This window comes from Candidatus Nitrospira neomarina, from assembly GCF_032051675.1.
GTDB classification, from domain to species: Bacteria; Nitrospirota; Nitrospiria; order Nitrospirales; family UBA8639; genus Nitrospira_E; species Nitrospira_E neomarina.
Map to the genome: position 1 here is coordinate 921,562 of NZ_CP116968.1, position 57,671 is coordinate 979,232.

At 49.3% G+C, this 57,671-nt stretch carries 53 protein-coding genes and 1 tRNA gene (2 of these 54 only partly in view); 30 read left to right on the plus strand and 24 right to left on the minus strand.

The genetic code is table 11. The annotated features are described in order from the left end of the window. From treS to PQG83_RS04115, 3 genes are all read right to left on the minus strand, one after another. Positions 1-2,481, minus strand: the 5' portion of a protein-coding gene (treS, locus tag PQG83_RS04105) for a maltose alpha-D-glucosyltransferase (protein WP_312747092.1). The gene continues 852 nt to the left of window position 1, outside the view; 2,481 of the gene's 3,333 nt are visible here — the first part of the coding sequence; the start codon lies at positions 2,479-2,481; the stop codon falls past the left edge of the window. A gap of 183 nt (positions 2,482-2,664) precedes the next feature. Continuing rightward, the gene (locus PQG83_RS04110) at positions 2,665-3,528 is read right to left on the minus strand and encodes a mechanosensitive ion channel domain-containing protein (protein WP_312747094.1); all 864 of its coding nucleotides are present in this window, start codon (positions 3,526-3,528) and stop codon (positions 2,665-2,667) included. 272 nt (positions 3,529-3,800) lie between these two features. Then, the gene (locus tag PQG83_RS04115; protein WP_312747096.1) at positions 3,801-4,223 is read right to left on the minus strand and encodes a DUF4398 domain-containing protein; all 423 of its coding nucleotides are present in this window, start codon (positions 4,221-4,223) and stop codon (positions 3,801-3,803) included. Between the two features lie 615 nt (positions 4,224-4,838). Here PQG83_RS04115 and PQG83_RS04120 point away from each other — a divergent pair. The 12 genes from PQG83_RS04120 (at position 4,839) to PQG83_RS04175 (ending at position 14,995) form a co-directional block, all read left to right on the plus strand. Then, complete coding sequence (locus PQG83_RS04120; protein WP_312747098.1) at positions 4,839-5,492, plus strand: Crp/Fnr family transcriptional regulator; 654 nt, start codon at positions 4,839-4,841, stop codon at positions 5,490-5,492. 1,443 nt (positions 5,493-6,935) lie between these two features. Continuing rightward, positions 6,936-7,124 carry a hypothetical protein gene (locus tag PQG83_RS04125; RefSeq protein WP_312747100.1) on the plus strand — a complete coding sequence of 63 codons (189 nt, stop codon included), beginning with the start codon at positions 6,936-6,938 and terminating at the stop codon, positions 7,122-7,124. 275 nt (positions 7,125-7,399) lie between these two features. Further along, the gene (locus tag PQG83_RS04130; protein WP_376753570.1) at positions 7,400-7,939 is read left to right on the plus strand and encodes a ferritin-like domain-containing protein; all 540 of its coding nucleotides are present in this window, start codon (positions 7,400-7,402) and stop codon (positions 7,937-7,939) included. Positions 7,940-9,417: 1,478 nt separating this feature from the next. Continuing rightward, on the plus strand, positions 9,418-9,843 hold the full coding sequence (locus PQG83_RS04135; protein WP_312747104.1) for a hypothetical protein: 426 nt from the start codon (positions 9,418-9,420) through the stop codon (positions 9,841-9,843). A gap of 503 nt (positions 9,844-10,346) precedes the next feature. Then, a complete protein-coding gene (locus PQG83_RS04140) occupies positions 10,347-10,505 on the plus strand; it encodes a DUF3309 family protein (protein ID WP_376753551.1) in 159 nt (52 codons plus the stop codon). A 282-nt stretch (positions 10,506-10,787) separates the two neighbouring features. Further along, positions 10,788-11,225, plus strand: a complete 438-nt coding sequence (locus PQG83_RS04145; protein ID WP_312747108.1) for a DUF1499 domain-containing protein — start codon at positions 10,788-10,790, stop codon at positions 11,223-11,225. A 220-nt stretch (positions 11,226-11,445) separates the two neighbouring features. Continuing rightward, the gene (locus tag PQG83_RS04150) at positions 11,446-11,673 is read left to right on the plus strand and encodes a CsbD family protein (RefSeq protein ID WP_312747109.1); all 228 of its coding nucleotides are present in this window, start codon (positions 11,446-11,448) and stop codon (positions 11,671-11,673) included. A gap of 67 nt (positions 11,674-11,740) precedes the next feature. Then, on the plus strand, positions 11,741-12,088 hold the full coding sequence (locus tag PQG83_RS04155) for a hypothetical protein (protein WP_312747110.1): 348 nt from the start codon (positions 11,741-11,743) through the stop codon (positions 12,086-12,088). A 268-nt stretch (positions 12,089-12,356) separates the two neighbouring features. Continuing rightward, positions 12,357-12,728: a response regulator gene (locus tag PQG83_RS04160; RefSeq protein WP_312747111.1), complete on the plus strand. Its 372-nt coding sequence runs from the start codon at positions 12,357-12,359 to the stop codon at positions 12,726-12,728. A gap of 66 nt (positions 12,729-12,794) precedes the next feature. Continuing rightward, complete coding sequence (locus tag PQG83_RS04165) at positions 12,795-13,460, plus strand: Crp/Fnr family transcriptional regulator (RefSeq protein ID WP_312747112.1); 666 nt, start codon at positions 12,795-12,797, stop codon at positions 13,458-13,460. 389 nt (positions 13,461-13,849) lie between these two features. Continuing rightward, positions 13,850-14,071, plus strand: coding sequence for a hypothetical protein (locus PQG83_RS04170; RefSeq protein WP_312747114.1), 222 nt, complete (start codon positions 13,850-13,852; stop codon positions 14,069-14,071). Between the two features lie 291 nt (positions 14,072-14,362). Further along, the gene (locus tag PQG83_RS04175) at positions 14,363-14,995 is read left to right on the plus strand and encodes a DUF3015 family protein (RefSeq protein ID WP_312747116.1); all 633 of its coding nucleotides are present in this window, start codon (positions 14,363-14,365) and stop codon (positions 14,993-14,995) included. Positions 14,996-15,502: 507 nt separating this feature from the next. Here PQG83_RS04175 and PQG83_RS04180 read toward each other — a convergent pair. From PQG83_RS04180 to PQG83_RS04205, 6 genes are all read right to left on the minus strand, one after another. Further along, positions 15,503-16,021, minus strand: coding sequence for a hypothetical protein (locus PQG83_RS04180; protein ID WP_312747118.1), 519 nt, complete (start codon positions 16,019-16,021; stop codon positions 15,503-15,505). 667 nt (positions 16,022-16,688) lie between these two features. Further along, positions 16,689-18,047: a sigma-54-dependent transcriptional regulator gene (locus PQG83_RS04185; RefSeq protein ID WP_312747121.1), complete on the minus strand. Its 1,359-nt coding sequence runs from the start codon at positions 18,045-18,047 to the stop codon at positions 16,689-16,691. Next, the gene (locus PQG83_RS04190; RefSeq protein WP_312747123.1) at positions 18,040-19,650 is read right to left on the minus strand and encodes a sensor histidine kinase; all 1,611 of its coding nucleotides are present in this window, start codon (positions 19,648-19,650) and stop codon (positions 18,040-18,042) included. Before PQG83_RS04190 ends, PQG83_RS04185 begins: the two co-directional genes overlap by 8 nt. A 372-nt stretch (positions 19,651-20,022) precedes the next feature. Further along, entirely contained in the window at positions 20,023-20,769 is a 747-nt protein-coding gene (locus PQG83_RS04195; protein WP_312747124.1) for a gamma-glutamyl-gamma-aminobutyrate hydrolase family protein, read from the minus strand. Beyond that, positions 20,762-21,880, minus strand: coding sequence for a glutamate-cysteine ligase family protein (locus PQG83_RS04200; RefSeq protein WP_312747127.1), 1,119 nt, complete (start codon positions 21,878-21,880; stop codon positions 20,762-20,764). Before PQG83_RS04200 ends, PQG83_RS04195 begins: the two co-directional genes overlap by 8 nt. A gap of 623 nt (positions 21,881-22,503) precedes the next feature. Next, positions 22,504-22,737 (minus strand): YtxH domain-containing protein, encoded by a 234-nt coding sequence (locus PQG83_RS04205; protein WP_312747129.1) that lies wholly within the window; start codon positions 22,735-22,737, stop codon positions 22,504-22,506. Between the two features lie 357 nt (positions 22,738-23,094). Between PQG83_RS04205 and PQG83_RS04210 the strand changes: the two genes are divergently transcribed. From PQG83_RS04210 to PQG83_RS04230, 5 genes are all read left to right on the plus strand, one after another. Continuing rightward, positions 23,095-23,913, plus strand: coding sequence for an ABC transporter ATP-binding protein (locus tag PQG83_RS04210; RefSeq protein WP_312747132.1), 819 nt, complete (start codon positions 23,095-23,097; stop codon positions 23,911-23,913). 246 nt (positions 23,914-24,159) lie between these two features. Continuing rightward, on the plus strand, positions 24,160-25,248 hold the full coding sequence (locus PQG83_RS04215) for a hypothetical protein (RefSeq protein ID WP_312747134.1): 1,089 nt from the start codon (positions 24,160-24,162) through the stop codon (positions 25,246-25,248). A 32-nt stretch (positions 25,249-25,280) separates the two neighbouring features. Further along, on the plus strand, positions 25,281-26,180 hold the full coding sequence (metF, locus tag PQG83_RS04220) for a methylenetetrahydrofolate reductase [NAD(P)H] (RefSeq protein WP_312747136.1): 900 nt from the start codon (positions 25,281-25,283) through the stop codon (positions 26,178-26,180). Positions 26,181-26,393: 213 nt separating this feature from the next. Further along, positions 26,394-27,050, plus strand: a complete 657-nt coding sequence (locus PQG83_RS04225) for a precorrin-2 dehydrogenase/sirohydrochlorin ferrochelatase family protein (protein WP_312747139.1) — start codon at positions 26,394-26,396, stop codon at positions 27,048-27,050. Then, a complete protein-coding gene (locus tag PQG83_RS04230; protein WP_312747142.1) occupies positions 27,050-27,361 on the plus strand; it encodes an MTH1187 family thiamine-binding protein in 312 nt (103 codons plus the stop codon). Before PQG83_RS04225 ends, PQG83_RS04230 begins: the two co-directional genes overlap by 1 nt. 62 nt (positions 27,362-27,423) lie before the next feature. On the opposite strand, the gene alr is transcribed toward PQG83_RS04230, so the two are convergent. The 5 genes from alr to rpsB form a co-directional block, all read right to left on the minus strand. Further along, the gene (gene alr, locus PQG83_RS04235; protein WP_312747145.1) at positions 27,424-28,647 is read right to left on the minus strand and encodes an alanine racemase; all 1,224 of its coding nucleotides are present in this window, start codon (positions 28,645-28,647) and stop codon (positions 27,424-27,426) included. A 9-nt stretch (positions 28,648-28,656) separates the two neighbouring features. Next, positions 28,657-29,214 (minus strand): ribosome recycling factor, encoded by a 558-nt coding sequence (frr, locus tag PQG83_RS04240; RefSeq protein ID WP_312747148.1) that lies wholly within the window; start codon positions 29,212-29,214, stop codon positions 28,657-28,659. Between the two features lie 14 nt (positions 29,215-29,228). Beyond that, positions 29,229-29,957, minus strand: a complete 729-nt coding sequence (gene pyrH, locus PQG83_RS04245) for a UMP kinase (RefSeq protein ID WP_312747151.1) — start codon at positions 29,955-29,957, stop codon at positions 29,229-29,231. After that, complete coding sequence (tsf, locus tag PQG83_RS04250; protein WP_312747154.1) at positions 29,957-30,553, minus strand: translation elongation factor Ts; 597 nt, start codon at positions 30,551-30,553, stop codon at positions 29,957-29,959. The genes pyrH and tsf overlap by 1 nt, the downstream gene beginning before the upstream one ends. Positions 30,554-30,614: 61 nt before the next feature. Beyond that, positions 30,615-31,397 (minus strand): 30S ribosomal protein S2, encoded by a 783-nt coding sequence (rpsB, locus tag PQG83_RS04255; RefSeq protein ID WP_312747156.1) that lies wholly within the window; start codon positions 31,395-31,397, stop codon positions 30,615-30,617. A gap of 412 nt (positions 31,398-31,809) precedes the next feature. On the opposite strand from rpsB, the gene PQG83_RS04260 reads away from it, so the two are divergent. The 3 genes from PQG83_RS04260 (at position 31,810) to PQG83_RS04270 (ending at position 36,518) form a co-directional block, all read left to right on the plus strand. Beyond that, positions 31,810-33,165, plus strand: a complete 1,356-nt coding sequence (locus tag PQG83_RS04260) for a glutamate-5-semialdehyde dehydrogenase (RefSeq protein WP_312747158.1) — start codon at positions 31,810-31,812, stop codon at positions 33,163-33,165. Positions 33,166-33,333: 168 nt separating this feature from the next. Continuing rightward, positions 33,334-34,827: a class I SAM-dependent methyltransferase gene (locus PQG83_RS04265; protein ID WP_312747161.1), complete on the plus strand. Its 1,494-nt coding sequence runs from the start codon at positions 33,334-33,336 to the stop codon at positions 34,825-34,827. Positions 34,828-35,552: 725 nt separating this feature from the next. Next, positions 35,553-36,518: a sensor histidine kinase gene (locus PQG83_RS04270; protein ID WP_312747163.1), complete on the plus strand. Its 966-nt coding sequence runs from the start codon at positions 35,553-35,555 to the stop codon at positions 36,516-36,518. A gap of 74 nt (positions 36,519-36,592) precedes the next feature. On the opposite strand, the gene PQG83_RS04275 is transcribed toward PQG83_RS04270, so the two are convergent. Continuing rightward, positions 36,593-36,668, minus strand: a tRNA-Met gene (locus tag PQG83_RS04275). Between the two features lie 203 nt (positions 36,669-36,871). On the opposite strand from PQG83_RS04275, the gene PQG83_RS04280 reads away from it, so the two are divergent. Then, on the plus strand, positions 36,872-38,113 hold the full coding sequence (locus tag PQG83_RS04280) for an EAL and HDOD domain-containing protein (protein WP_312747165.1): 1,242 nt from the start codon (positions 36,872-36,874) through the stop codon (positions 38,111-38,113). A gap of 36 nt (positions 38,114-38,149) precedes the next feature. On the opposite strand, the gene PQG83_RS04285 is transcribed toward PQG83_RS04280, so the two are convergent. From PQG83_RS04285 to PQG83_RS04295, 3 genes are all read right to left on the minus strand, one after another. Continuing rightward, positions 38,150-39,316, minus strand: coding sequence for a hypothetical protein (locus PQG83_RS04285; RefSeq protein ID WP_312747167.1), 1,167 nt, complete (start codon positions 39,314-39,316; stop codon positions 38,150-38,152). Between the two features lie 14 nt (positions 39,317-39,330). Beyond that, positions 39,331-39,546, minus strand: a complete 216-nt coding sequence (locus tag PQG83_RS04290) for a hypothetical protein (protein ID WP_312747169.1) — start codon at positions 39,544-39,546, stop codon at positions 39,331-39,333. A 389-nt stretch (positions 39,547-39,935) separates the two neighbouring features. Further along, positions 39,936-40,643: a chlorite dismutase family protein gene (locus PQG83_RS04295; RefSeq protein ID WP_312747172.1), complete on the minus strand. Its 708-nt coding sequence runs from the start codon at positions 40,641-40,643 to the stop codon at positions 39,936-39,938. 186 nt (positions 40,644-40,829) lie between these two features. On the opposite strand from PQG83_RS04295, the gene PQG83_RS04300 reads away from it, so the two are divergent. The 9 genes from PQG83_RS04300 (at position 40,830) to PQG83_RS04340 (ending at position 52,096) form a co-directional block, all read left to right on the plus strand. After that, a complete protein-coding gene (locus PQG83_RS04300) occupies positions 40,830-41,489 on the plus strand; it encodes a hypothetical protein (protein WP_312747175.1) in 660 nt (219 codons plus the stop codon). 57 nt (positions 41,490-41,546) lie between these two features. Beyond that, a complete protein-coding gene (locus tag PQG83_RS04305) occupies positions 41,547-42,827 on the plus strand; it encodes a CinA family nicotinamide mononucleotide deamidase-related protein (RefSeq protein ID WP_312747178.1) in 1,281 nt (426 codons plus the stop codon). Further along, positions 42,811-43,425: an RNA 2',3'-cyclic phosphodiesterase gene (thpR, locus tag PQG83_RS04310; RefSeq protein ID WP_312747181.1), complete on the plus strand. Its 615-nt coding sequence runs from the start codon at positions 42,811-42,813 to the stop codon at positions 43,423-43,425. Before PQG83_RS04305 ends, thpR begins: the two co-directional genes overlap by 17 nt. A gap of 83 nt (positions 43,426-43,508) precedes the next feature. Continuing rightward, positions 43,509-44,609 carry a recombinase RecA gene (gene recA, locus PQG83_RS04315; protein ID WP_312747184.1) on the plus strand — a complete coding sequence of 367 codons (1,101 nt, stop codon included), beginning with the start codon at positions 43,509-43,511 and terminating at the stop codon, positions 44,607-44,609. A 42-nt stretch (positions 44,610-44,651) separates the two neighbouring features. Beyond that, entirely contained in the window at positions 44,652-47,312 is a 2,661-nt protein-coding gene (gene alaS / locus PQG83_RS04320; RefSeq protein ID WP_312747187.1) for an alanine--tRNA ligase, read from the plus strand. Between the two features lie 80 nt (positions 47,313-47,392). After that, the gene (gene mltG, locus PQG83_RS04325) at positions 47,393-48,400 is read left to right on the plus strand and encodes an endolytic transglycosylase MltG (RefSeq protein ID WP_312747190.1); all 1,008 of its coding nucleotides are present in this window, start codon (positions 47,393-47,395) and stop codon (positions 48,398-48,400) included. Then, a complete protein-coding gene (locus tag PQG83_RS04330; RefSeq protein WP_312747193.1) occupies positions 48,401-48,889 on the plus strand; it encodes a RidA family protein in 489 nt (162 codons plus the stop codon). Positions 48,890-49,412: 523 nt separating this feature from the next. Continuing rightward, a complete protein-coding gene (locus PQG83_RS04335; RefSeq protein ID WP_312747196.1) occupies positions 49,413-51,059 on the plus strand; it encodes an IPT/TIG domain-containing protein in 1,647 nt (548 codons plus the stop codon). Continuing rightward, positions 51,059-52,096 carry a WD40/YVTN/BNR-like repeat-containing protein gene (locus tag PQG83_RS04340; protein WP_312747201.1) on the plus strand — a complete coding sequence of 346 codons (1,038 nt, stop codon included), beginning with the start codon at positions 51,059-51,061 and terminating at the stop codon, positions 52,094-52,096. Before PQG83_RS04335 ends, PQG83_RS04340 begins: the two co-directional genes overlap by 1 nt. A 24-nt stretch (positions 52,097-52,120) precedes the next feature. Here PQG83_RS04340 and PQG83_RS04345 read toward each other — a convergent pair whose 3' ends face one another. The 6 genes from PQG83_RS04345 to PQG83_RS04370 form a co-directional block, all read right to left on the minus strand. Continuing rightward, positions 52,121-52,855, minus strand: coding sequence for a 16S rRNA (uracil(1498)-N(3))-methyltransferase (locus tag PQG83_RS04345; protein ID WP_312747204.1), 735 nt, complete (start codon positions 52,853-52,855; stop codon positions 52,121-52,123). A 39-nt stretch (positions 52,856-52,894) separates the two neighbouring features. Continuing rightward, complete coding sequence (dnaJ, locus tag PQG83_RS04350; protein WP_312747206.1) at positions 52,895-54,019, minus strand: molecular chaperone DnaJ; 1,125 nt, start codon at positions 54,017-54,019, stop codon at positions 52,895-52,897. Between the two features lie 59 nt (positions 54,020-54,078). Then, complete coding sequence (dnaK, locus tag PQG83_RS04355; RefSeq protein ID WP_312747209.1) at positions 54,079-56,010, minus strand: molecular chaperone DnaK; 1,932 nt, start codon at positions 56,008-56,010, stop codon at positions 54,079-54,081. Further along, positions 56,007-56,669, minus strand: coding sequence for a nucleotide exchange factor GrpE (gene grpE, locus PQG83_RS04360; RefSeq protein ID WP_312747212.1), 663 nt, complete (start codon positions 56,667-56,669; stop codon positions 56,007-56,009). The genes dnaK and grpE overlap by 4 nt, the downstream gene beginning before the upstream one ends. A gap of 111 nt (positions 56,670-56,780) precedes the next feature. Then, a complete protein-coding gene (locus tag PQG83_RS04365; protein WP_312747215.1) occupies positions 56,781-57,557 on the minus strand; it encodes a type III pantothenate kinase in 777 nt (258 codons plus the stop codon). 46 nt (positions 57,558-57,603) lie between these two features. After that, positions 57,604-57,671, minus strand: the final stretch of a protein-coding gene (locus tag PQG83_RS04370) for a biotin--[acetyl-CoA-carboxylase] ligase (protein WP_312747218.1). 751 nt of this gene lie beyond the right edge of the window; only the last 68 of its 819 coding nucleotides appear in the window; the start codon falls outside the window, past its right edge; the stop codon is at positions 57,604-57,606.

Genomic DNA, 57,671 nt, shown 5'->3' on the forward strand with positions numbered 1-57,671 from the left:
CAGCGCTTCTTCCAGATATCGACTGAGTTCATCCAACGTGTATTTCCAGGCGTCTCCTTCGTTTTGTATAAATTTTTGTAGGATACCAAAAGTCAGGAGGTCGCCATTGTCCCGTTGATATTCAATGGATCCTGCCAGGGGGGCGATGTGCGGAAACCCTTTATTGGTTAAAAACCGTCCAATTTCAAAGTCAGGATTCACGCCGACTTCGGCCCTGCGGTAGATTTTTAAAATAAAGTCATGTCCAAACAAGACCGAGGAGTTGCTTTGTTCACCCTTTAACAATGTTGGTTCAAGGGTAGGAACCTCTTTCTGTAGCTGGCGTCTGAAGATTTTCGTGGCTTGAGTGGCCAGATCCCCCGCCGGACCATTAAACCGGCGGTTTCGGGAAATACTCTCCATCAGCATTTTTTGAAACTCCCGATCCCAAATCGCATCGATAAGCAGGCCTTCCTGCTCACCGTCTTTCATTTTAACTCGCACGCGTGCAATGGCTGCCGGAGAGTCTACGAGTGAGGCCATGCGATCGGCCGGGAGATACTGCAAGGGTAAGAGGTACATCTCCGGTTCTCCCTCGGTGTATTCCACGCGGATGAGCGCGAGGACGGCCAATGGATTTTCCTGCGGGAGAGGAATCGTTTCCGTGATTTCCACGAATTGCATGATGCGGGCTTTGCCGCCAAACCACCGTCGGCCTTGTAGGTACTGGGGTAACACATTTTCAAGTTTGACCTTTTCCCGTTTATGGATGAGGTTATCCCAATCTTTGGAGATCGTGATGGTGGGTAGGCCGTGTTCCGTCTTTCCCTGAGCCTCAAGTTGTTTGGATTCAACCGGGTCCAAGGCAAACCAGTAAAAGGCGTGTCCGCTCAGCGTGAGCAGATAAGGCAAATCGCCAATGGCTGGAAATTTACTCCGTCCGAACAAGGTCATTGGACGTCGTCCTTTGAATTCAGCGAGATCAAGTTCCACCCATTGGGCATGGCGGGATAAGTTCACGGCCACCAGAATCGTTTCGTCCTGATACCGCCGGAGGAAGACCAGGACTTTCCGATTGGACGGATGAAGAAATTCAATGGATCCTCGTCCAAAGACCTTATAGCGTTTACGCAAGGAGACAATGCGTTTCATCCACCAGAGGGGAGACTGTGCGTTATTTTGTTGGAGTTCGACGTTAACGGCTTCGTAATGATATTCCGGGTCAATGATAATGGGCAGATAGAGTTTTTGCGGATTACCATAGGAAAATCCGGCATTGCGGTCGGCACTCCATTGCATGGGAGTCCGAACTCCGTTCCGGTCCCCTAAATAAAAATTATCCCCCATCCCGATTTCTTCCCCGTAATAGATGACCGGTGTACCCGGCATCGAGAATAACAGGCTGTACATCAGTTCAATCTTTTTCCGGTCATTGCCCAGAAGCGGTGTCAAGCGCCGCCGGATTCCCAGATTGATCCTGGCCTGCTTATCATGGGCAAAGACGCGGTACATATAATCCCGTTCTTCATCCGTGACCATTTCAAGTGTGAGTTCATCGTGATTGCGTAAAAAAAGTCCCCATTGGCAGGCTTCCGGAATGGCGGGAGTCTGGTCCAAAATGTCGATAATTGGAAACCGATCTTCCATTTGCATCGACATGAATAGGCGGGGCATCAAGGGAAAATGAAAGTTCATATGACATTCATCGCCCTTTCCGAAATAGGCCGCGGCGTCTTCCGGCCATTGATTGGCTTCCGCCAGAAAGAAACGGTTTTTGAATTTTTTATCGACGTGCGTTCTCAGTGTTTTGAGAAAGGCATGCGTTTCCGGGAGGTTTTCACAATTGGTCCCTTCCCGCTCGAAGAGATAGGGCACGGCATCCAGTCGCAAGCCGTCCACACCCAGTTCCAGCCAGAAATCCAGGACCTCAAAGATCGCCTTTTGCACCTCAGGGTTGTCGTAATTGAGGTCCGGTTGATGAGAAAAAAAACGATGCCAGAAATACGCCTTGGCCACGGGGTCCCAGGCCCAATTCGAATGTTCGGTATCTTTAAAAATGATGCGGGTGTCGGAATAGAGATCCGGGGTCTCACTCCACACGTACCAATTCCGCCATTTGCTGCCGGGCGGGGCTTTCCGCGCGCGCTGAAACCAGGGGTGTTGATCCGAGGTGTGATTCACCACTAATTCAGTAATCACGCGTAACCCGCGACGATGGGCCTCCCGCACAAAGGCCTGAAAATCTCGCCTGGTTCCATAATGTGGATGAATGTTGGTGTAGTCGGAAATGTCATAGCCATCGTCCCGGAGGGGAGAGGAACAAAAGGGTAGCAGCCAGATCGCGGTCACACCCAGATCCTGGAGATAATCGAGTTTTTGGGTAAGTCCTTTGAAATCGCCTATGCCATCGGCGTTACTATCGCAAAACGCCCGAACATGGAGTTCATAAATAATGGCGTCTTTGTACCAGAGGGGATCATTCTCGAGTATGTCGACAATCATGGAGGTGCCTTTCCTGAATCGGTATATTCACTGCTTGTCCTCGGCCCTACCCGGTGAGTAGGCCCTCGATGTGAATCGTGGAATTGGCAATTTCTGGATTGATGGCTGTTCAGCGAGGATACTGAACTATAAAAACGAGTGACATGATTTACCATAAAAAGCGGTGGAAAGGCTAATTCACTGTTAATGTGAAGAATGAGATTCTTGTATAACCAGGCGGGGTGCAAAGGAAAATTCAGCAAGAAATTTTCGAAGGATCGCTTGTTCCAGGCGTGAGGGATATTGAGTCGGACAGGGCACGCGGAGTAATAAATTAATGCGGCCTGGCTCAGGCAACTGAATGGTGACCCGTGGTTCAACGGAGGGGGCATCCAACCACAGCTTGCCTTCGAGTTTTTTGAGATAGGTCCTCGCCTCATTGATAAACGGGGCGGCCTCTTCTTCTCCGGCCTGCAGCAGGAGACGTTCGGCAGTTTTCCAATCATCATCAGTACTTAAGGGGACGGTCACAATATGGAGGCGGTATTTTTTTGTATAGGTTTCATTGGTTAAGGGGTGATCGAAAATAAAGCTGTTGGGAATGACCATGGCCCGGCCGGTATATTGATGAGAGGTCTGGCCTGGTCCGATTTCCAAAACCGTGGTGGTCAGGGCGTTGTGGTCGACCACGTTTCCCCGAATGCCCCCGATTTCGATGCGATCCCCCAACGAATAGGCTTTGGTCAGCACCCGGAGTCCTGATCCGCTCAAGCAGTCAATGATTTCTTTGGTGGCGAGGACAAAGGCGACGGCGACGGCAAACACGGAGACGGCAAAAGTCTGGAGTTGCGGCGCCCAAATGAAAATCATCCCGAGGATGAACAGAAAGAGCAGGCCATTTCTGAGATTGACCGCCCACCGTCTCCGTGTTTCCACGGAAAGTTCGGTTGACCGGAAGAGACTGTGGTGGATCCCCATCCTGACGATCAGAATGATTAAAAAGAGAAAGAAGGTACTCAGGCCGTACCGAATGAGCATGTCGCCGGTCGTACCTACAATAGGTTCCACGTGTAACTCCTCATGACCATGGTGTGAATGGAAGGCGCTGAGATCCCCAGGAGAACCATGAGAGACTCAGTTATCATTCGGAATCTGACCGATTGAGAAAAAGGCGTATGGCCAGGAATTGGCAGATGAACGAAAAAGAGGATCACAATCCCACGGTTCAGGGTGAAAACGAATGAGCAAGGGTCGTCAATAGACAGATCAGTTCAGAAATGACAACCAAACTTCTCAAATCATACTGTATTTGTTCTCCTAATCAAAGGGGTTGGCAGGACTCACGGAGCTTGAGGACCATTTCTCCTTTCGCGGTTCTTGAAGAAAAGGCCCCCATTGGTCAGTCGAAGCTCTTCGAGGTAGCTGTGAACTGAAAGAAGCAGTGGAGAATCTCTGTCTGACATCGAAGATTTCTGTTTTTCTTCCTGGGCCAGTGAGAGGGCTTGCTGGGCATCCGTTTGTGCCAACATGATTAATCGGGTGGCCATAGAATAATCTCGAGCCCAGAACATTTTTCTGGATTGTTCATGAAATTCTTCTTCTCCGATCGTCAGTTCACTTTCCGCTAAACTGTAGAGATCAGGTGCGAAGGTCAAGGCTCCTTCCCTCCTGGCATGTTCCACCGCTTGACGGGCTTTCTGTAATTCGTGAATTGGCGGATCCTGACAGCCGGTCATCAGGACACTCAAGCAGAAGAAGGCCATATATATTCCCGCGGGGGAACGCCTCTGAGTCCTCGCCACGAGTTGCTTTATCGGGGGTTGCTCTTCTTCCAAAATGGGACCTTGATCTAGAAATTTTCCGGGGGAAGGACGGTCGCGCTTCTCCTTGGACTCTCAATGGCTGATGTAGCAAATCCTACGCCAATATCGAATGGGAATGGCTGTTGATAGATACCGGATTTTCAACTATTTTTGCTGAAGGGGCCCCGATGCGGGGGACAGTTTGGCCCGTGGTTGGACCCTTTGTCCCGATCTGGTTAGTGAAGGAGAAGAGGCCACAGGGTGGAGTGGTGATCATTCGCCGGGGAGAGCCGGTTTTCCCTAGGGACCGTGTGCGAGGAGAAGGTTGAGGTGACCCGAGATGTCCGAGCCCCGGCGTCTTGGAATTTCCCGCAGATGGTGAAATTGTCTCACAAGATGGTGGGGTGCGGGCGATGAGCGCCTATCAGATTTGTTCTAACCCAAGACCTTGAGGCATCGATTCAGTAAATGTATTGATCAGATAATGGCAATTGTGGAAAAATGCCTTGCATTAACTGGCTTCTAGTCCAAATCCCCCCCCTCCCTCTGACTCGGGCCTTTCAAAGGAGATAGCCTATGCCACGCAGGTCGGCATCGCCGTTTAACCTCCAGAAGTTCCTGGCTCAGGACGGTAGCGGCAAAAAAATTCTGACGTTCCCTAAAAAGCAGAATCTCTTTTCGCAAGGTGATGTGGCGGATGCCGTGTTCTATATTCAGTCAGGCCAGGTCAAACTTTCGGTGGTCTCCAAGCAGGGGAAGGAAGCTGTCTTCGGGATTGTGGAACAAGGGGGGTTTGTAGGGGAAGGGTGTTTGGCTGGACAGCGGGTGTGCATGGCCACGGCGACAACCCTGGAAGACTCCACTCTGGTCCGAATTGACAAGCAGGCGATGATCCGGGTGCTTCACGAGGAACCCACCTTCTCGACGATGTTCATGGAATATCTCCTGGCTCGTAACGTTCGCATCCAAGAAGATTTGGTGGATCAGCTGTTTAATTCGGCTGAGAAGCGGCTCGCGCGGGTGCTGCTCCTCATGGCTCATTTTGGCAAAGAGGGCAAGCCGGAACCGGTCCTTGCGAAGATTAGTCAGGAAACGCTTGCCGAGATGATCGGGACCACGCGGTCCCGGGTCAGTTTCTTCATGAATAGGTTCAGGAAATTGGGCTTCATCGAGTACAACGGCGGGTTGCACGTGCACAGCTCCCTCCTCAATGTCGTCCTCCACGACTAAATTCCTCCATTCGTTCTTACTACTTAGCGGATAGACACTTTACTAACCATTGGGTCAACCTCGTAACTATTCCCCTCCCTTGTCCACTGAGCAATATTGAACAGACAACTCGCGGTGTTTCGTTTACTGTGAACGCTGAAAATGCGGCTCACCGGCATGACGATGGGCGAGAAGGAGGTGACCCCATGAGCGGTCGAGTGACACGATTTATCCCCAGAATGATCCAAAAGTTGAGAGATTCTTGTTGTAAGTGAGGTCCGGCTGATCGAAATGTAGTTCTAATATCCAGCACCTTGGGTCCGCATTTGTGCCACAGGTGGGCCCCATCCGTACTTAAAGGGAGAGTGACAAAGGGATTGTCCTGTAAGCGAGTAGGCTGAGAAAGGCTACTTGGAGATCATTTTCAGGAACCTCAACGCACAGGTGAGGTTCCAGCTCGGGATCAAGGTTGAGAAGTTCAGACAAACGGTGGAAGGGCATCGGCCACGAGCTCCTCAGAGTTGAGGGATCCACGAGCGACCTAAAGGTGACGGCAGTACTGAAACCTACATCGTTTGTTTATCCCTATGAGAGTGTGAGGTGAGCATCATGGCACAAACGCACACAAGAAAAAGACAGGACTTTATCCGGGTTCCTTCTGTGGTTCATCCTGCTCGTGATTCCTCTTTCACCTGCCCCAGATGTCAGGGACTGTTCGTTCGAGTATTTTGCATGGACATATACGACGGCACTGGAGAAAATGGGTTTTGGGCCCTTCGGTGTCTTCAGTGTGGAGAACTTATTGACCCCCGGATTCTCCAACATCGTATCTTGATACCCCCGTCAGTCCAAAGGTGACGTTCCCATCAGCAACCCCCCATGCCCCTGTCCTAATCAGCAACATTCGAGGCTTTGTTTTACACAATCCGAGGGCCGAACGCATTGTGCATGGATGCGACGGAAGATCATCCTGAATGTCGGCAACGACGAGCCCACCACCACTTAATGTGGTTAAACGACTTCCCGGTCGATGAGGACAAACATGCAACAGATCTTGGCGTTCCGCTGAAAGAGGTCGGCTCAAAATCCGATTCCCGTCGTGGAAGCGGATAGGCTGCGCCAAGCGGTTTCCGGATCAATTTTTCAAGCTGAGCAATTTTGACCAGACCGGTGCCGGTCTTCACGCCATAATAATCAATCCCCGGGAGAAGATAAGATACCAGGATGTAATTTCGGAATGACAACTGAACGATCATTCTTTCACACGGCGGGGAGAAACCCATGCACCCAGGATCCACTGAAAGAGCAATGGATGCCGCGACGGATGATCGGATTCAACGAGTGCAGGCATAACTCACAGGCACCATAAAGGAGATACCATGATCATGGCCCCGGAAACGCTTAAGCCACGCGTCTGGAACGCACGGACCGTGCGGGATATCCGACCGCTCCCTGAACATGCATATGGTCCTGTGGGAGGGGTATGTCAGCGCCACCAATGCCTTGAATGAACATCTTTTCGATCTCATAAATGATGGCAAGCTGGTTCATGAAGAAATGCCGGCCTATTCCGAACTGGCCAGACGGCTGGGCGGAGTGCAACCTGAACTCGGTGAGTCCACGTTTTTCCAAGCGTTGGATGAGTCATCATGAACATGGGGCGGTGGCGGGGTTCATTTCGATCCTCGTCATGGATGGGTGGGGAACGCCTAACTTCTCGATTGCCAGATTTCCGAAAGAGGGTCCATAACCGAGTGTTGGCCTAATATCGATTGACAGTTAATGGAGAAGCGGTTGCAGCATTGTGGGAGGATGAAAAAAGGCCTTGGGGGACATGTACCCGGTAGAAGAGAACCGTCGGCACGCCCCGAAAGGAGGAATCCGTGGAAAAGGATGGAATCGGGAAAGAAACTATCGGGCTGACTGAGATGAAGACGCCCCGGGCTCGGGAACGAAAAGGGCTTAAAAATAGCACCATAACATCTGGATTTAAGGACAAGGCGAACATGGTGGTCAAGTTGCTCAATGAAGCACTCGCCACAGAGATCGTTTGCGTCCTTCGCTATAAGCGCCATTATTTTATGGCAGCCGGGATTAGTTCATTCAGCGCGAAGGCTGAGTTTCTCCAACACGCCCTGGAGGAACAAGCCCATGCCGATCAATTGGCCGAACGCATTGTTCAAATCGGGGGAGAACCGAACCTGGCTCCCGAAGGGTTCCTGAACCGGAGTTACCCGGAATATGTCGAAGGAGAGTCATTGAGGGAGATGATCACGAAAGACCTAATAGCCAAACGGATGGCAATCAACAGCTATCGGGCTTGGGTCGCCTCTATCGGCGCTTATGATCCCACGACCTGCAAAATATTGGAAGGGATCCTTGCCCAAGAAGAAGAACATGCAGAGGACAGGGCGAGTCTCCTGAAGATATTGGGCCCTGAAGTGATGTCTCATCGACCGACCCGCTAAGCCGGCAGGAGAACACGGTTCATGAGGGGAAATGGTTCTCGTACTACGCAGATGGCAGGGAAACCGGAGTACGAAGGCCTCAGAGTTGGGAAGCCTGGCTAGCATGGAAACGAGCTTTAAAGCCAAGACCGGTACCATCAAAACACAAAGGGATTTATTTTCAATTTTTCTTACCTGCCTGAAGGGAGGCCTATTTGCAAACGTGTACCCTTCCAGTCAATGGTGTGATTTCGAATCCGGAGGACTTTAAGGAATGTATTTCGGCCAATTTCTCATTTTTTCTGGGACGTTCATCCAGCCTTATCCGACGAATTTTACAAGAACTAGGCCAATGGACCCACAATACTGGACATGAAAAATTGCTTCTCAGACTGTCTTTTGAGCTGGTTGACGGTTCATTGAGTATTGCCCATCTCAATTGCCATGCCGGCCATCCTTGTTGTTGGATGGCTTTATTTCGGAATTCTTTGGAAGGTCCCAGGAAATAAAACCCTCTGCGGCTTCCAATCCCATCATGTAAGCCCTTAACCATACCACGCCAACCCTGCGTCGGTTCACCTTCCATACACACCTGCGGAATGAGTACCTCGTGCTGGTCCCCCTTCTGCAGTTCTGTGCCCAGGATCTTGCGGAATTTCAGGACCTGGACATGACACAAAAATTGGGCGTTCTCGCCAAGATCCAATCTACCCTCGAGTCGGGCGGTCCCGACTGATACGCGGCTAAGTTCATCGTTGACTCTTCCATGACACAAGGACGTCTCCTTGAGTTGGTAGACAAGCCTTTGCGGGACTCTCCGGATATCTGAAGCTTCGATAGAGAAGCGTAGCGAGGGACGAGGCAAGATATGTAGTAAGCCAAACTACTTGTGTTGTCCAGAATGAAAGCTCGCCGATTTCAAGTTGAGTGAGACTAAGCCGGCTGCGGAAAGAATTTCCCCCATGTGAGCAATTTGGAACAGACGGCGAGCGGTCGCTGGTTTATCATGCAAGTGATTGCCATGGAATCCGTGGCAGAGCGAACGTGGCTGGTTTAACAATGAATAAATCTTTGGAGGCCTACGACAGAACCCTAATGACGATTATGTTCAAGCAATGTTATCGCTGTCGGCTCATCTATGACCACGAGGAAGCCCCAACGCCATCAGGCAATATCAGTCATGGGCTCTGCGGGCGTTGCCTTCCAAAAGAAAGGGAACGCCTTGGTCTCCAGATCAAGTAGGAGTTGGGTTTGCCCTTAGGTCTCTCATAAGAAGCAACCATGGAGCTGATGCACCCAACGCACGCTTCTCGGATCACCGAGCACAGTTGACGGGACATGAAATCTGCGATCTGTGTGCAATATTGACCAGACGACACATCATGTAGGTGTTAACGTTAAGAAGTTCGGGAAGGAGAATTATTTACCAAGCAGAACATGTTCTGCTTGCGCATGAGGTGCTTGAGGCGCCGATGCATGCATTTCAAAGGAGGTTCGTGATGAACGTCTGTAAAGTACTTGGTGGAGTCGCATGTGTGAGTTTGTTGCTGGGAACGGGAGCCTTGGCTGAGATGGTGGGGGGTGAGCCTGGAACATCGATCAATCCCAAAGAGAATGTGCCAAATGAGATTCAACGATCCACTCCGAGTGGAGGAGACTTTGGAAAGAGCGGCTCAGGTCCCGGTGATCGAAGTGACGCCCTATCAGGCATGGAAAGGGAGAAGGCTGTGGATGTCACTGAACAAGGGTTGGAACAAAACGCCGAAAAGACTCATGAGGGTGGAGCCGCGGTGGCCGCCGAAGAACTTCAAGAGAAGGGCGATCAATCAGACAAAGATATTGCTGCTCAAAGCTCTCATAAAGACATGAAGAAAAAGCTCCCAAAGAAAGAGCTGGAACAGGCCGATCCTTCCGTGAAGGAGTAAAGCGGGCTGGAAGTCAAAATGAACGCCTACGCCAGCCTGCCTGTCAATCGGGCAGGTTGGGCTATCTGCCGACAATCAGTTGGCGATCCATAAATCACCTCCAGGATGCGACATCCCGGCCATTTCGGTTGTGTCAACTAGTGCCAGCACTTCCTCTCAGAATGTAGTCCGAACGCCCTCTTTCCGTGACCTCGGGGACCTGCTTCAAAAAGTTGGTTGGCGACCGTCCCTCCTCCACACTTCTAACATGTAAAATGGCGTGGGCGCTCCTATGTCGGTGCCCTTCTTGATCCTTTCTGCCGCGATCCATTCCCCAGTCTCCACTGGTTACCCAAGATTTTGGCTGGAGGCCTGCCATCTCTTTTGTGTTGAACACGGATGGACCCAGGATCCTGATTCTTCACCGTGAGCAATAGTGAACAGACAAAAAGAGCTGGGGTTGATAGGGTTCCGGCCGTTCGTGGCATGTATCATACGCAGTTAACCATCATTGGAAAACGGAGGTGCACATGAACACCATACTCCTCGTTATCCTGATCCTACTCCTTCTTGGCGCGTTGCCGACCTGGCCTCATAGTGCGAACTGGGGTTATGGCCCCAGCGGAGGGTTAGGGTTGGTCCTCTTGATTTTGGTTATTCTGTGGTTGACGGGCCGGCTGTAAGGTCTAGGAAACCATCATCCCAACCCGAATGACGCTCATCCGAGCAGAGGGAGAAGTTTTTTGATTCGGATTTCACGCATGGCGGTGTCGGTTCGGTGGAGCCCAACGAGTCGGTTTTCGGCGGCATCCATATTTAATCCCGCTAGATTGATTAATTTCGATCAGTATTTGTGGGTGTTCGTGCCAGACTGCATTCCTTTAGATTGGATGGGACCAGTGTTTTGTCGGGCCGAAACCTGATTTATCTAGGTGTCTCTCGTCGAATATAAAGGGAATGCTCTCATGACGAAAATGGTTTTGATGTTCTTCTTATTTATGGCCATGATGGCCCATGGAGCAACAGAAGGGGAATTGCAGATACAGGATCATCGTTTTACCCCGTGCCCAGACAGCCCTAATTGCGTCTCTACACTTAGTGACACTGAGGAGCATGGCATAGCACCTTATCGCTATGAGAAGACGCTGGCTGAGGCCAAAGCGGTGTTGAAACAGGTTGTCGGTGAATTGAGTCGCACCGAGTTGGTTCAGGAAGAGGAGGTCTACCTTCATTACGCAGTCCGAAGTTTTCTGTTTCGCTTTGTTGATGATGTCGAATTTCTGTTTGAAGACGCCACAAAGACTATTCATTTCCGGTCGGCATCACGGGTGGGCTACTCCGATTTGGGTGTCAACCGCAAGCGAATGGAGGAAGTTCGAAGTCTGCTGGAGGGCCGGATCTAGCCACGTGTGGGCTCATGGAAACAATCCTCAACTTCTGGAAGGAAGGGGAAAAACAATTTTTTTCGCCAAATCAGCGTCCCGGCTCGTCATAACGCGACGACACTGTGGTCGTTCGCCCAGTGAGCAATATTGACCAGACATCGTCCAACCTTTCGTCCACAGTGACCCATTACAGGGACCGATGGAGACCGTACCCAGCGATAACGGAAGTGAGAAACACATGAACGCAGATCAAATCAAAGGAAAATGGAGGCAGTTCAAAGGTGAACTCAAGCAGCAGTATGGCAAGTTTATCGATGATGCCATGCAGCAGATCGAAGGAATTGACGATATGGTCTTCGGTAAGGTGCAAGAGCGGTACGGTGACGGAAAAGATGAATTCATGAAGCGGGAGCAGCAGTGCCGCAACCAGTCGACGGCTGATGCCACAAAGCAAAAGACACGCTGACGAAAAATTTTCAAGAAGAGAGATTGATCATCTGCGAGAAAAATTCAATCCAGAAATAGAGAAAATCATGAAAATATCCTATCTCATAATAATTTGCACTGTTCTACTTGTCAGCGGGGCCATCAGCATTGGGTCGACGGACATCATTGGCAAGGCCGGTGAGACCACACCGATCACTAACGGGTGGATGTTCGCCGAGCGGCAGATTGATGAAGAGACTCCTCATAGACAGCTACGGCTACTCCACAAGATCAATACCGATGCGGCTTACAAGGCGGCGGAGAACAGTCAACCCTCAATGGAGTCCGACGACAAGGGTGAATCCGTTCAGCCCCGTCGCCTTCATGTCAGCCGTGAACAATTGACCATTTTCTCCTTGTATCTACTTTCGATGAAGCCATTAGGGCACGTGTAAGCGAGCGCATGGCGATGAACGCTAATAAGGCTATTCAGACCAAAGCGGAAGTGGTCTCACTCACGAGCGAGGTCCCGGTTATTCTGATCCGTTGATCCTAGTGGGCCTGGGCAGCTTGTCGATCTCAGGGGATAGTTCTCACGGAAAAGTGTCTCAGGGAAAAGAGAAAGACTCACGCATCGGGAAACACATGACCCGTTGAAATCAAAATGGGCGATGCTTCGCAAGTGCATGCCAAACCATTTCTGACAAAAGGTCTCCTTTTAAAGTGATAAAAAAACACATTCTCGTGGTTGATGATGATCCTTCCTTGAGGGCCCTATTCCAGGCTCTCCTGGAAAGTTATGGGTACACTAGCGAAACGGCAGCGAATGGCCTGGAAGCGCTGACCAGAATCGCGCAGGCCCCCTTTGACATTGTCCTGCTCGATTACATGATGCCAGGGATCACCGGCTTGGCGGTCTTACAGTATATGCAACGGCACCATCCGTCCACTCCGGTAATGATGCTGACCGGCCATTCCGAGGGACCGGTGGGCGCCCAGGCGCTCGCCGCGGGGGCGCGAGTCTGTTTATCCAAACCCTTTAACTGTGCGGAACTGAAAGAGGCCCTGAACTCTATGGTTGAAATGCATGCGTAAGACCAGTCGTATCCGGGCAGGTGGCTTCACCAGAAGTTGCTCACCCTTGTCACCTTAAGAGGATGTATGGAACCTAAACGAACACCCTCGTTCAATCCCAAAACCTTCCTGAGGCAAGTCGGGAACGGTAAGACCATTATGTTGTGTAAAAAAAACCGTGTTCTTTTTTCGCAAGGAGAGACGGCGGATGCCGTCTATTACATTCTGGAGGGAAAAGTCACGCTCACGGTTGTTTCCCAACGCGGCAAAGAGGCCGTTGTGGCGATTCTGGAGCCAGCGACCTTTTTTGGGGAAGCCTGCCTCACGGGGCAGGTGTTGCGCCTGGAGGCCGCGACCACGGTGGGTGTCGCAAAAATCGTTCGCATTGGCAAAGCGGCCATGGTCCGGGTGCTTCACGACGAACCCACCTTTTCCGAACTGTTCCTCACGCATCTCCTGGCTCGAAACCTCCGCATCCAAGAGGATCTGGTCGATCAACTCTTCAATTCCAGCGAGAAGCGGCTGGCCCGCGTGCTGCTTCTCATGGCCCATTTTGGGAAAGAAAGCAAGCCGGAGGCCGTCATTGCGAAATTGAGTCAGGAAACGCTTGCGGAAATGATCGGCACCACGCGCTCTCGCGTCAGTTTCTTCATGAATAAGTTTCGCAAACTGGGCTTCATTGAATACAACGGCGGATCGAACAAAGAGTTGCACGTGCACAGCTCCCTCCTGAACGTCGTGCTCCACGACTAAGATTCCTTTTCCCCTTCCACTATGCCGGTTCCGGGGAATTGATCCAGATCGAGTTTTGCCGTATCTCCCCCATCATCAATTCTGAGCAAAATTGACCAGACAGGTTTTGTCCGGAGGCCTATTATTCAGGTAAGGGCAGTTTACACAAGCAGACCTCTATCTCCCCCGCTCAAGGAAGGTGGATTCATCCGCAAGAGGGCCTGCCATGAATTGTCCACCGGTCGTCTAGCCAAAAATGGATCTGCTGTGGGTTGTATCTTTCGCTGAACCATGTCGGCGGAGGGAGGCGATACCTGGTGTGAGCCGAACATCATTCGGCGATTTTGAGAATAGGCCTGCGGAGGAACAGTTATTTCGTATGGGAGGTCGTGGCTAACCAGGAGGTCATCATGAATGGTATGAATTGTCCACGTTGCGGGGGATTTCAGATGTTGGACCAGTTTTACGGCCTAGAAAATAATGGATCTGTATGGATGTATGATGGCGTGCGGTGCCTCAATTGTGGATCCATCGAAGAGCCCATGAGGGAAAAAAGGGAGGCTATCCCTTCGCTCCGCGCGGAACGGGCCAATCAGCATGCATTGAGCGTGCGGACAGTGGCAGCTCGATAGGTAAAAGCGGTCTCTGGCCATCTCGAAATATGGTAACACTGGGGTCATGTTGGTATGGAGCCGTGAAGGCCCTCAGCGGCCACGTGGCCCTGGGGGGCTGTGGTGAATCCTTCTCGGACCATTTCGCGCGAAGGGAAGATGTGTGAAGAACAAAAATCAATGAGCGAGTCAAGAATACAAAATACCGTCTGCGCAGGGTGAACTTGGGGAGGGAATGGGAGCAGTGTCATTCTATATAATTTTTTATCATTCATATATTCATTCATTTTCCTAACAAAGGGGGAATAGGGCATGAGTACCCATTTTCGTCACATATATCGTTTCCTTATGAGGCCGTGGATAGCACGGGCATTCCGCCACTATCTCTTGCCCGTATCCATTGCAGACGGGGACTTCTGTGAAAGCCGGAGGCAGGGCCATTCCTCCCAGGCTATCCAGCGCCTGTGTGTCGCCATGCTCATGGGCGGGTTATTAACGGGATGTATTACCGATGCCACAACCGATTTGACCAAAGCTCCGTTTGATGCGTCCACCGAGCTGACTGACGCCTCGACAGATTCGATTACCAGACTGACCGATGGGACCAGTCAAGCGACAACCGATCTCACCGAGCCCACCAGAGAATTTCTTTCCAGCACGACACCCGGAGCCTGGTTCAATGCAGATGGCATGCTCAATCCTGACCATAAAAAGATCGCGTTTGTGGTCGTCAACTTTGACAATTTGCAAGAGGACATATCGAGGGGATCTGGAGAATATCTGGTCTCTCTTTCTGTGTTAATGGGTATCCCACCGGAAACGCGAGACAATTTCTTACAATCCGCGCAACGTCAACATGGCTATATTTTTGATGAAAATCAAACCAGGCCGGAATCGTTCAGACGTCTGATCAAGACGTTACGCGTGACGTCACCCTACTCGTAAGGGAAGGCCGGAAAAAAGACGCTATTTTTTATGGGTGGGAAGGTGGCATTATCGAGCCATCATTGTAGTCACCTAGCTCACTCTTTCATTAAAAGGTTCCCTCGATTATCACCGACAGGTGGTCCATCCAGGCTCATGCGCAAATCAACCGGTGAAGCGTTTTTTGGTTCAGGTTCGCATGATTTCATGTGGTCGATCTGAGTTCTCAGCCTGTGCGTGATGAAGTTCGAGGGCCATCGGCACAACACTTACTCCATTTCTGGGTATGGCCACAACAATGGCCGACAAGAATGATTCACTGCAGGGTGGTCGGTCAGTCTACTCCCGAACGGTTGCTTCTAGCGTCGACTAGGTAAAAATCAGATCAAACGCTCGAGAATTCGAACGTGAATGGGCGTCTCAATGACACCGCGATTGAAAGCTATTTCCGCCCCACAGGTCGCAATGGATAGAGGGACGGATGATGGCAGGGTTGTTTTTGTGGATTTCTGAAGAGACTCATCTCACTCAACTTCTAGTTGGTGGATTATCCTCGGCAAAGACGCACAGGAAGCTATGCTCTCGCGGGACGGGCTCGAGACGGATCCGATGTTTAAACTCGTCACAGGTTTCCCATTCCGCGCCAGGCTCGCCCAATAAATACCGCAGGCGTTGAGCCACGAGGTCATAGTAAAATCTATTGCGTGGCATGACGGATCCCCCGACCCAATCGGCCTTGACGGACATGTGCAGATACATAGCGTGTTGGCGTTGGCGAAGGGTGAAGTCCCAATTTTCTGAAATCATAAAAAATCCCGAGTGGACGAGCCGCTCAACCTGGACGGCGTGGTCACTCTTCTGAATCACCACCTTGGTGGGATCGGCTAGCATGAATAATTGATGGATGGATTCTACCAGTTGTGGCTGGTCGACGTGTTCAAATGTGACTATCTGGGATTGTCGGATGTCTGTGCGGGTGGCGATAGGTCCGGCAAGGCATCCTGACAACAGCCCCCCGAAAAAGAGAATTATGATGAGAGGCCACATTGTCTGGTCTCCTGTATTCAACGCTCTACCAATCGTTGTCATGAGGTGCACCGGCATCGCTCTGGACGCTCACCAGTTACGCCGCTCTTCTTTGGCTTCTCAAGTTCATGCGTGCTCGTGCCGCAAAGGTGTTCGTCCTATACTTGATTGTTGCGGGAGGCGTTGTGATGATAGGCTTTTTACAGAGGCTCGGAGTTGACCTGAGGGAAGACCAGAGCTGCGAACGGAGACTCAACGCATTCAGCGGGTTTGCCCTGGAGGATTTGAGAGTGTGAGGGCATGGATGTTTTTGAAAATTTCATGATCTATTTTCCCCTCTCACTGTTGCAATTCCTGTCAGATGTTCACTTAATTGGGTAAGGTCATTTTCAGTACTAGGAATATGTGTTATTGGTGCGTGGAAGTCAATGATATTTTTTAATTTTCGAAGTGTCAATGCATGTTCCATTAAAAATGTTTTGTTTATGAGACCGTACCCCCGTTTGGCCGGTTGGTAGGCGTCGGACCATGAGGAGACGAACCCGTTGGCCGACCTGAAAGGTGAAAGTAGCAGGGGGAAACTCTCGTCATATTTTTTTCTGCCTCCCGCCTGTTCTTTTTCCCTAGAGCAGAAGGAAGAATGGATGCCCAATGATGACTGTCGGATGACGTGGAAGACGGATTGAGGTTAGCGGAGGCCGTATTCTTTGAGTTTGCGTTGGAGGGTTTTCCGGTGGATGCCCAGGAGTTCCGATGTCCGGTTTTCGTCGCCTTGTTGGGCATCGAGGACTTTGAGTATGTGCTCCCGTTCGAGCTGTCCGAGTGTTTTCCAGTCTGGGTGGGATGGGGATTGGTCGGGTAGCGCGGGAGGCGCGACGAGCGCTAACGGGAGGTCGTGAGACATGATAAGCGAATGTGGAGTCATGACCACGGCTCGTTCGATGGTATGTTCGAGTTCACGCACATTTCCCGGCCACGAATAGTTGGTAAGCAGGGTTAACGCCTGCGGGTGCACTCCGGTGATGACCTTGTTGTTGAGCTGGGTATATTTGGTGAGAAAGTAGTCGATGAGTGTGGGGATGTCTTCGACCCGTTCTCTCAGCGATGGCAGATGCAGTGTGACAACGTTGAGCCGATAGTACAGGTCTTCCCGGAACTTGCCGGATTCCACCAGTTTTTTGAGGTGTTTGTTGGTGGCGGCGATGATGCGGACATCGACTTTTATCGATTCCATGCCGCCCACACGGCGGATTTCATGCTCTTGCAGGACCCGGAGAAGTTTGCTCTGCAGGTTCGGGGAGATATCGCCGATTTCATCCAGAAAACAGGTGCCTCGATTGGCCGATTCCAGAAGTCCTTTTTTGAGGGTGATGGCTCCCGTGAAGGCCCCGCGTTCGTGACCGAATAATTCACTTTCCAGAAGATTTTCTGTGAGGGTTCCGCAATCCACGGCGATAAACGGCCCGTCGCTTCGGAGACTGTTGGCATGGATAGCCCTGGCAATGAGTTCTTTTCCTGTTCCTGTTTCACCATGGATGAGGACGGTGGATTCCGTTGGGGCGACACGGGCGATGAGTTTGTACACGGCCACCATCGGCGGACTGTTGCCTTGTATCTGGTTGATGCCATTTCCTTTTGGCAGAAGTGGTTGAATGGTTACGCGTGCCTGCTCCAGGGTGAGTTTATGGTCACAGGCCCGTCGGACGACGGAACGAATTTCTTCCAATGCGAAAGGCTTGGAGAGGTAATCGAAGGCCCCGGCCTTGATCCCTTCCACTGCGGTCGACAACGACCCATAGGCGGTGAGGAGGATGACCTGGGTGAGGGGGCTGCGTTTTCGTGTTTCAGCCAGGAGGGCGAGTCCATCCATGTGTGGCATTTGAATATCCGATAACACTACATCCGGCGTTTGATCGACGAAGGTGTGTAGGGCGGCTTGACTGCTCGTCGCAGTGTAGACCTGATAGCCTTCTTTTTCCATGATTTCCCGAAGCAGGATCAGTGTGTCCGGTTCATCATCGACGATGAGGATGGTCGCTTTATGCATAATCCGAGTTCCTCCAGGACGGCAGCCGAATGAGAAAACGGGTGCCATGGCCCTCTTCGCTGTGCACGGTGATGTGGCCCTTATGCAATTGAATAATTTCGGTGGTGATGGCTAGCCCCAATCCCGTTCCTGACCCCACGCTTTTGGTGGTAAAGAAGGGGTCAAAGATTTTTTCTATGTGTTCCCGCGGAATTCCTGGTCCTGAATCGTGAATATCAATGATGACCTCCGGTCCCGCTTGAGGGGTATCTTCGGCGTTTCGGGCCTGAATGGTCAATTGTCCGCCGTCCGGCATGGCATCGATGGCGTTATCGATGAGGTTATTGATGGCCTCCTGAAGATGAAAGGCATCTCCCTGGACCGGCCACAGATCGGGTGCAAAGTGGGTCAGGCCTTGAATGCCGTGCTCTTGGAGAAGCGGGCGAAATAATAGTAACGACTGGTCGATCAGGGTCGGAACCGAGACCTGTTCGACGGAGATGGTGGGTGTTCGCGTAAAGGTGAGTAAGTCCTGGATGCTGTGGGTGAGCCGGTCGGTTTGTTTGAGCATGGTTCGCACCCGCTCCAGGACTTCCTGGGGTAGATGCGGATCTTCCTGGAGTAGTTGAAGGTGTCCGAAGATGGCCGTTAAGGGAGTGCCGATCTTGTGAGCGATGGTGGCGACCAGTTGACCCAAGACAGACAATCGTTGTTGCCGGAGAATGTCACGTTGTGCAATGGAGAGTCGCTCGTTGACGGCGGCCAACTCTTCATTCCGTTGCCGGAGTTCTGCCGTCGCATCCTCCACTCTGGTCTGTAGGACATCCCGGGCCTGAGCTAGCGCCTGATTCAATGAGGCATTTTCCCTCATGATCTCCTGGATCTGTTGTGCCATGGAATTGAACTGGCGGGCTAATTCGCCTATTTCGTCTGTTTTTTCGATCGGGACCAGGGTGGCCCATTGGCCCTTTTGGACTTCAGCCAGCCCGGCTTTTAGCCGTCCAAGTGGACGGATCACATGCCGGTAGAGAAAGAAGTTTAACGCCGCCACGATGCCGAATCCCATGATCAGGCTGATGATGAGCGACCAATTGAGAAAGAATCGGGTGATGGTGGTGAGTTGTCCCGTCCAATATTCGGCGTAGATGACGCCGGTGATTTTTCCCTGTATGGCAAGAGGCGTGGAAAGTTTGAGCCGATCATCACCGGTTTGATTGTGAAAGCGGCCTTGGGGTTCTTCAAATTGGAAGGTGTGGGTGACCATCAACGGAATTTCCCTTGAAGCCTCCTTGGTGTCTCCAACTTGCGTCAGCAGGATGGGCGGTTCATCGGGTTTGGCACCTTTCCCGTAGACCCGGAGAAAGATGAGATCCGGATTCCGGCTCATCAAATCTTTTAAATATTTCTCCCGCAATATCGCATTGTGAAAGTGCGTTTCTGATTGAAAGCGCGCGCCGATTTGACGCAGAAGGACAAGAGATTTGGAGTGAATGACATCTTTGGCCAATTCCGCCACATAATATTGATGCAAGAGTTCCGTGACCAGAATGGCCCCGCCCACAATGAGGATGATGATGAGAGAAGCTTTGGCTTGGAGCTTCCAGGGATGGTGCCAGGAAATCATTGTTTGAAATTTCCACGGATGGTTATCATCTTGTGATAAGGGTTGCAGGGATACCAAAGGTCGCATGCCGGATGGAGGATGGGGAATGCGTGCGTCACATGCCTCTATCCTGCAAAGGCTTTGTCAGCCTGAGAGAATCGAAGGATCTCGCCCAGGTGTGCCTCTTTAATCTTGGCACAGATTCTTCGCCTCCGGCTCAGAATGACAATATGGCCGGCTTCCCGGTTCATTTTGCCAATGGCTCATGCAGTATGAGTGCCTTTAGGTCGCCACATGACACAGCCTGTCACTCTTTCCCGTCTCATTGTCTGATTCCTTGCGCCTATTGTTTCCGATTTTTTTGGTTGGACACTAAGACGAGTTGAGGGCCGACTACGGGTTTCTGGTTCGCTGGTAGTGTTGGCAGGATCGGACAAAGGCCCGCAAGAGCCGTTGTGTGGTCTGACTGCGGAGTTGTCGTTCCGGGTGCCACTGAATGGTAAATATGTGAGGGTATTTGGGATGTTCCATCGCCTCAATGAGTCCGTCGCTGGCGATGGCGGCAGGAATGAAATCTGGAGCCAGTGTCCGGACACCCTGGTGATGTTCTGTGGCCACTACCTTGCGACCTTTTCCGAGGATTTTTGCTAATCGAGTGCCCTGAATGACTTTGACTGGATGCAGCCCGTTTTTCTTTCCTTCATGATCCACATTGTAGCCCTTCTTGGGCGGGTGAATATGTTGATGAAGGGTTCCGCCTTCCAGGACATTGATTAGCTGCATGCCATAGCAGATTCCTAAAATGGGTAACCGACGGGTTTTCCCGGCGTGGTATAACCAGGCTTCAAATTTGGACCGGTTTTGAAACGCAACTTTTGTGCGTTTTTTGGGGCGTTCTCCATACCAGGTTGGGTCCAAATCGTCCCCTCCGACAATGACCAACCCGTCGATGCCTTCTAAATAGCGGTTGCGAAGGGTTTCTCTGTGGTTAATCGGGAGCAACACGGGATGGCCGCCCGCTTCAGTGACGGCGGCTGCATAGCGGTGATCACATAACAAGTCGTAGTTGGCGAAGTCCTTCCGTTTAGACACGGCTTCACAGGTGATCCCGATCAACGGGGCGGGATAGCGTTTACTCATCGATGGAGGCTCGTTTTCGACCCAGCCACACCCGTTCGGTGCTGGGAAAGGGCACTTCCAGTTCTGCGGCAAAATCCTGCAAAGTATTGCCACTGAGCAAATGCCCCAATCCTGAGCGATAGCGTTTGGCGAAACGGCGTTGCCAGGTTTGCGGGTGTTCGCGAATGGCCAGAGCCACCGCATCATGAATGAGTCGGGCTCCGTTATATCTGCGTTTGAGCAGGCGCAGGACCTCATAAATTTCTTCAGGAATATCCATGGCGTCGAATTCCTCTCGGTGTTCCCACAAGAACTGGTCTAAATAGTCCGGAGCCGGCATCCATTCGCGTTTCCAGGGAAGCCTGGCTTTCATGCCTTTCGTGGCGGCTTCTGTCCGGGCGAGGAGGTAATCGGCATGGCTCATTCGATTGGCCGCGGCTTCTCCCCGCAGCCATCGCAGGCAGACCGCCTTAACCAGGCATAAATTAGCCACGACAAATTCCGGAATATTGGAATCGAATACCCGTATTTCCAGAGTGGGCGGTTTGGTTTTCCGGCCTTTGCTATAGACCAGTTCCCTGGTATCGACCGATGTGAGATCCCCTCGTTTTGTGGGGGTGAAGTAGGTGGCATTTCCACGAAGAAACCGGTTTGAGGCTTTGCCCGTGACTTTTTTGTCCCAGATGGGAGAATTGGCTCCGGTCGCGATGAGCAACGGAAGCTGGTCATGAAGGTGCCAGCTGAGTGCGGTGGCTTCTTGTTTGGTGAGTTTACGATTGGCGACAGAGATGTGGAGATGGGTGCCGGCAAACCGGTTCGTCCAGCCTCCCACAAATAACGGCACACGATAGTCCTGTTCGTCTTCTCGACTGCGATACAGACCTCGCAGATATTTTCGCAAACCGGCTTTAAGTAAAAACAAGCTTTCCCGGATGGTCGTGAATGGTCGGCTATTATATTCACTGCCGATGGAGGCATCCCGGGTAAATCGTTCGCCGGATTCAGAAAGACCAGGGCGGGGTTTTGACAGGCGCCTGCCGATCTTGTGATCGGTGACATTGATACTGTACGCCTCAATTTCGACGCCAATGACGATTCGTTGATGAAACGGAGTGTGTGTTAAGCCTGCCATGGCAAGATCGTATGTCCTTATCTGTTGTGGTGGTCCATGAACGGGACTGGTTTTGGGTGTCTACTCAGATTCGTGCCACCTTCCCAGGGCGGAACCATCCGTCAGAGAAGGAGATTTTCCTGCGAATATGAAGGGGTTGAGCTTGGTGAATGTACAGCAGACCAATGCAGAGTATCCCGCTCAAAATTTCGGGAATAACTTGTAATGTGGAAACACGTTCAAATAGATACCGGAATTTTGGAAGGTCAATGGGACAGACACCAGGTGCTAATTGTATCCCTCTGGGCAGGAAGAGTCTAGAAGGGGTAAATTGTTCCTCGATTTTTTCGGGTTGTTCCTTGAGTCCAAAACATCTACTGTATGGGCAAGGCCCTCTCCCAATTTGTCTTCCTGAGCCCCTTGAAAGGATCTGCGACAAGAATGAATAAGCCCAACTGAGACTGATGGTCTTCGATTGAACTCGGATTGTGCCCCTTCGACTACGATCAGGGCAGGCTTGTCGAACAGCTCTGGATGACAAGGTCGCTCAAAATGACATCGCCTCCCCCGGCGTCTTCGCTTCGTTCATGGTTATCTATACCGTGAACATTATCTGACCACTCGCCAACAAAAAAGTGCGGGAATTAAGCGCCCATGACGGCCGCTTTTCCTCTTTTGACAAAATCGTCAACTGTTTCTTTGGTATTATCTAGCCAGTCTTCGGCTTGATCCAAGGTATCGGAGGCAAGATCGTGTAGGTCTTCTCTGGTTCGTTTCCCGGACTGAGGGGCCCACAACAACCCTGCTGCGATTCCCAATGTGATTCCGGACACAAAGGCCATCGTCCCGATTGCGCATCCTGAAGACATCCTTTTCATTGCGACCTCCCTCTTTTTATACGTCTGCTGAAAATGGTGAATGTTGGCCGACCCGTTCGGTTTACTTTCTCCCTCTCAATATTTTTAGAAGCAACTGATGTGCCAGTGATGGTTGTGTCAATTCATTATAAACGATGGCCCGATTTTGAGCATTATGTGAATTTCCAGTTCGGTTCTGTATTCAGGATGGAACAATTTGTCTTTGTGTGAGACGGTTTGTTTTGGTAAAGGATGGAGGTGCTGGGTTTTGGCGGGTAAGAGAATTTGCTGGGTCATGCACGGCCCTCGCTAAGGCGTCATGTGTTGGATATGGTCTGTGGGCGTGGTGAATGTTTCATGGGGCAGGAGGGGGTGTGGATGTCAGATGACATGTTGAGTTCCGATATATCCACTTGCATTCAGATTCACCGTGCGACGGTGTACCGAGGCACTCAGCCCGTCCTTCATGATTTGTCCCTGGTGATTGGCCAGGGGTGTTCGACCGTCATCCTGGGTCCCAATGGGTCAGGGAAATCGACATTCATGAAACTGCTATCGAGGGAACTGTATCCGGTCGTCGGGACGGATCGATATGTCCGACTGATGGGGAAGGAGCACTGGAATGTGTGGGACCTACGCGCACAGATCGGGTTAATTTCGGCGGAAATGCAACAGGCCTACCCCTGTCATACAACCGGGCTGGACATTATTCTTTCGGGGTTTTTCTCCAGTTTGGACGTGTATGAACATCAAACCATCCGTCTCCGACATCGTACCAAAAGCTCTGAGATGATGCGCATGCTCGGGATTGCCCATCTTCGAGATCGCCCTTTCGGGGAGATGTCGACCGGAGAACAACGGCGAGCCTTGTTAGGACGGGCATTGGTTCACGAGCCTCGGATCCTTGTGTTAGATGAGCCAACAACCGGACTGGATGTGCAGGCTTGTTTTCAATACCTTCAGATCATTCGAAATTTCATACGCCATGGAGGCACGGTGATTTTGGTGACGCACCATGTCCATGAAATTCCTCCTGAGATTGAGCGGGTCGTGTTGTTGAAACAGGGCCGGATTATGGAAGATGGTCCAAAGGGGAATGTACTGAATGATCACAGCTTGTCTGCCCTTTTTGAGACTCCGGTTCATCTTCTCCATGATCAGGGATGGTTTCAGATTGTTCCTGCCTTACCCGGATAAGATCGGGTTAGGAAGACCGTTTGTTTAAGGGGCTGAAGATGACATTGCCTTCCGGGACGTGTTCTATTCCCTAGCAGGGTGTTTAAAAAGCATGCCCTGAGTCTGGCCGAAGGGTTCGCCAGCGGCGTTCTCGCCCCTTGGCCTTTGAATTTTTCAACAGCCTGCACGAGGATCCTGGTTTATCCGGCATGGTCTGGACACGAGGTTTCCATTTTTTAAATCCTGTGTTAAGGAAAGAGGGCGGATATGGTTGACGGGTTTCTTCTCTTTACGGTCTTGGATGTATGGCGGATGGTGTTGCCGTTGGGGTTGACACTTCTATTGCTGATGACGGATCTACTGTGTCGATGGCGGAGCGATAACCCACATAAAGGCCTGCGCGACCTTCTCAGCTCCCTGGTTCTTCGCTTAACGCTCGGGTTATGGGTGTTGTGCGGGATTATCGGTCTTCTTGTGCCCGCCATTCTTGGGTATCCGCTGCCGGAATCCCATATTGCCGGAGGACCGTGGAGCTATGAAGAAATTCTGGGTTTTGTGTTGGGGGGAATCTGTCTTTGGAAAAGCCGACCGCAGGAAAATCCTGGAGGAAATTCAGGCCCTGTCTGGCTGGTCTGTGCAGGCATGCTATTTTGGGGAGCAGGTGTCGTATGGATTGGGCGATGGGATGCGATGGCTCATGAGGGGTATGTGGGCAGTGGGTGGTTTCTTCTTGGATTGTCGACCGTGGATTGGACTCGTGTCATTCCGAAAAGCCTGCACCTCCTTTTTGCCAGCTTGGCAGCAGGGGGGTTGGTGGTGACGGTGCTTGGTCTGCTCGGGTGGTCAGGTGCGTCGAATGGTTCCGCCTCAACCATTCTTTCCCGCTACCCCCCCTCTGATGAGCGTGTTCGTTATGGTGTGGGATGGATGTTAACGGGGCTGGTTCCGCAAGTGCTTATCGGACCCTGGTTGTTTCTCGTCTTGGGTGAGGTGCCGAGGGGAGGACTGATTGACGGGGCGGGTTTGCCCTCTATGTTCTTCTTTGTGGGGGTAACCACTGCGTTACTGGCCATGGTCTTGTTGAATGCGTCATTTATGGTTCCCCAGGTCAAAGGTCTTGTTTGGGGAGGGCTCATTTGTACGGTGACGACGCTGGTGCTGATGGGAATGATCCGGTATGTGATGTTTCTGGGCACCCTGCAGGCACAGGGGATTCCCATTGCGATTGGAAATCTGACCCTGTTTCATCTTCTGACCGTCCTGGTTCTGACAGGTCTTGTTGGAGCGATTCTCGTTCGTTGGTGCGTATGGCCCATTGCTGTTTTTCAAACAGGGCCGAACCGTGCCGGAGACTAGACAAATCTTGGTGAGCAATTTAAGGTATGGACATGCATATTTCAGAAGTGTTGCGGACGTATCATCCTGCGATTAGTTTTGAGTTTTTCCCTCCAAAAACGGAACGGGGTTTTCAAGAACTGTTTGAAGCGATTTCGGCCCTCATGCCGTTAAAACCTGCCTATGTCAGTGTGACCTATGGTGCCGGCGGATCTACCCGTGAACGGACGCATGATTTAGTGGTAAAGCTCCAACGGGAAACCGATTTGACCATTGTGTCGCATTTAACCTGCGTGGGGTCCAGGCGTGACGAAATTCATCATATTCTCTCGAAATATCAGGAGAGCGGTATACATAACATTATGGCTTTAAGGGGAGATCCTCCCAAGGGAAGCACGGATGTCCAGATTCCCGAAGATGGCTTTCAGTTTGCCTCTGACCTTGTGCGGTTTATTAAGCAGCAGTTTTCTGAAATGGGCGTGGGCGTGGCAGGATTTCCTGAGGGACATCCCGGTACGCCCAACCGATTACAGGAAATGGACAATTTGAAGCGAAAAGTCGATGCGGGAGCTGATTATATCTGCACCCAATTATTTTTTGATAATCGGGACTTTTACGATTTTTGTGAACGTTGCGAAGTTGTGGGCATTAAAGTGCCCATTATCGCAGGCATTATGCCGATAGTTTCCCGAAAGGGCATGACTCGCATGTCTGAATTGGCGCTTGGCGCCCGTATTCCTGCCAAACTCTTACGGGCTATGGATCGAGCTGAGAATGATACTTATGCGGAAGGGGTTGGCATTCATTGGGCGACCGAGCAGGTGGTGGATCTTGTGGATCATAAAGTGAAAGGAATTCATTTTTATACCTTGAATAAATCAAAAGCGACCTTGAAAATCTATGAGTCTCTCGGTATTCAAAGTTCGGAAAGTTTGCAGCAACCGGTTGAATAAGTCCTGCCTCAGTAATCCTGTATTTTTCTCCATTCATCTATGATGGGCATTCGGCTTCCCAGCTCTCGTGGCTTGGTCCACTGTTTCCCTCTTCCTGTGTTTTGTAATGGCGGTGCGCTGTGTAATTGGGTGGGCCAGGGGATTGGGGATTTTACTCTTTCCCCTTGTGGTGCATGTTGGGTAAGATGTCTTGGGTTCTAAAGGAGGATACTCATGACGAAGAATGCAGGGTTTCAAGTAACAGTCGATTTGGATGGCCGCCAGTGTATGGTGATTGGTGGTGATGAGGAAGCCGTGGAGAAGGTGCATCGCCTGTTGGATGCCGGAGCGAAAATTACCGTGGTCAATCCCACACTTCATGTTGATTTGCGGAAGTTGACCGCCTCAGGGAAAATTATCCACCGGGGACGGACATTTCGATCGGGCGATGCCCAAGGGGTTGTGCTGATTATGAATGTGTTAAAGGATGATTTGGAATTGGCCAAGTCCTTGTTTGAGCTGGCGAAAAGCGAACGCTTCCTGTTGTGGTCGATGGATTTGCCTGAATACTCCACGATCGTGATGCCTGCGCTGGTCAAACGCGGGAATCTTCGAATAGCGATTAGTACGAGTGGGACCGCTCCGGCTCTGGCCAAGGTGCTTCGTCATAATCTTGAATTGCTGTTTGATGAGGAATTCGACCAGTTTCTGGATTGGCTAGGAGCTTTGCGTGAAGAGCTAAAGAGCACGGAAATGAGCGATCTGCGACGTCGTGAGCGCTTGACGGAAGCGGTTAATGGCTTTCAATTGTCCGGGGAATTGCAGTATCCCAATAGTTGGAAGTTGTCCGATGAGGAGCAAGTGGAACCGGTTGGAAAGGAAGGTGGGTAATGGTGCTGTTAGAATTTAGCATGTCCCCTCTTGGTAAGGGGGAAAGTGTCGGCAAATATGTGTCCCGGTCACTGGACCTGATTGATAAAAGCGGGGTTGAGTACCGACTCAATCCCATGGGAACGGTGTTGGAAGGGGAGTGGGATGACGTGTTTCGAGTCGTGAAGCAATGCTATACCAGGATGAAAAAGGATTGTCCGAGGATTTCTTGTGTGATTAAGGTTGATTACCGGCGTGGCCATAAAGGCCGGTTGGCCGGCAAGGTGGCGAGCGTGGAGAAACGTTTGAAGCGTAAGCTGAAAACGGCATGATTCTGGAGCGGTTTGAACGAGCCAGGATGGCCGTGTTGGGAAGACATCGGTGTGTTGAGGAGTTATTCCAACATTTTTTTTGCTGACTGGCTTGAGGTATGTGAAGAAGAAGGGTCAAGTGTATGGGGAAGGTAAATCCGGTTGGCTTTTCCCCCGATCCCGCACAACACTTCATAGGGAATCGTGTTCAACCATCCGGCATGATCTTCAGCTGTTATTTCCCGTGTCCCCTGTTTTCCCAGTAACACGACCTCGTCTCCAATCGTTGGATGGGGAATGTCCGTGACATCCACCATCATCATATCCATGCAAATTTTTCCTATGATGGGGGCCTGTTCTCCTTTGATGAGAACATGTCCGACTCCCGTGAGGTGTCTGGGAAATCCGTGGGTATAACCCACCGGAAGGACGGCGATTTGAGATGGCCTCCGTGTGCGGAATAGGGCGTTATATCCCACAATTTCACCAGGCTGGAGAGACCGGAGATGGGCCACGTATGTGGTGGCATGCATCACCGGTTCAAGAGTGAGGGCTTGGGGAGCACTCTCCTGCCGGGGTGCGTATCCATATAACATTAATCCAGGTCTGACCATTCCCAAATGGGCAGTTGGATGAAACAAGATTCCTGCACTATTGGCCATATGCAGTATTGGTGGTTGGACTCCCAATTGCTTCGCTTGGTCGATAAAGGCCAAAAACTTTTGGATTTGAACATTGGTTAAGGTGTGATCCTGATTGTCGGCATCAGCAAAATGGCTTAAGAGGCCCTCTATTTCAATGAGAGGGGTCGAGTGCGATAGCCTGCTTAGAAGGGAGAGGGCTTCATCATTCTCGAAGCCGAGTCGGTGTAATCCAGTGTCGACTTTGAGATGAATAGGAAATGGGGTGGCGCGAGGAAAAAGGAGCTCGATAAGTTGTTGAACGCTTTCTGCACGAGAAATCACCGGAGTAAGCTGATGGCGAATAATTTCGCTTAGATGCTGAGGGAGGATGGGCCCCATAACCAGGATGGGGCAGTGAATGTGGTGCTCTCGAAGGGTTATCCCTTCCATGACGGATGCCACACCAAATCCAAAAATTCCCAGGTGTTCCAGGGTCTGAGCCACAGGAATCGCCCCATGGCCATATGCATCAGCTTTAACGACGGCCAGAATTTTTGTAGATGGAGCGATCCATTGCCGGATTTGTTGGAAATTCCTGGCTAGCGCATCAAGACTGATAGAAACGGTAATCGGGGATGAGACGTGTCGGAGGTCGGAAAGTGAAGGTGGCCTGATCGGTATCACAAATATTCCTTAAATCGCGAGTATTTCCTCCTCCTTTTTCTTGGTGAGGTCATCGACGATCTGTATAAATTTATCTGTGAGTTTTTGAATTTCAGCCTCTAACCGGTGCTGGGTATCTTCTGTCAGTGAGCCTTCTTTGTGAAGGTGTTTGAGTTCGTCATTCCCTTCCCGACGAAATCCACGAATCTGTACCTTGGTCTCTTCTCCATATTTTTTGCTGAGTTTGACCAAATCTTTTCGTCGTTCTTCACTCAGTGGGGGAATGGGTAGCCGGATGAGTTTGCCATCATTGGATGGGGTGAGGCCAAGCTCTGAACTAATGATGGCCCGTTCAATTTCTCTGATTTGGGAGGTATCCCAGGGCTGAATGGTAATCAGTCGGCTCTCAGGAATCGCGAGGTTGGCGACTTGCTTGAGTGGAGTGGGCGTCCCGTAATAATCAACGGTGATATGGTCAAGTAATCCCAAGGAGGCGCGACCGGTTCGAAGGGACATGAATTCTCTCTTGAGGTGCTCAATGGCTCCCTCCATTCGCTGTGTGGTTTTAAGAATGGTTGGATCGTTCATGATCATTCCCCACGTTAAGTGACAAGCGCATTTTTGGAAACAATGGTGCCGACCGGTTCCCCTTCAAGGATTTTTCTGATATTTCCTGATGAGGTCAGATCGAACACAATGATAGGCAGATCGTTATCCATGCAGAGTGTAATGGCTGTGGCATCCATTACCTTCAAGCTTTTATTGAGCACCGATAAAAATGGTAATTCCGTGAAGCGTTTGGCCGAGGGTGTCGTCATAGGGTCCGCGTCGTAGATGCCATCAACCTTCGTGCCTTTCATGATAACATCCGCACCAATTTCCATGGCTCGGAGCGCGGCAGCGGTGTCGGTCGTAAAGTAGGGATTCCCGGTACCGGCGGCAAAAATCACCACGCGTTTTTTTTCCAAATGCCGAATAGCTCGGCGACGAATGTAACTTTCGGCTAACTGCCGCATTTCTATTGCCGATAAGACGCGTGTGGGGATGTCTTTACTCTCTAAAGCATTTTGTAAAGCCAGAGCATTCAACAAGGTGGCGAGCATGCCCATGTAATCGGCCGAAGCTCGTTCCATGCCAGAGGCACTGGCAGCAAGACCTCTGAAAATGTTGCCACCTCCAATCACAATGGCGATTTCGACCTTCAGGGTCAGTACGTCGGCAATTTCGGCTGCGAGATTATGTAAAACGGAAGGTTGGATGCCGTAGGTCTGCTCTCCAGCGAGCATTTCTCCACTAATTTTTAAGAGGACCCGACGATATTTGAGGGGCATTAGTCCTGGCCGAGTTGGTAACGCGTAAAGCGACTGATCGTGAGGTTTTCTCCTAACTTCGCGATTTTCTGTGAAAGGAGATCTTGAATGCTGATGCTGGGATCCTTAATAAAGGCTTGTTCCAAGAGGCACTGCTCTTGATAATATTTTTCGAGCTTTCCCTTAATGATTTTCTCCCAGGTCCCTTCGGGTTTTCCGGACTCTTTCATCTGTGCGAGGTAAATATTCTTTTCCCGTTCGATCAAGTCCTCCGGAATGTCTTCCCGTTTAATGTACATAGGATGAGAGGCAGCGATTTGTAAAGCCACTTCCTTAACAAAAGCTTGAAATTCTTCATTGCGTGCCACAAAGTCTGTTTCACAATTGACTTCAATCAGGACTCCAATTTTTGATCCTGAATGAATATACGAGGAAATAATACCCTCTTTGGTTTCTCGGCCTGCTTTCTTTTGTGCAGCGGCCAACCCTTTTTGACGCAACAGATCGATGGCTTTTTCGACATCATTCCCTGTGTCTTGTAGGGCTTTTTGGCAATCAAGGATTCCTGCCCCTGTTTTGCCTCGCAACTCCTTCACCAAGGCACTCAAACTAGACATGTGCATGCTCTCCTACTGACAGTAATATAAATTTCAGTTTAATTAGATGAACCCAGGATCCTTAGACAGGTTGGGTATTCTTGTTTGGCGCACCCGATGGATGACCTTGCTCGGTGTTGTCGGGAAGAAACCCTTCGCCATTCGCCACTGACTCCTGGCGCTTCCGGCGAAGTTCCGTACCTTCGATGCAGGCGTCGGCAATCTGTCCCGTAAATAATTTGAGGGATCGAATGGCATCGTCATTACCGGGTATAGGAAAGTCCACCCCTTCAGGGTCACAGTTGGTGTCTACTAAAGCAATAACCGGAATGCCAAGGCGATTAGCTTCCTTAACCGTAATGTGCTGGATCCTGGTGTCTAATATGTAAATGCACCCAGGAATATCATTCATGCCTTTGATACCGCTCAAATATTTTTCCAGTTTGGCTTGCTCTTTTTTCATGCGAACGATTTCTTTCTTTTTGAGTCGTTCGTATGTGCCATCGGTTTCCGCAGCTTCAAGTTTTTTTAGTTGGTTGATGCTGCGACGGAGTGTCTGGAAATTCGTTAACATTCCACCCAACCATCGCTGGTTAACAAAAAACATTCCACAACGATTGGCTTCTTCTTCCACAATTCCCATGGCTTGCCGCTTAGTCCCCACGAATAAGACGGATTCCCCGGCAGCCACTGTATCACGGGTAAATTCGTAGGCTTTTTGAAAGCATTGGAGAGAAATTTGAAGATCAATAATATAAATACCGTTTTTTTCTCCGAAGATATAGCGTTTCATCTTCGGGTTCCAGCGATTGGTTTGATGCCCGAAGTGAACTCCAGCTTCTAATAACGATTTAATCGTGACCATAACGGACCTTCCCACCCCCTTTCAGAGATATATTGATTAACACAAAACCGTGGATTTTTTAAAGAAACACAAAACAGTAATTTGGCTCAAATGGGACCGGCAGGAGACAATAGATGTGGATTGTCTTATCAGGCAGGCTGTTCCAAGTGAAGAGACATTCATGCAATTTAGTGATGTTCAATATTTTTCCATTAAACCAATGGAGATTAGCATAGGTGAAAATTATAATTCAACCCTGACTATCTTTTATGGGTATGCGACGCGCTGTTAGCTTCGGAGAGGGATCGTGGAATAACCAGAAAGTGTTCCGAGGAAAATCTTTTTTGAATCAATGCCATTTTTGACTCTGTGAGCCTTCATGGCTATAGTCAGTGCCGCATTCAGAAATTTTTATGATGAAGGAGTGCGAAGGATGGTTGAAGTACCTCTAAAATTATACGTGCAAGCGCTTTTGAAAGAAGCGAAGGAGGCTGCTCGCCCCATGGCGTGCCTGTCTTCCAGTGTGAAAAATCAGGCCTTAAAGGCGATGGCCGAGAGTCTAGTCAATCATACTCAGGAAATTTTGGAGGCCAATGCAAAAGATTTGGCTGGCATTTCCAAGGAAACCGATCAACAAGTCCATCGTGAGGCGTCAGAACGCATTCGAATTTCCGAAGACACGATTCGCCTCATGCACCAAGGGTTGTTAGATTTAGAAGCTCTTCCTGATCCAATCGGCGAGGCGAGTCACGCCTGGCTCACTCCAGATGGAATGCAGGTTCATACTGTCCGTTCTCCACTGGGTATTGTCGCGGTGGTGTCGGATATGGGGCCATTGATGACCGCTGAATCGTTTGGGATGTGCATGAAGACCAACAATGTCTGTGTCTTTCGTGGGGGAACCGAGTGGTTTCATACTAATAGTGCGATTGTTCACTATCTCCAAGAGGCGGCGGTGTTCCATGGTGTTCCTAATGGGGGGCTGACATTTCTCGACCGGAGTTCTCCGGAGGCGGCCCTGGAAATGGTGCGATATCCTCAGTATGTCCAAGCCGTCATTACACGAGGGAGTGCTGGTTTGCGAAATGGGATCTTAGAGCATTCGAGAGTTCCTGTCATTGGATTTGAGGGAGGCCTGTGTCATGTGTATGTCGATCAGGATGTCGATATCCCATTGGCTCAAACCATCGCGGTGAATGCTAAACTTCAATCGCCATCTGCAGCGAATGCCATGGACACGCTCTTGGTTCATCAGGGCGTTTGTCGGCATTTATTGCCAGGGTTAACACGAAGATTTCTTCAGGAGTATCGTGTGACTTTGCGTGGCTGTCCTAAAACGGTTTCCATGATGGGTATTTTGGAAATGACCGGGCATTTAGGGATTAAAGCGGCGGAAGAACCGGATTGGGGGAGAAAATATCAATCCTTAACTCTGAATATTAAAGTGGTAAAAGATAGTCAAGAAGCTATCGATCATATTGGGACCTATGCCCCAGGGCATACCGATACTATTGTAACTCGAGACTATCAGTTAGCCATGCGCTTTGTTCGAGAGGTCGATTCGAGCGCGGTTATGGTGAATGCTTCGACCCGTCTTCATGGCGGACCACAATTTGGTCTTGGTCCAGATATCGGGAGTAATAGCACGCGGATGCATGGGCGAGGTCCTCTTATTCTCTCGAAGCTCACGATTGAAAAATATATGGTATTGGGATCTGGACAACTTCAACAGCCACATCCAGTTCCTCAGATCTACCAGGATGCGATGATGTTATCTGCCAAGTTCTAGCCTTTCAGATGAAGCATGAATAGCCGGCCTCTTTGTGTCGGCTGTGCATATACCCAGGTTTCCGTTACCCACTCCTGTTATTGGTCTTTTTTTCTATCCCTGTGTTTTTTTGCTTCCCAACATTTTCTGTATTCCTTTTTTAGAGGAATCATCTTAATCTGGTTTAATATGGGATATAAAAGTGAAGAAATTTCTGATTACCATGCGGAGCTTTTCCCGTATTTGCTGTCATGGGGATTGCGAGAGTTTCATGATGAGGCCTCATATTATGACTGGCAACGAGAGACTCTTTCCAAAGAGGAATTGTGCGACTTTCAACGATTAATCGAGCATCGATACGGTGGTGAAGACGTAAAAAGCGACATTGATTTTTATGATGAATTGGCGCGTCGGGATTTTATCCCTGTTCTGTATTCCCAACGGTTGCATTATTTTTTGACGGTTGGAACCTCTGTGTGTGGCAGGATTGCTCCAGCAAACCAGGTATTGGACTTTGGTTGTGGGGTTGGCATTCTAACCATTTTTTTTGCCCAACAGCATCCTGACATTGAATTTGTAGGAATCGATCGGTCCTCTCGATCGATTGAAGTAGCTTGTTTCGAGGCAGAAAAACGACGAATCAGGAATGTTCGCTTCGAGGTCTCTCAGGTGCCACAACAGCAGATCTCGGGAACCTACGATCTTATTCTTTCGACTCATGCGTTGTTTCAAGCGGAACGGGAGCCAGGGCTTCCAAGCCAAACCTGGAAAACGTTTCAACGTGCCTGTGACAATCAACGACAGGAGCAACTGGAAGGTCTGACGGGGATACAGGGACGATTAGATGTCTTGTTGCGGATTTTAGGGCCAATGGGACGTATGATCCTTTTCGAGAAAACTTGGAATCTTGGTCGACGAATTTTGTTTCAACGAGCATTAGATGCCAGAGGGGTGTTTCCCATATCTTCTCCGGTTTTCTGCCGATATCGGTCAGTTGATGAAGAAGTGATCGATGGACCTCTGTATGAGGTTGCCCGACTCTCACATGGCGTGAATCCTTTTGAGTGGAATGAGGAACCGTATCGGGAACCAGGCGAAACGCTTTATCGTTGTATCGGAATTGCCGCCGAGCGAATGGGTCAGGTGCTGGTTAAGGGGAACGTGAATGCCACCATTACAGGTGTTCATTCTAATTTGGGCTCCTGGATGTTTCGTTTCGGACGATGGAAGGAGATCTTAACTTGGGGTTTGTGCGAGCATTCTTCTGGTCTGACAGGGTTGGTTATTGGGGGTGAGGCCGATCGGGATTTATTGTATCAATTAGTTGAAACTGTGACGCACATAACCGAATCTGATTTTCAACAATTGGTTCATGACTTTTGGGGAAACATGATTCGCGCTCCTGAGGATCCATCCTTGCCTTGTTATGAAAATCACCATTCCTCTGCTCAAATCATTTACGAGGATCTTCCCTCCAAATGCATTCAACAAGAGACGACTTGCCAGGATGGTGGGGGAAGAGAAATGCATATCGAGTTAGGGACCACAACCCATTTAACATATCTGTATTGCGCCAATACTTTCGATCAACGCCAGCTCGTTCTTATTGATGAAGGACGGGCTCAAGTTCTATATGAATATTATCGAGAAAATCTCCAGCCCCCACGCGGTCTACCTGCCTGAGTTCCTTCAACTTGAGTCGTTATTCAGGTTCTTTATGGCGTTTCAATAACCTGCAGTATGCGCTGTTGTGTTTTGGCATAACAGGCGACTGCTTCATATGTCTCTTGCTGAACGTCTGGGGGGAGGGATGTCCAATCAGAGGGGAGGCCAACAGTAAGTATGTGCCCATTATCCCTTATGCCCTTAATCCTACCAATGTATAGATAATCCAGTAGGGCGTCTCCATTGGTTTCTCCTGCACAGGCTTGAGCTGTGGAAGTGGTGCTGGGATTTCGATTCCTATACTCAATCGAGATGGTCATTGACCAGAAAAGAAGACTTGCCAAGAAAAAAAGGAGAAATCGCATATGATTAGATCTCCATACTGCGAGGAGTCTGTCTGACCTACCCCTACCGGTAAATACCTCAAAGGTAGGACCCTGGAATCAACGGCATGTCATGGCGGCAGGGTCTTGAAAAGGAGATTGGACTGAAGTTAATTGTCAAATCAAAGAGCCTACCTCAAAGTGATTGGACATCCGTTTTCTTAAGATGCCTTGAGAAATTTCCGACAAAGAAAATGAGGCTATGAAATGCACCAGGCAAGGGCTGTATATTTCGTGGATTGATTCGTTCTTGCCATAGCCAACATCTTTGAGTTTTACGAAACACAGTGAACAGAAAATGGCTCATGCAAGGTGAAGATGGAATGTCCAGGTATCACGAGGGAAGGATGTCTTAGGTAGATGGATGGTGGAAGCTTCTTGTTTTGGGTATTGATCGCAACCTGCCTGATGCATTGGTTGACGGTTATTTTGCTTCTTCGTCGGGTACGTTTGACTGAAAACCCCCTTGTGTGGAAACTCTTAAGTGCGGCAGTTGGGCTTCTGGCCATTCAAAAAACCTATGGGGTATCTATTCCATTTCTTGAAAACAATCCTCCTCCATTGAATTTTGTGAGTACATGGCTTGGTTGTGTTATCGCGGGATTATTGCTAGGCGGAATCGTACAGTTGTCTCCATTCCTGTATCTTCTTCAACGCAATAAAGAGTTATTAGCTGTCATTGAAGAACGAAATGTTATTATTCTGCATTTTCATGAACGAATAGCCCGCGCCTTGCATAAAATTCAAATGGCTATGGAAATAGGGCGTCCCACCACCTTCATTATTGAGCAAGTGGCGGAAATGTCGGAAATGCTCCAGGTGTTTTTGGAGAATCTCAAGGCAGGAGTCCTGCTCGGAAACAAATTTGAAGTGGCACTTAAGACCCTGGTTGAGGATTTGAGTCGAGAATCCTCATTCCCGATATTAGTCTATGTTGATCCTTCCTGTGAGGATCATCTGTCACGGGAGCAGGGTGCCCAACTGTTACATATTGTACGAGAAGCCGTTCGGAATAGCGTACAATATTCTCACGCCAAACGAGGGCAAGTGTCTGCAAAGACGACGCCTACAGACACAATTATTGAGGTGTCAGATAATGGAAAGGGTTTTGAGGTTGATCTGGTCGGGGCTCAGGGACATGGGTTGGGAATTATGGTCAACCGGGCAAAGAAGATAGGGGGTCGTCTAAAAATTCACAGTCAACCTTCCAAGGGGGCTTCCGTAATCATTGAAGTGCCATTTAATGAAGCGTCGTCTGGTAGAAGCCATTCCGCTTCAATAGTCGATGCCTCATTGAAAGCAAACAAAAACGTTCATGTCGGGTGAGGTGAGTCTCCGATGCCTCCGATGGGGGCTGCGGCTTCTTCTGGGATCAGAAAGGCAAGGGGGGAGAAGGAATTTGGTGGCGGTGGAGGGATTTGAACCCCCGGCCCGCGGCTTATGAGTCCGCTGCTCTACCACCTGAGCTACACCGCCGTATTCCACCTTGAATGAAAAGATCTATACCATAGCTAGAGAACTTGGGACAATTCTTTTTCTGAAAAATGATCAAGTTTAGGTGGATTTCTTAGCCCTAGTATCCTGGATTCAATGAGAGTCGCCTTTACTTGATCCTTGTAGGTCCTAGGGATTGTGGAGATACTTTTACACCTCTTATTTATTTACCCTGGAATATTTTTATGACTACAACGGCTGCTCCAAACATCAAGCAATCCGTTCTGGTTGGACGGCAAGCTATTTTTGATCGTCAAAATGGAGTTTTTGGGTATGAACTCCTGTATCGAGATGGTCAAGCCAATAGTGCGCAAGTAGTTGACGGGGATGAGGCCACCGCCAGGGTCATGGTGAATACGTTTTTAGAGATGGGAATCGACCAGATAGCTGGGACGAGTCAGGCGTTCATCAATCTGACAGCGAATTTCTTTTTAAGCCAACATTATGAAGTCCTGCCAAGTCACAATGTGGTTCTTGAGGTATTGGAGTCCATTGAGCCTACGCCCATCGTTATCCAATCGCTTCTCAGGGCTAGGCAACTTGGCTACAAAATTGCGTTGGATGACTTTATCGTTCGGGATTCTCATCGAGCATTATTAGATGTTGCGGACTTTGTGAAGGTGGATATATTAGCATTAACGAGTGAACAGCTCCTTGAGCAAATTGATGTGTTGAAGCAATACCCGGTTCGATTGCTTGCAGAAAAAGTCGAAAATCAAGAAGTCTACACGCTGTGTTTTGAAAAAGGATTTGAATATTTTCAAGGATACTTTTTCTGTAAACCGCAAATCATGGAGGGGGTCAAGCTTTCCGGCAACCGCATGGCGATTGTGCTTTTATTGGCCAAATTGCAGGATCCTGATATTCAAATAAAAGATCTTGAGGAATTAGTCGAAAATGACCTGTCACTCAGCCTTAAGCTTCTTCGTTTTGTGAACTCTGCGTCTGTGGGCCTTCCCCGAGTGGTTAATTCAATTGGACAAGCCGTGGGGATGGTAGGCACCGAACGTATGCGGCAATGGGCCTCCTTACTGGTGCTGGCTCATACTGGTGGAAAGCCAAGCGAGCTGATGCGCATTGCCCTCATCCGTGGACGAATGTGTCAAGGTTTGAGCCGGTTGCGAGGAGAGTCTACCAGCCAAGGCTTTACCGTTGGCCTTTTTTCTGTATTGGATGCCTACTTTGATTGTGAGATGAAGCAACTTCTCGCAGACCTTCCTCTTGCTTCTGAAATTCTGCTTGCTCTGACCGAAGGGCAGGGATGTTTAGGGGAAATTTTAAAATGCGTAATGTCCTACGAACGAGGGGAGTGGGATCAAATTGAGAACAGTCTTTTTGAACCCCACGTGGTGCGACAAGAGTACTTTCTCAGTACGGAATGGGCCGACGAGGTCATGAAGACGACTCTTGCCGGGAATGAAAAATAGCGGGGAAGGATGAGGCGGAAGGTTTGGAAGCGAGGATTATCCCCTTCGTTTGTCGTCTGGTTCTCCTACAAAATAATTCAGCACGCCTAAGCCCTTCTCGCTGAGCTCAATAGGCTTATCATCGGATTCAGGGGCCAGTTGGTCATCAGGGAGTTGTGGGTAAATTTTGACCCGTAAGCTTTCTTCCAACCCTTCATCTGAAAAATCCATATCATTGATCAGAGCGTGTAATCGTTGGAAAGCTAAAATAGAGCGAGCATGGGATTTCCATGTTCCAGAAAATTCCGTGTCATTTACTTTAGTAATGCTCGTCCAAAACTTTGATTCTTCAGGCTCTGACATGCTTCCGTCGACGAATGCTCGCAATTTATCCAGTAAGGCCTCCTCTGTTTTTTCCAATCCATCATATTCAACCATTGACCTTTCAATGGGACGTTGGGATAAGAGGGCAAGAGTTTCTTGCCAGAGGTTAATTGGTTGCAACGACTCATTCGGTGCGGAGAGATTTTCCTGGTGTTTTTGTAATTCAGTCAGAAAGTGTTGAAGGGCTTTGACCTTCCTCGCGCCTAGGCTGCCTAAAGGAATTCCCCAGACATGGGCAATTTCGTGATCCTTTAACGGAGAGTTTCCGGAAGAAAAGAATTCATTTTGAGCGAACTTCAATCGGCGTCTGAATATCCCACGTCGTCGCAATAAGGCCTGATATTCCAGGAGCAGTCGCTGTATTTGATACTCCTTCGTGGAGAGTTCCTGGTTATCCCATGCACGCTGTAATTTCCGGAGTTCCTGTCGAAGGAGAATTGAGGGTGCTTGAGTTTTAGCATCCTGCAAGGCATTTTGGGCCAATCCAAATTCTGAAATGAGCAACCGTTCTGCGATCTGAATGGATTTATCAATGTTTTTCAATGCTTGAGTCAGGAATTCAATGTGCATTCCTGGGCGTTCTCGTTTTTGTCGGTAGTAATCTTTGTACTGGTTCGCCCGGGATGTGATATTTCTTTCGGCTTCAAGGGAGAGCGGGTTTCCTTTTGGCTGATTGCCTGCCTGGAAGCGGGAATCGGGTTGATCGCTGACCATATAGTCGATGGCTTCAGAACTCAGGTTCATGTACTGCAACAGAAGAAGCTGTAGCATGGTGCGGCCTTGAGTTGGAAGCGCCTGAATGGCTGATTCAATGTGTTCAAACTGCAGTGTTGTAGACATAATTTTTATGTAGTTTATGGAGTGCCATTATCAAGGGACTCGAGGCATGTGGCTGCGTATTCTCTTAGTTGCTGTACTGTTCCATTGGCATAGAGTTCTCGGGGAATTTCAATTTTGACTAATTGAGATGGATCGACCCCCCGTTCCGCGGCCCAATCTTCGTCAATATATAACGTTACCGCGCCATCTTTGTCCCGGCGCACAAAAAGAATATCTTTTTCCCCTTCCATCTCTGACACTCCCAAATGAAAATTAGACTTTGATTTTCTTGATAACACACCTCTTTGAGGCCTGTCAAAATGGTCGAATGCCTAGGTGGGTGTTAACCGGAAGTTTGAAATCCAATGCATTTTAGAAGAAATTGGTTGCTGGAGGTTGGAGATCCGGTAAGGCAAGATGTCGCTGGTGTAACTGATGAAATTCTCCGTATGCACGGTCGGGCAGGAGCACCATGAAAGTCAGCCCTATCTAGATTGAGAAAGTTTGAATCTATCGGGAAAATTGGAATGAGAAGCACATACAGATACCCTTCAATTGAAGGGTATCTGCTAAAGGGCTTATTTTTGAATGAAGTCTGTGGGCTGGTCTTAAAGTGCGTTCCAAGTATGATTGGGAGAGATCACCCTCCGAGAGTTTCAACAGCTTCTTTAAGACTTTTCATAATACAGGTAAAAATTGGAATATCTCGTTTGACATACCGGCTGCCCTCGGTAGAGCGTAATTCCATGACAAGGTCTAGAAAATCCTGTGGGGAATCGGTTTCAAAGGCCACCACAAATTCCTGGTCATCCAATCCAAATGAATAGGTGGTATTGAGTTTGACTGAGGGGTACTTATGCCCAATTGCGATATGTTCATCCATCATGCCTTGTCGGGCGGCTTTGGTGAGCAGGTACCACTCTCTGGTTTTTTCAAATGGATATACAAATATATATTTCGCACGGCCAGGAGAAATTTTCAGTCTTCGACTTTCTTGGCCCTCATGCACGTGATGATCGACGTATATGGATCGTTTCGTCATGGAAAGATAAGAGTACGGCGTGGTAAGATACCGTCCCAAGCCTGTAGCTAAAAGCTTTGAACTCATTTCTTGAAACATTTCGAGATCATAGCTGATTCGCCACAACATAAAGTCGCAATCACCTCGTATGCCTGTTGTGGTGTAAGGCACGACAATGACTTTGCCGGAATACTCTTCTGCTGCGCGGATAAATTCTTGCTTGCCGAGGTCTCGCTCTTCTTTGGGAAGACGTCTCCACAAAGGGTCGACTTTATAGAAAGCAAAATTGACAAATTGTTGTTTGGCAGCCTCTTCGGCACCAGCCATAATTATACCTCCCCTAGAAAGAAAACCCGTGTTTTTTTAATCACTTAAAAAAATAGGTCTTAACATCGCTACTGCAATATTGTCAATGAGCAGATGGCGTGATGGCTGTTAAGATCCCTTCGGAATAGGAGGAGTCAGGAATAGGACGTTAATCTTAAGGGGGGAGAACCTTTTAGGTCATAGCCAATGAATCAAATCTTGGTTTTTCAACTATTTTCCCGATGTGTGGGGTCTTTGCTGGGGTCGGTAAGAGATGCCGGTTTTTGGTTTCTTTTGGAAGCGGGGCTGGTCATCTTAGTTTCTTCTCCGGTGTGGGGTATTGTTCCAGAACCCTCAGAATTTCAAATTCTTGAAGCCATCAAAAATGGTCAGGAGGGAGCCCGAAGCCAAACTCCACCCAATAGGCTGTATTGGCATTTCGGTATATCTTCTGAAGATGTTCCTCAGGCCCATGGATTTCTTATGACAAAATTAAATGGAATTGCGGTGATGTCCAGTCATTTTGCTCTTCGAGGAGAACGTCTCTCATCCCAGGATATTCAGCAAATCCTTGATGAACAATCCCTTCAAGTCGTGGTGATGATTTTTGGGGATTCATCAAGCTTTGCCAAAGATAGTTATCTTTTGCTTAAACAGGGAGATCGGTTGATCAAGCCTGATCGTATTCGGTTTGATGCCAGAGCGACGCTGCTCAACCCAAACCAAGGCCCCCCCACGTATCGTGCAAAGATTGTGGCGTCCTTTAACTATCACGTTTTTGATGCCTTGGCTCAAACCACTGTCAAGGTCTTCCCAGGAACCGGAGGCGAAGTGACCTTTGATCTAGATTTTGCTTCCATTCCCTAGGGTCATGGGGATGGGTGAACGATTGTGTTTGATGCAATTGGGCTGAATCTTTTGAACATGAAGTCCCTTCATGCTGACATTATTGCTGTGGGTTCAGAATTGCTTCTGGGCGGACGCCTCGATAGTAATTCGGTATTTGTCGCACATCTTCTCGCTGAGTGTGGCATTGAGGTCCGGAAAAAAATCTCCGTTGGCGATCAGAAACGGGATATTCAAGAAGCCCTTCGTTTCTCGCTGAAGCGCGCTCATGTGATCATCTTAACGGGTGGACTGGGTTCGACATTCGATGATTGTACCCGTGAGGCTGTTGCCGCGACACTTCACTGTCCACTGATCAGACGAAAAAAAGCCTATGACCATCTCAAGGCTTGTTATCGACGCTTTGGAAGACCGGTTACACCTCTATTGGCCAGGCAGGCTTTTCTTCCTTCCCGAGCCATGATGTTGGCGAATACCGTCGGCACGGCGCCCGGTTTTTTGATGCGTAGCGGGCAATCAGTCATTATCGCATTACCAGGTGTGCCTCGTGAGGCCAAAGTCATGATGGTTTCTCAGGTTCAGCCGATACTCCGGAAGTTATTTCACAGCAACAGGCGCTATTGGCAGCATACGTTCCAAACATTTGGATTACCCGAAACCGATGTTCAAAGACATTTGAATCCGGTTTTGAAGGATTATGGAAGCATTCAGTTCGGTATTTTGGCTTCGCCCAGGGGAGTGATGGTGACGGTGAGTTGTTGGGTGTTCGGCGGCCCACTCTCTTCTGTAAAGGAGATGTCCCCGTTCTTCCCGGAATGGGATCACCTGATCCTTCGGATCCGTGATTGTTTAGGTCCCTGGCTCTTTTCGGAAGGTGAACGTACCATGGAGGAAATCGTCGGGGAAGTCTTGCGAGCCCGTTCCTGGACCATTGCAGTCGCCGAATCCTGCACCGGAGGATTAGTGGCCCATCGTTTGACTGGCGTGCCCGGCAGTTCGCGTTATGTGAACCGGGGAGTCGTGTCTTATAGTAATGAAGCGAAACGAGAACTCGTGGGAGTTCCCGCCTCGACGCTTCGTCGATATGGGGCCGTGAGCGCACAGGTAGCCGTGGCCATGGCCAAAGGAATTCGAATGGGAAGTCGAGTCGATGTGGGAGTTGGGGTCACGGGAATTGCGGGTCCCGGTGGAGGGACTCTGAACAAGCCAGTAGGGCTGGTGTATGGAGCGATTGATGGTCCGCAGGGGCCTCAGAGTCAATGTTGGAGATTTCATGGGGATCGAGCGGAAATTACATTGAAGACATCTCAGGCTGTTTTGGATTTGATCCGACGATACGCCAATGAATCGGTTTTCTAATCAGAAAAGTCTGCGAGTCTTTCTTGCTGTTGAACTTTCCTTGGATTTGCGTCGGAAAGTGGTGGAACTTCAATGTCAGCTGCGAGAAAGCTTACCAATGGTCAATTGGGTTCGTCCTGAGTCGATACACCTCACACTGAAATTTCTTGGATATGTGGACGCTTCCCTGGTGGAACCGGTTTTGACTGCCATTGAACCTATCCGGACAAGTCAGCCTCCTCTCACATTAGAGGTTCAGGGGTTGGGGGTTTTTCCGCATCTTCGACGTCCACGGGTACTGTGGATCGGATGTACGGGAGACATTCCTGCTTTGTTCAAACTTGTTTCACGAATCGAAGGTGCGATGGAACCGTTAGGCTTTCCTCCTGAGGATAAGCCCTATTTCCCTCATTTGACTTTGGCCAGGATCAAACATGACCAATCTCAGGTCGGAGGCGTACTGACTCATTCCGGCTTACTGGAGCAACCTCGAAATCTTGGGATATTCCATGTTGACCGGATCACACTTTTTCGCAGTGACGTGAGCCAATCCGGTGCGGAATATACGGCTTTGAGGACGGTGCCATTCACTGAGCCTGGATCACATAATTCAATCTAAGTTAGGCATTTACCTGTTAAAGAGTGTGGGGTAAGATAGCCGCCACTTTGCATGCTCAGAAATATTGAACAAAAGGATACCCAATGGCAGAACGCGTCGCTCCTCAAAAAGAGACCCAAAAAGACGGAAAAAAACGAGCGCTGGATTTGGCTTTGACCCAAATTGAAAAGCAATTTGGCAAGGGGGCCATTATGAAGCTAGGAACGGAAGACGTTCCTCGTGATATTCCGGCCATTTCGACGGGGTCTCTCGGGCTCGATATGGCCTTGGGCATCGGAGGGTTGCCGCGAGGTCGAATCATTGAGGTCTTCGGACCGGAATCGTCCGGAAAAACCACGTTGTGCCTGCATGCCATTGCCGAAGCGCAGAAAGCCGGCGGGGCGGCAGCCTTTATCGATGCCGAGCATGCGTTGGATATCACTTACGCTAAAAAGCTTGGGGTCCACACCGATGATCTGCTGGTGGCCCAGCCGGATACCGGCGAACAGGCTCTGGAAATTGCCGAAACCCTGGTCCGAAGCGGAGCATTGGATATCATTGTCGTCGATTCCGTTGCAGCCCTGGTCCCTCGTGCAGAAATCGAAGGGGAAATGGGAGATTCCCATATGGGGCTTCAGGCGAGATTAATGTCCCAGGCCTTGCGAAAATTAACTGGGGCCATTTCCAAGTCTCAAGCTTCGGTGGTATTTATTAATCAGATTCGCATGAAAATTGGGGTGATGTTTGGTAATCCCGAGACCACGACCGGCGGCAACGCGTTGAAATTTTATTCTTCAGTGCGGTTGGATATTCGCCGGATTGAATCGATTAAAGAGGGCCAGGAAGTGATGGGGAGTCGGGTGCGGGTGAAAGTGGTCAAAAATAAAATGGCCCCGCCCTTCAAACAAGCCGAATTTGATGTCATGTTCGCCGAAGGCATTTCCAAAGTCGGGGAATTAGTGGACTTAGGCGTTGAGCGTCGAATCGTAGATAAAGCCGGAGCATGGTATTCTTATAAGGAGGAACGGCTCGGTCAGGGCCGGGAGGCGGTCAAAACCTTTCTGAAAAGTAATCCGGATATTGCCCAGGACATCGACACGCAATTACGAAACAGCTATGGCCTTTCCGGGGAGCCTCAAAAAAAAGAGGAATCATCCACGCCTGTCAGTTCTAACTTAAAAAAGTCAGCAGGAGACCGTGACTGACCTGGCCCAATGGCAATATCATCTTGAGCGAACATCATTGATATGATTGCAACATCACTTGAACTTCGGCAGGCGTTTGTAAAGTACTTCTCGAGCCGTGGGCATACGGTGGTGCCCAGCGGGCCGCTCATTCCGCAAGCAGATCCTACTCTCCTGTTTACCAACGCGGGTATGAATCAATTTAAAAGTGTGTTCTTGGGTGAGGAATCCCGACCCTATAGCCGGGCTGTTTCCATTCAAAAATGTCTGCGGGCAGGGGGAAAACATAATGATTTGGAGAATGTAGGTTTTACCCGCCGCCATCACACCTTTTTTGAAATGCTGGGCAATTTTTCCTTTGGAGATTATTTTAAAGAGGAAGCGATTGCGTTTGGGTGGGAATTTCTCACTCAAATTGCCGGACTGCCGGCTGATCGATTGTGGGTGACCGTGTTTCGTGAGGATCAGGAAGCCTATGATCTATGGCATACACGACTGGGGATTCCAGAGAGTCGCCTTGTTCGTCTGGGTGAAAAGGACAATTTTTGGCAAATGGGAGAGACGGGTCCCTGTGGTCCTTGCAGCGAAATTCTCATCGATCAGGGTGAGGCATTCGGATGTGGGCGTTCGACCTGTGCCGTTGGGTGTGACTGTGATCGATATCTCGAGATTTGGAATTTAGTGTTTATGCAATTTGATCGGGATTCTGTGGGCACGCTCAATCCTCTACCCAGGCCCAGTATTGACACGGGAATGGGGTTAGAGCGGTTGGCGGCGGTGACCCAGGGAGTGGCGTCAAATTATGATAGCGATGTGTTCAGCCCTATTTTGGAACGCATAGGGAAGAGTACCGGACAGGTGTATGGTATCTCTCCAACGGCTGACCGGTCGATGCGGGTGATTGCGGACCATCTGCGGGCGATGACCTTTTTAATCACCGAAGGGGTGTTGCCATCGAATGAGGGGCGTGGCTATGTCCTGCGACGGATTATGCGTCGAGCCTCACGGCATGGCCGGTTATTGGGGGTGGAGCGAGAATTTTTATATGACCTCGTATCCTCCGTGGTTGATCTCATGGATTCGGTGTATCCGGACCTTCGTTTGATGAAAGATACGGTTTCTGAGATTGTGCAGGGGGAGGAAACACGCTTTATTGGAACCTTAGAGCAGGCCTTGCCTCTCCTTAACCAAATCCTGGAGGAAGCCAAGCAACAGGGGAGCCAAATCTTAGGAGGGGAAGCGGTTTTTAAGTTGTATGATACCTACGGATTCCCCCTTGATTTGGTGGAAGATGCTGCACGAGAAGAAGGGTTGGAAGTCGATCATATCGGTTATGAGCAAGCGCTAGAGGCCCAACGTGATCGAGCCAGAAAAACTGCCAGATTTAGCCAGGCGGATTCTCGGAGCGACCTGGTGAATGCTCTCGGGCAGTTCCCTTTGACTAAATTTGTGGGTTATGCCAGTCAGGAAAATAAAGGGAAGCTACTCGCCTTGGTGAAGGACGAGCATGTCATTAAGGAAGCCAAGCAAGGGGAGACGGTGGAGTGTGTCCTGGATACTACGCCTTTTTATCCCGAAGGTGGGGGGCAGGTCGGGGATCAAGGAACGTTGGTGGGCCCATCGGCCAGAATTGTCGTCCATGATACCACAAAGCTGGCAAAGGGGTGGTTTCTCCACAAGGGCCAGGTCATTGAAGGATCTGTTCACGTTGGCGATGTTCTCACCGCCACGGTACAGGGTCATTTACGGCAGAGTGCGGCACGAAATCATACGGCGACCCATCTTCTTCATGCCGCATTGCGGGAAATTTTAGGTCCTCATGTGAAGCAACATGGATCTTTGGTGGCCCCCAATCGATTGCGGTTTGATTTTTCACATTTCAAAGGATTGACCCCCAGAAATATTGAAGAAATCGAAGGACTGGTGAACGAACAAATCCGTCAGAACCTGTCTATAAAGGTTGAAGAAATGGAAATTCAGGATGCTTTGAGTCGAGGAGCTCTGGCTTTTTTTGGCGATAAGTATGGGGAACAGGTTCGGGTTGTAGAAATGGGTTCGTTTAGTCAGGAATTGTGCGGGGGAACACATTGTGCTCGAACAGGCGATGTCGGTCTGTTTCGTATCGTGTCCGAAGGAGGTATTGCGGCAGGTGTCCGGCGTATTGAGGCACTCACGGGCGAGGGGGCTGTGGCCCAAACTCAACATCAGGAAGCCGAATGGCGAGAATTGGCGGCCGTGCTGAAAGCCGGGCCCAATGAAGTCGTTGAAAAAGTCAGGAAACTTGTTGGAACCCTCCGTGATACCGAACGCGAATTAGAGCGTGCGAAACAAAAATTGCTTGATCAGCAAGGTGCTGGTCAGGAAGCGTCGATTCGGGACATAGGTGGAATGCCGATCCTTACCCAGCGGATCGATGGTTTGACTATCCAAGAATTGCGAACCTTCTCTGATAAGCTCCGGCACAAAGTGCCTTCCGGTCTCTTGGTTTTGGGGTCGGTCAAAGAAGGAAAAGTTTCGTTATTGGTGATTGTGGCCAAAGAACAGGCCCACAAAATCCCCGCAGGAAAAGTCGCTCACCATGTGGCTCAACTCGTTGGGGGGTCTGGAGGCGGCCGACCAGATATGGCTCAGGCTGGTGGTAATCAACCAGAACAGTTAGATGAGGCCTTGCGGAGTGTATATGACTATGTTGCCTCACACATAGGTACATTGAAGGAGGAGTAAACTCCCTCAGCATGATGATGTGGCTGCATTGTCCCCCCACATGGACCGACGGGGAGCAGTAGGAAAGGGGACCTCGTGACGTGATCCTTGTTCGCCGGACCGTAGTTAGTCTTTTAACGGTGGTAGTTCTGGTCATGGCTGGTTTTGTGTGGATGAATCAACCCATGGGTGGATCAATCCAACCGGTTCTTGTCGAAATCCCACCTGGTACTCCTTTTACACAGGTTTCCCACATTCTCGAGCACCATCACCTTATTGGATCAGAATGGTTTTTTACTCTTTTGGGGCGTGCGCAGCGGGTCGATCGAAATATCATTCCAGGCGAATATGAACTGGATGCGGGAATGCAACCCACCGAATTACTGCACAAACTTGTGAAAGGTGAGGTCTATCAATATGCCATTACTATTCCCGAAGGCTATACCGTTGCACAAATTGCGGACATCCTGGATCAAAAACGTCTTGCCCTCAAGCAGGATATTTTTCGATTAAGCCATGACCCGGTATTTATTCAGAGCCTGAATATCCAGGCCCCTACATTAGAGGGTTATCTTTTTCCTGATACTTACCATATTGCTCGCTTTACTCCGCCAGAATCCATCATTCGAACATTTGTTCATCGGTTTCATGATGTGATGATTCCAGAATTCAAAGACCGGGCAATGGTCATGGGCATGACTCTTCAAGAGGTATTGACCCTAGCCTCCGTGGTGGAAAAGGAAACGGGGCTGGCAGCCGAACGACCCTTGGTTTCCGGAGTATTTCATAATCGTCTCCGGCTGGGCATTCCCTTGCAGAGCGATCCCACCGTCATCTACGCCCTCGAATCGTTTGATGGAAATATTCGCAAAGCCGATCTGTCGGTAGATAGCCCCTACAACACCTACAAGGTACGCGGCCTTCCTCCAGGACCCATTGCCAATCCGGGTTTGGCTGCAATTCATGCTGCGCTCTATCCTACCACAACCGATTTTGTCTATTTTGTGGCACGGAACGATGGGAGCCATCAATTTTCTGTCACATTAGCGGATCATAATAAGGCGGTAGACCTGTATCAACGACGATCGATTAGTAAACGTGCTTCGTAAGTGAGTGTTTGTGTATTATCTGCTATGGATGTTCATGAAGCACTGAGCCGACTGGGATTAAAGCTGCCTGCGGCACCTTGTCCTGTCGGGTCATATGTTCCGGCTCGTCAGGCAGGAGACTTAATCTTTGTGAGTGGAGTGCTGCCTTTTCGTGACGGCTTAATTGTGCACCCTGGAAAACTCGGGCGAGAGTTGACCGTAAAGGAAGGAGCTGCCGCTGCTCAATTAGCCATGCTAAATGGGTTAGCCATCCTTCAAGAGATGATGGGAGATCACGCCTGTCTCAAACAGGTGGTGCGTCTGACGGGGCATGTCGCGTCCGTGGAAGGTTTTGTGGATCAACCTGCGGTGATAAACGGGGCTTCTGATTTGTTGGTCAACCTGTTTGGAGATGCCGGGCGTCATGCCAGATTGGCTCTTGGGGCATTCGAATTACCTCTTCATGCTTCAATTGAGCTTGAATTGATCGTTCAAGTGTCTCACCCTTAAGCCGGTTCGTATTCCTTAATCATTCCTTCAGCATGTGCAACCCCGGCTCCTGCTTTTGTAAGGATTGACTCCCCTGGGTCCTGTTGCCGCTTCAAGTGAGCTTCAGGGGTTGCTATGGCTCGATATCTGAGTTGGTTTAGCGATGTTTTCTTATTTTGGCTTGTTCAAATCGAAAGACCGCCTGTAGGAGTGTCGGGAGATCTTTACAAATGTGGCGTGGGACTTTTTCACTCCCCTTTGGTTTGGTCCTAAAATGACATTTGGTAAACGACGAGTTTTGCTGAAAATCTTATGATAGGAAATGGCTGTGAAAGTCATCTTTCTGCCTGTACAGGATCTCTAAATTGACGCATGAAAAGATCGCTTGATATAGTCATTTTGGACACCCGCTCTGACTTGGTTCCATCCCCTGTGTTGGTAGCCACGAAGTTGGGTTGGCTCCTCTTCCCAGTTCGATTTAATGAAGAAGTCCATTGTTTATACCTCATTCATTTTTTGAATCAATAAGCAAGGTTTGTTACCTATGAAACGAGTTCGAACTCTCATGAGCGTTGCCTTAGGTTTTTTTCTTTTTTCATCTGTGGCCCATGCTGAATTATTCCCTTCCGATGGACCTCCGGGCACGACAGTGACCATTAGTGGGGAAGGGTTTGGCGAATTCCAAAATACGCAGGCTAATCGAGTGGAATTTCAGGGCGTCTCGGCGCTCATTCAATCCTGGGAACCTGATTTCATTCTGGTTAAGGTGCCTTTGGAGGCTCGTTCCGGTCCGGTTATGGTTATCAACGGATCGGCCAAAAGAGAAGCCGGAATTTTTTCTGTTACCAATGTTCGTATTGACAGCTTGAATCCTGCGAAAGCCGAAGCGGGTTCCCTGCTCACGATTGTTGGTGAACATTTCGGCAATACGGCTGGGTCTCGTGATCCCAATACCATGTTCGGGGTCAATCAAGTCATCATCAATGGGATTCGGGCGGAGGTGCGACGGTGGCGGCCTACCAAAATTGAAGTTCTCATTCCGGCAAATGCCAAGTCCGGGGATGTGGAAGTGCGCTTAGCGTCAAGCGACCCACTACCGGATGGATCATGTTGTGCTCCTGTTGAGTATGCGGTCAGTAATGCCGTCCCTTTGACCATAATTCCTTCTATTGCCTTTGATCCTACTGAGGGCCCAATCGGGAGTAAGGTCATACTGTCGGGTCAGGGATTTGGAGAAAGCCGACCTGAGGATGGACGAATATATTTTGGGGGAAAGCCTGCGATCATTGCGCAGTGGTCCGATCGAACCATCGTGGCCCATGTGCCGCTGAATGCCAAATCAGGTTCACTGATGCTCCATCGAGAAGGGAAGGAGCGGGAGATTGGAACATTTACCATATTGACTAGTCAGATATCAGGAATGACCCCCCCTCAAGGACCAATTGGGACACTCGTGACGATTAAGGGGAAAAATTTTGGTGTGTATTCAGAAGCCGGCGGCACTGCCTATGCCTTTGATTTTCTTTCCGGGGGCAACGGGGTAGAGATCGGGGGAGTGCCGGCTGTCATTCACCGTTGGCTTGATGAACAAATCGATGTATGGGTGCCATTCAGCGCAAAAAGCGGGCCGGTGATTGTGAAACGTGGAGGAGCTACTCCTAAAAATGATGGCACCTGTTGTGACAGACAAGAGATTGTGACATTAAAGGCCGGAGATTTTACTGTTGTTCAACCGGAAATTCACTCCTATTCCCCCAAAGAAGCCGGCTTGGATGAAGTCGTGACTATTACTGGGAAGGGATTTGGTGATTTTCTGAAAATCTCCGAAGCCACTCGTTTATCTCTTAATCAGGATGCCCATGACTGGCATAACTATAGATTAGGACAGGATGTGTCTCGCAGTGAGGTGCTGGTGAACGGCATTGCAACACATGTCGAATCATGGACCGATACGGAGATTAGGATCCGTGTCCCTCGCCGTCCGGCCTTTGGTTTTGGAAATCCCGAAGGTTTTGAGCCTGACGTCACTAAAGGGGAACTGATTTTGAAGCGAGGTTCATGGGATATGCTCGATACCGGCGAATGCTGTACGCCAAAAAAGTATGTTACTATCGTGGGGGGGCCATTTACGATTTTACAGCGAGGGCTTCCTGACAAAGACTATTGGAATGAAAAAGGGCGAGCACAGTAATGAATTCCGGCATAATTGGAAACCATGATCTAATGAAAAATCGCCATGTGTGGAATCGAATGGTGAAAGGTCTGTGTATGTTGGGAGTTCTTGCTGGTATAGGCTTAGTTGTGAACCCTCAGCTAACCTTTCCTCAAAACACTCCGTCTGCTCTCACACTCCAGACCAGTCCTACCAAGGTAACCTTTCTTGGTGTGCATTTTCTGAATGCCAGGAAGGGATGGATCGTTGGAGCAGGAGGAACGATTCTTCACACCGACGACGGTGGAGCTACCTGGAATTCGAGCCCTCGACGCACCAATGCGCTATTAACTGCGGTGACTTTTGCGGATGCAACGCACGGATGGATTCTTGGACAAAACGGAACCATATTGCATTCTGGAGATGGTGGAAAAAAGTGGGTCCCGCAGGAGAGTGGGACAAATGGAACGCTCTACGCGGCTGATTTTCTTACACCTGAACATGGATGGGTGGTCGGTTCCCGTGGTGTCATTTTACACACTGAAGACGGGGGAGAGAGCTGGGCAGATCAGGTCAGTGGGACGACAGCAGATCTCTTTGGCGTTCATTTTATTAATGAAAAACATGGTTGGGCCGTTGGTGCCCTTGGTGTCATCTTGGCGACTACTGACGGGGGAAAGAGTTGGGGGCTTCAGACCACCAATAATCCCGCCACATTTTTTGATATTGTGTTTACGGATAATGTGGCTGGATGGGTTGTTGGGACGCAGGGAACTATGTTCCAAACGCTGAATGGAGGCGAAGTATGGGTTGATCACACTCGACCCTGTGGAAGTCCATGCATTAAACCCGCCGATTTGGTGAATATTAGTTTTATAAACCCACTGGTTGGTCGAATTGTTGGTGAGCGGGGGACCATTTTAGAGACTAATGACTCCGGCTTTACATGGCAGGAAATCGAACCCCTAAACTCTGAAACCCTGTATGCTCAATCATTCCTTGAACTTTCTAATGGGTTTGCTGTGGGAGACCATGGGACGATCATTCGTTTGAATTCTTCTCCATCTCATCCCTAGTCCTGGGCGTCTCTGCTTTATTCCTCACAGATACTTGAGTCTGGCCTGTAGAATGACTAATGAAGCCAGGCTGGCTGTTTCTGCTCGTAAAATTCCCTGTCCCAACGTGGCAAAAACCACATTCAGGTTTTTGGCTATCTCTCGTTCCTCCTTCGTCCAACCTCCTTCTGGGCCGATGAACACCGAAATGCCGTTTGGATCATCAGATGGTAAGGCTATGGTCGATAGTGAAGCCTTCTCCTGCCTCTCGGCCAACATGATTTGTATCCCTTTATTTTTCTGCCGAAGAAAATCCTGAAAGGTCTGTATGGGAAGAATCTTTGGGACGCTCCATCGCTCACTTTGCTGTGCCGCTTCCAAAGCAATACGATCCCATCGTTCCTGATAATTCGTTGCATGTGATGGAGACACTCGTGGAATGACTCTTTCGGTAATCAGTGGTACAAGCGCATGAACCCCGAGTTCGGTGGCTTTTTGTATGACCCAGGCCATTTTCTCTCCTTTTAAAATTGCTTGTGCCAGGGTGATAGGGGTAGTGGATGAGAGCGGGGATTCCTGAATACTCAGAACCGTTGAGTAGATAGCCTGCTTGGTTATTTGAAGAATTGTTGTATGGTATCGACAATTTCGTTCATCATTAAGAATCAGCTGGTCTCCAGGTCTCATTCGTAAGCTTTTTGAAAGATGGCTGAATAAGGGATCGGAGATCGTGATTCTTTCATCATCAACCTGGGTTGAATGGATGAAAAAGACGGGCATCTGTTTCCGTGAGGAGGGAGAGGCAGCAAAAGAGGCAGGTTAATCAAACATGTTTTTAACTTTATCGAACAGGCCTTCTCCTTGCGTGTCCGTAGATATTCCGCACTCCTCCGCATAGGCGGAAAGGAGTTCGTGTTGTTTTGGAGTCAGTTTTGTAGGAATTTGAATTTTCGTCCGAATCAGTTGATCGCCACGAGTTTGGGACTTAAGCCCAGGAGCGCCCAACCCTTTGAGGCGGAGAATTTGATCGTGTTGGGTCCCTCCAGGGATTTTTACCATGGTGGTTCCACTTAATGTAGGCACTTCGACTTTTCCCCCAAGTGTCGCTGTTACAAAATCCAACCGAAGATCATAGAGGATCTCTTGGCCTTTCCGTTGAAAGTGGGGATGAGGCCGGACATTGAGCGCCACATACAAATCTCCAGGAGGTCCGCCATTCATGCCATGTTCGCCTTCATGGGAAAGTCGAAGTCTCATGCCGGATTCGACCCCAGCTGGAATGGTGACTGCTAAAAGCCGTTCCTTGTGAACGCGTCTTTGTCCTCTACATGTCTTGCACGGATCAGCAATGACTTGACCTGACCCCTGGCATTGTCCACAGGTTCGATTAATGGTGAAAAACCCCTGTTGTAACCGTATTTGCCCCGCCCCACGGCATGCGGAACAGGGTTTGACGGCTTGATCGGATTTCGCGCCAGTTCCATGGCAGGTTTCACAGACTTCCCAACGAGGAATTTTGAGTTTGGCTTCCTTGCCGTTAATGGCCTCTTCAAAGGAAATTTCTAAGTTATATTGAAGATCATTGCCCTGTTCGGCTCGATTATGCCCTCTGCCTCCACCGAAAAAGTCTTCAAAGATATCCCCAAACATATCTCCGAAGCCGCCACCTCCAAACCCGAATCCATCGGCTCCTCCTCCCTGACCAGCCGCTGCATGACCAAACATGTCATATTTTCTTCGGCGATCTGGATCGCTGAGCACTTCATAGGCTTCCCCGGCTTCCTTAAACTTTTCCTCAGCCGCTTTTTTCTGAACGGGGTCAGCATGCAAGTCCGGGTGATGTTGCCTGGCAAGTTTTCTAAAGCCTTTTTTAATGTCTTCTTCCGAGGCATTGCGGTCCACCCCGAGAATTTCATAATAATCTCGTTTTTGGGTCTGTGCCATCAGCGTTTTCCAAAGGTGGAATAATGTATGCCTATGTGCATCAATCTGTTCAAAAGTTTTTAATTTTTGCCTTTATCAACTTCTTCAAATTCTGCATCTACAACTTTTTCCTCACTGCCAGCGCTTTCACCGCCAGTGGTCCCAGGGCCGTCTTCTGGTCCAGAGCCGCTGGCAGAGGCATCCGTAGAAGCCTTTTTGTACATTTCCTCTGCTAATTTATGAGAGGCGGTGGTGAGGTTTTGCATGGCGGTTTTAATCGCTTCGAGGTCCGTTCCCTCCATAGCTTTACGAAGTGCGTCTACCGCCTCGGTGATATTGGACTTTTCCGTTTCCTCAATCTTGTCTCCATGTTCGCTCAAATTCTTTTCTGTACTATAAATAAGGGTATCGGCTTGATTCTTGACTTCGACCAATTCCCGTTTCTTTTTGTCTTCTTCGGTATGACTTTGAGCTTCCTTAACCAAACGCTCAACTTCTTCCTTACTTAATCCGCTAGATGCCGTGATCTTGATTGATTGTTCTTTTTGCGTGGCCATATCTTTGGCAGAGACATGCACAATGCCATTAGCGTCGATATCAAATGTGACTTCAACTTGCGGAACACCCCTTGGTGCCATCGGAAGACCCACTAAATCAAACTGTCCCAATAGTTTATTGTCATTGGCCATTTCCCGCTCACCTTGGAAGACTCTGATGGTTACGGCAGTTTGATTGTCGGCGGCGGTTGAAAAAATTTGACTCTTTTTGGTGGGGATGGTGGTGTTGCGTTCGATGAGTTTCGTGAAGATTCCCCCCAAGGTTTCGATGCCGAGTGAAAGCGGGGTGACATCCAATAACAGGACATCCTTCACATCTCCCTTGAGGACTCCACCCTGAATGGCCGCACCGATTGCCACGACTTCATCAGGATTCACTCCACGGTGGGGTTCCTTTCCAAAGAATTGCTTAACTCGTTCAATCACTTTCGGCATCCGAGTCATTCCACCGACCAAGACAATTTCATTGATGTCGCTGGTGGTCATATCAGCATCGGCAAGAGCTTTTTTGCAAGGTTCGATTGTTCGCTCAATTAAATCATTCACCAATTGCTCGTATTTTGACCTGGTGAGTTTAAGTACCAAATGTTTTGGTCCACTGGCATCGGCGGTGATAAAGGGTAAGTTTATTTCGGTTTCTTGGGAGGAGGAAAGCTCGATTTTTGCCCGTTCGGCTGCTTCTTTCAGTCGTTGCAGGGCCATTCGATCATTCCGTAAATCGATTCCTTGATCTTTTTTAAATTCTTCAACCAACCAATCCATGACCCGAAGATCAAAGTCGTCTCCGCCCAAAAAGGTATCACCATTTGTGGATTTGACTTCAAAGACTCCTTCTCCGATTTCCAGAATGGAAACGTCAAAGGTTCCACCACCGAGATCGTAGACCGCGATACGTTCATCTTTTTTCTTGTCGAGTCCATAGGCGAGTGATGCTGCAGTCGGCTCATTAATAATGCGCAAGACATTTAGGCCCGCGATCTTCCCTGCGTCCTTGGTAGCCTGGCGTTGGCTATCATCAAAATAGGCTGGGACCGTAATGACAGCATCCGTCACTTTTTCTCCTAAATAATCTTCAGCGGTTTGCTTCATTTTCTGAAGGATCATGGCTGAAACTTCTGCCGGACTATAACTTTTCCCTCGAATGATGACGTGGGCATCCCCATTAGCACCTTCGGCCGTTTTATAGGATAGCCGGTTTGAGGCATTTTTGACCTCGGAAGAAGAATACTTTCTTCCCATCAAACGTTTCACCGAATAAATAGTGTTTTCCGGATTGGTTATGGCTTGCCGTTTGGCAATCTGTCCGACCAATCGTTCGTCCTTATCGGTCAAAGCCACCACCGAAGGGGTGGTTCGTCCGCCTTCTGAATTGGCAATGACCGTTGGGTCTCCACCGCTCATGACGGCCACGCAAGAATTTGTTGTTCCTAAGTCGATTCCAATAATTTTGCTCATACGTGTATTCCTCCCTCTTCACCGGATTCTTCAGTCGAACCAGGTTCTGTCAGTTCTGATTTTTCTTTCGCCACGCTTACCATAGCCGGACGTAAAATGCGATCGTGCAATAAATATCCTTTTTGAAATTCCTCGATGACCGTGTTCGGCTCCATGTTTTCCGATTCCACCTGGGTCACTGCTTGATGAATAGCAGGATCAAAGGAGTTTCCTGTGGTGCTTAGTTGTCGAACGCCAACTTTGCCCACGGTTTCAAGAAATTGTTTGTGGGTAAGCTCTACCCCCTCTAGTAATGGGCCACTCGTTCCTGCATCTTTCGCGCATTGAATGGCTCGCTCAAGGTTATCAATAATAGGAAGTAAATTTTTCAATAATGATTCATTGCCAAATCGAATAGAATCGTTCTGATCCCGCTGGGCCCGGCGTTTGTAGTTTTCAAATTCTGCGGCCAGGCGCAAATATTTATCTTGAAAAATTTGAAGTTCTTCTTCTGGCGTTCCGCCATTTTCAGAAGCACTTTCTGATGTGTCCCCGGTCGAATGTTCTTGAGGACTGACTTCTTCTGTAGTCACTTCTCCAGTAGTTTCCTCTGTTGAGGACATGGTTTTACCTTTTCCCGATTGTTGCGTCATAAATGACCAGTAAGAAGAGAGAGACATTTCAAATTGCTTATGGCAAGTTAGATAGTCACTTCATCTGGCAAGTCAACCCATCTTCTTAAATTTCTTATGATTTTTGGTTAAGCTAAAGTAATTAGAATCCGGAATAAGTTATCCACAGGAATGATTCATGCGATCATAGAGAAGCTTTAAGCCTTCTAATGTGAGGTTGGGCCTAACCTCCTGAATAGTGTGCGAAATGGGAACAATTGTTTGGGCCAACCCGCCAGTCGCGATGACAAGTGGGGATTCTCCGATTTCCTGTTGAATTCTCCTCACGATTTCATCAACCAATCCAGCATATCCATACATGATTCCTGCCTGGATACTGGAAGTCGTATCTTTGCCAATCACGGATGCCGGGATAACCAATTCAACTTTTGGAAGCTTTGCTGTTTTGGTGTGTAGGGTATCTGCTGCGCTTTTTAAGCCAGGGGCAATGGTTCCACCTAGGTACTCGCCTTGTTGAGTGACGATACAAAATGTGGTCGCGGTCCCAAAATCCACAATAATCAGATATCGTCGATACCGGGCAAATGCTGCAGCCGCATTGACGAGACGGTCTGTTCCGATTTCCTCTGGATTACTGTACCGGAGGAGGAGACCATGAGGACATGCGCTAGTGACGATTAAAGGTTGTTGTCCGAATAATGATTGGGCCAACATGTCGAAAATATGTGTGAGAGGGGGGACCACACTAGTGACAATACAGCCTGAGATGTCTTCTGGCAGGATTTTATGAAATTGAAGGAGGGAACGAAGAATGATGCTATATTCATCAGGAGTCTTGGAATGGTCGGTGGATAAGCGCCAGTGTGAGATCAGGTTGCTGTCCTGGAAAACCCCACAGACAATTTGTGAGTTTCCAATGTCGATGGCTAAAAGCATAAAAAAAGGTCACTCCTTGTAGCAGTTATTCAAAGATGGGTCATGGTTAGGCGGTTGTGCGAAGATGAAGGATTTCGCCGGAATGAATATCTCGCATTCTAGCTGATTGATCGT

What these genes read in the sequence shown, in the direction of transcription:
- PQG83_RS04115 (WP_312747096.1), bottom strand. Translation starts at nt 4,223, where the DNA reads ATGGCCTTCTTCTGCTTGAGTGTCCTGATGACCGGCTGTCAGGATCCG.
- PQG83_RS04120 (WP_312747098.1), top strand. Translation starts at nt 4,839, where the DNA reads ATGCCACGCAGGTCGGCATCGCCGTTTAACCTCCAGAAGTTCCTGGCT.
- PQG83_RS04125 (WP_312747100.1), top strand. Translation starts at nt 6,936, where the DNA reads ATGGTCCTGTGGGAGGGGTATGTCAGCGCCACCAATGCCTTGAATGAA.
- PQG83_RS04130 (WP_376753570.1), top strand. Translation starts at nt 7,400, where the DNA reads ATGAAGACGCCCCGGGCTCGGGAACGAAAAGGGCTTAAAAATAGCACC.
- PQG83_RS04135 (WP_312747104.1), top strand. Translation starts at nt 9,418, where the DNA reads ATGAACGTCTGTAAAGTACTTGGTGGAGTCGCATGTGTGAGTTTGTTG.
- PQG83_RS04145 (WP_312747108.1), top strand. Translation starts at nt 10,788, where the DNA reads ATGACGAAAATGGTTTTGATGTTCTTCTTATTTATGGCCATGATGGCC.
- PQG83_RS04150 (WP_312747109.1), top strand. Translation starts at nt 11,446, where the DNA reads ATGAACGCAGATCAAATCAAAGGAAAATGGAGGCAGTTCAAAGGTGAA.
- PQG83_RS04155 (WP_312747110.1), top strand. Translation starts at nt 11,741, where the DNA reads ATGAAAATATCCTATCTCATAATAATTTGCACTGTTCTACTTGTCAGC.
- PQG83_RS04165 (WP_312747112.1), top strand. Translation starts at nt 12,795, where the DNA reads ATGGAACCTAAACGAACACCCTCGTTCAATCCCAAAACCTTCCTGAGG.
- PQG83_RS04170 (WP_312747114.1), top strand. Translation starts at nt 13,850, where the DNA reads ATGAATGGTATGAATTGTCCACGTTGCGGGGGATTTCAGATGTTGGAC.
- PQG83_RS04175 (WP_312747116.1), top strand. Translation starts at nt 14,363, where the DNA reads ATGAGTACCCATTTTCGTCACATATATCGTTTCCTTATGAGGCCGTGG.
- PQG83_RS04180 (WP_312747118.1), bottom strand. Translation starts at nt 16,021, where the DNA reads ATGTGGCCTCTCATCATAATTCTCTTTTTCGGGGGGCTGTTGTCAGGA.
- PQG83_RS04185 (WP_312747121.1), bottom strand. Translation starts at nt 18,047, where the DNA reads ATGCATAAAGCGACCATCCTCATCGTCGATGATGAACCGGACACACTG.
- PQG83_RS04190 (WP_312747123.1), bottom strand. Translation starts at nt 19,650, where the DNA reads ATGATTTCCTGGCACCATCCCTGGAAGCTCCAAGCCAAAGCTTCTCTC.
- PQG83_RS04195 (WP_312747124.1), bottom strand. Translation starts at nt 20,769, where the DNA reads ATGAGTAAACGCTATCCCGCCCCGTTGATCGGGATCACCTGTGAAGCC.
- PQG83_RS04200 (WP_312747127.1), bottom strand. Translation starts at nt 21,880, where the DNA reads ATGGCAGGCTTAACACACACTCCGTTTCATCAACGAATCGTCATTGGC.
- PQG83_RS04205 (WP_312747129.1), bottom strand. Translation starts at nt 22,737, where the DNA reads ATGAAAAGGATGTCTTCAGGATGCGCAATCGGGACGATGGCCTTTGTG.
- PQG83_RS04210 (WP_312747132.1), top strand. Translation starts at nt 23,095, where the DNA reads ATGTCAGATGACATGTTGAGTTCCGATATATCCACTTGCATTCAGATT.
- PQG83_RS04215 (WP_312747134.1), top strand. Translation starts at nt 24,160, where the DNA reads ATGGTTGACGGGTTTCTTCTCTTTACGGTCTTGGATGTATGGCGGATG.
- metF (WP_312747136.1), top strand. Translation starts at nt 25,281, where the DNA reads ATGCATATTTCAGAAGTGTTGCGGACGTATCATCCTGCGATTAGTTTT.
- PQG83_RS04225 (WP_312747139.1), top strand. Translation starts at nt 26,394, where the DNA reads ATGACGAAGAATGCAGGGTTTCAAGTAACAGTCGATTTGGATGGCCGC.
- PQG83_RS04230 (WP_312747142.1), top strand. Translation starts at nt 27,050, where the DNA reads ATGGTGCTGTTAGAATTTAGCATGTCCCCTCTTGGTAAGGGGGAAAGT.
- frr (WP_312747148.1), bottom strand. Translation starts at nt 29,214, where the DNA reads ATGAACGATCCAACCATTCTTAAAACCACACAGCGAATGGAGGGAGCC.
- pyrH (WP_312747151.1), bottom strand. Translation starts at nt 29,957, where the DNA reads ATGCCCCTCAAATATCGTCGGGTCCTCTTAAAAATTAGTGGAGAAATG.
- tsf (WP_312747154.1), bottom strand. Translation starts at nt 30,553, where the DNA reads ATGTCTAGTTTGAGTGCCTTGGTGAAGGAGTTGCGAGGCAAAACAGGG.
- rpsB (WP_312747156.1), bottom strand. Translation starts at nt 31,397, where the DNA reads ATGGTCACGATTAAATCGTTATTAGAAGCTGGAGTTCACTTCGGGCAT.
- PQG83_RS04260 (WP_312747158.1), top strand. Translation starts at nt 31,810, where the DNA reads ATGGTTGAAGTACCTCTAAAATTATACGTGCAAGCGCTTTTGAAAGAA.
- PQG83_RS04265 (WP_312747161.1), top strand. Translation starts at nt 33,334, where the DNA reads ATGGGATATAAAAGTGAAGAAATTTCTGATTACCATGCGGAGCTTTTC.
- PQG83_RS04270 (WP_312747163.1), top strand. Translation starts at nt 35,553, where the DNA reads ATGGATGGTGGAAGCTTCTTGTTTTGGGTATTGATCGCAACCTGCCTG.
- PQG83_RS04280 (WP_312747165.1), top strand. Translation starts at nt 36,872, where the DNA reads ATGACTACAACGGCTGCTCCAAACATCAAGCAATCCGTTCTGGTTGGA.
- PQG83_RS04285 (WP_312747167.1), bottom strand. Translation starts at nt 39,316, where the DNA reads ATGTCTACAACACTGCAGTTTGAACACATTGAATCAGCCATTCAGGCG.
- PQG83_RS04290 (WP_312747169.1), bottom strand. Translation starts at nt 39,546, where the DNA reads ATGGAAGGGGAAAAAGATATTCTTTTTGTGCGCCGGGACAAAGATGGC.
- PQG83_RS04295 (WP_312747172.1), bottom strand. Translation starts at nt 40,643, where the DNA reads ATGGCTGGTGCCGAAGAGGCTGCCAAACAACAATTTGTCAATTTTGCT.
- PQG83_RS04300 (WP_312747175.1), top strand. Translation starts at nt 40,830, where the DNA reads ATGAATCAAATCTTGGTTTTTCAACTATTTTCCCGATGTGTGGGGTCT.
- PQG83_RS04305 (WP_312747178.1), top strand. Translation starts at nt 41,547, where the DNA reads ATGAAGTCCCTTCATGCTGACATTATTGCTGTGGGTTCAGAATTGCTT.
- thpR (WP_312747181.1), top strand. Translation starts at nt 42,811, where the DNA reads ATGAATCGGTTTTCTAATCAGAAAAGTCTGCGAGTCTTTCTTGCTGTT.
- recA (WP_312747184.1), top strand. Translation starts at nt 43,509, where the DNA reads ATGGCAGAACGCGTCGCTCCTCAAAAAGAGACCCAAAAAGACGGAAAA.
- alaS (WP_312747187.1), top strand. Translation starts at nt 44,652, where the DNA reads ATGATTGCAACATCACTTGAACTTCGGCAGGCGTTTGTAAAGTACTTC.
- PQG83_RS04335 (WP_312747196.1), top strand. Translation starts at nt 49,413, where the DNA reads ATGAAACGAGTTCGAACTCTCATGAGCGTTGCCTTAGGTTTTTTTCTT.
- PQG83_RS04340 (WP_312747201.1), top strand. Translation starts at nt 51,059, where the DNA reads ATGAATTCCGGCATAATTGGAAACCATGATCTAATGAAAAATCGCCAT.
- PQG83_RS04345 (WP_312747204.1), bottom strand. Translation starts at nt 52,855, where the DNA reads ATGCCCGTCTTTTTCATCCATTCAACCCAGGTTGATGATGAAAGAATC.
- dnaJ (WP_312747206.1), bottom strand. Translation starts at nt 54,019, where the DNA reads ATGGCACAGACCCAAAAACGAGATTATTATGAAATTCTCGGGGTGGAC.
- dnaK (WP_312747209.1), bottom strand. Translation starts at nt 56,010, where the DNA reads ATGAGCAAAATTATTGGAATCGACTTAGGAACAACAAATTCTTGCGTG.
- grpE (WP_312747212.1), bottom strand. Translation starts at nt 56,669, where the DNA reads ATGTCTCTCTCTTCTTACTGGTCATTTATGACGCAACAATCGGGAAAA.
- PQG83_RS04365 (WP_312747215.1), bottom strand. Translation starts at nt 57,557, where the DNA reads ATGCTTTTAGCCATCGACATTGGAAACTCACAAATTGTCTGTGGGGTT.